The following is a 57,038-nucleotide window of genomic DNA, read 5'->3' as shown; positions in this document are numbered from 1 at the left end:
CGAACCGAATTCTCGCGCGGGCTCATGAAACCATCGCGCTGTCGTTGATCTCCCTGATCCTCTCGACGAGCATGACGACGAGGGCGTCGTCAAATACCTGCTCCGGTCCGGTCGGCGCGATATAGGTGAAGGGCGCCTCGTAGAGCACGGCAGGATCCATCGAGCCCTTATCGGTGAGGTGTTCGATCACCAGCTGTATGAACTCGATCTGCTGATGCGTGGCAGCGCCGTGGGTGAGAAACTCAGCGAAGGCATCATTCACCGCGCCCCGGTCAAGGCCGACGAGGGAGCGGACAAAACGTCCGAAGCCCCGGCTTGTTTCGGTCGCGCGCGCGATGTCATGTCGTGCGCCGATGCCCGCCTCGATCAGCAGACGTTCCAGTTCCGCGAGATCGTAGGCAGTGAGCGCCTTACCCTGGCGCAGGCGATCCAGCACCTGGTTGCCTGAGAGTTCTTTCAGGAAGTGGCGTGCCTTTGCCTTGAAGCGAGCGAAGTCTGCCTCCCCGACCTGAGGCAGATCGATCTCCTCACTTCTGCCAATCTCGTCGGCGAAGTTCGAGTAGACGATTGCCTTACGCCCTTTGTCGATGTGCTGAACCAAGTTGCGTAGGCGCAGCCTTACAAGCTCGAGCAGAGGGACCGTGACCCCGTTCCACCATTCCGGTTCACGGACCGCTTCGATCAGCTCGGCGCGAGCGGCAACACCTGGGATGGCTGTCTGCTCTTCAAGCGCCGATAGGATCTCGATTAGCTGCTTCTTCAGCGCTTCAAAGCGGCGCGAGCCTTTGAGCAGCGCGAGCTCCAGCTGGAACATCAGCAGGTCAAAGCGTTTTGCCTCCTCGGTGCCAAGATTGAGCGCGGTGGGCAGCGCAGCGATTTCGCCGACGAGTTCGTCGCGCGCCTCGTCATCTAGATCCGCCCAGGGACCGGGTTTCTTGTATTTCTCCACGACGCGGCGTTTCTGTCGCACGAGGAAGTTGTCCAGGTTGAGTCCCGCAACGGTGTGCTTCAATACATCCAGCGCGGACTCCCGAACCTCTGCTTCGCTGGGCGGTGTGTCGGCGCCAACCCCGTATGCTGACTGATCAGCTGAAGAGAAGCCACTCAGGTCGGGTGTCGCATCCAGCGCGCGCACGAGGTCGAACCTAGTAGCAAACAGCCGTTCAGAAAGAGACTTTGGCGCTCGCGGTTCCTTGATCTCGGGGTTCTCGCCAAAGAATTCCAGGTTCTGGCAGTAGTCGAAGACGCGGAAGAACTGCTTGTCTTGGTTGGGGCCGAAAAGATTCTCGCGGAGCCGTGTTCCGCGTCCCATCATCTGCCAGAACTTGGTCTTGGAGCGCACCGGCTTGAAGAAGACCAGATTGACGACCTCCGGCACATCTATGCCGGTATCGAGCATGTCGACGGAGATGGCGATGTGGGGCGCCTTGTCCTTGCGCGAGAAGTCGTCGATTAGCGTCTGAGCGTATGGGCCGCTGTCATATGTGATGACGCGAGCAAATTGGCCAGCATAGGCGGGATATGCCACGTCGAAGCGCAGCTTGATGTATTCAGCATGGGCCTGGTTCTTGGCGAAGATAATGGTCTTGCCGAGCCTGTCACCGCCCTCGACCTTGACGCCGTTCTGCATCAAATGCGCTATGACCTGGTCGACGGTATCCTGATTGAAGAGACGCTTGTTGACCTCGGCGGCATCGATGGAATCGGGCATGTCTTCCTCGCCCCATTCCAGCATCTCCCACTGCTCCTTCTCCTCCTCCGAGAGCTCGTCATAGCGCAGTCCAGAGCGCACGATCTTGAGCGGGACCGAAATCGCCTCCGGCGGCACAAGATGGCCGTCAGCCACCGCTTCGCTGAGAGTGTAGGCGTCTGTCGGAACACCATCCTCGAGATCGAATAGCGAGTAGGTGTTTTTGTCGATCTCGTCTTTCGGCGTTGCGGTGAGACCCACTAGCAGGGAGTCGAAATAGTCGAAAATGGCGCGATAGCGCTGGTAGACGGAGCGATGCGCCTCATCGATGACGAGCAGATCGAAATGTCCGGGGCCGAATGCCGCCTTGCCGTCGCGTCTTCCGTCGATGAGGTTCATCATCGTTGGATAAGTCGACAGGAATACGCGTCCGTCGGTGGTGCGTTCCGTGACCAGATTGACCGGCGCGGCATCGGGCAGGTGTGTCTTGAAGGCACCGGTCGCCTGATTCACCAGCGCGACCCGGTCGGCCAGGAACAGCACGCGCTTGACCCACCCAGCGCGCATGAGAAGGTCGACGAGAGCGATCACCGTGCGTGTCTTGCCGGAACCCGTCGCCATGACCAGCAGCGCCTTTCGCTGTCGATCTTCCTCGACCGCGCCGGCGATCGCCCGAATGGCGCGCTGCTGGTATGGTCGTCCGGCGATCTTCAGGTTGATCTTGGCTTGGGAAAGCGCCTTCTTGTTGCTGCGCTGTTGGATCAGCCACTCCAGCTGATCACGTGTGTAGAACCCTCCGACCAGCCGCGGCGGTCGGTTGGCGTCGTCCCAGATCCAGTGTTCGTAGCCGTTGCTGTAGAAGATGACCGGCCGCTGACCGAATTTCGCTTCAAGGCAATCCGCGTAGAGCTTGGCTTGCTGCATGCCCTGGCGTGCGTCTTTCCGCGTTCGTTTTGCCTCGACAAGCCCGAGCGGCTTCCCGTCTGCTCCCCACAGGACATAGTCGACAAAGCCGAAGCCGTCGGCATTCGCCATTCCTTCAACCTGAAACTCCAGGTCGTCCTTGCCAGTGAGGTCCCAACCAGCTTCGCGCAGCAGGAGATCGATGAACCGGTCACGGGTCTCAGCCTCGTTCCAGTCGTGGTCGACCGGTGCCACCTCAGCCGCCCTTCGCGCGGCAGCCACCTCGGCGCGCAACGCCTTCAGTTCGGCGTCGAGATTGCTCCTGTCCGCGAGCAATCGCGTCAACTCGCCATTCTTGGCATCTAGCTCGGCTTGTTGTGCCTTCAGATGGGCAAAGGCTTTCTTGAGCGTGTCGTTGCGGCGAGAAAGCACGGTGGCGTCGAAGGTCAGCCCCTCGGCTGGCTTTTGGGTGCGGCCATAGGTGCGGGCGAACCAGAAGCAGACGTGAAACAGTTCCTTGACGGCGCCGACAGCGTCGCCATCAGAAATGCGGCGTTCCTCATGGACCGCCCGATTGCGTAGTGAGTTGATGTAGCGGGCCTTGGCAAAGACCGGCTCGCCGGTAGCGCGGCGAAAGCTGGGCTCGTGAAGGAGGGCAGCGATGTTGTCCTGGTAAGGTAGTGTCAGGCCGGGATCGTTCCGAAAAGCCCATTTGACTGCGACCTCTACGGTCCTGCCGGCATAGAATGCAGCTGCGCGCGGATCCGATACGACGTGCTTCTCAGCCGCCAATGCTGCCTCGTGGACAGCAGGAAACTCCGCGGCGAGAAAGACGAAATTTGACATTAGCCGAGCTCTTTCAGTCTGGGAAAGTCGTTAGCGAAGGCGGAGCGAACCGGAGCCCAAGTCTCGTCGTCCACGTCATGCTTCCACTTCACGACGTTCATGACGGAGTAGCGAGCGGCTCGAAGATCTCTTTCGAGCCGCTTTTCCATTGCGCCAACGATGTTTCGCAGCGGCAAATGTTCCTCCATCAGCTGCAAGCGAACAGCTTGGTCAGAATGATCGAAGTCTTTAGGCTTCACAACCTCCGGATGAAGCGGTCCGTGAGCGACGAGTTCGAAGGTGTTACAGGTTTCGGGCTCGACCCCTTGGTTAACTAGGTTCCGCCGCAGAGCATTCTGGTTCTTCATAGACCCGAGGTGCTGACCCATGCGGATGTAGGGTGGTGATGCGTTGGGGCTGGAGTTGTCTCCGGTCCGACCGACATAGAGCAACTCTTGGCCCTCCGCGGTCACGGCCTTCCAGACATAGAGCCAGAAACCGCGCCGCAGCATCGGTCCAGGCAAGCTCAGCCGAAATGTGCCAATTTCGCTTGTCATCGTTCACTCCCCCTAAAAATGAGCTCTCCAGGTCGCTGCCTTGAGCAGCACCGCTTGATCCAGCGGTGGCGTAAGCTCGAAAGCCCGTGGCTCGCGCGCGAAATCGAAGAGCCTAACCAGTCGAAATGCGTCCGGTCGCTCCTGCGAGAATGCGCGTTCATTCTCCGACAGCAGGAATGGGGTCTGCTTGTGACCGGTGGTTGTCTTCACCTCGATCAGCCGCTCTCGCCCGGTCGGATCGAACGAGCGGATGTCGTAGCCGGCGCCGTCGCCATCCTCCGCCGAGACCCAGCGCACTTTTCGGGCGAGGTCGTTGCGGCCCTGGGCGCGCAGGCCGGATTGCTCGGCGAAGAAGACGCGCTCCTCGCCTCGGTTGCCGAGCTGGCGGTTGCGGGCGTCGCGCAGGGCTGGATCGAACTTCCGGACTATCCGCTCCAGCGCGCGCGGCACATCCTCGAAGGCTCTCACGGGGGGCTCCTCGAAGAAGATTGCGGCCAACTCGTGCATGCCGGGAGCAGGGGCAGCAGGCGACGGGTTCTCGAACAGCACCGGGTGCCGCGCCAGATGACGCTCGACGCCGTCGACCAGCGCGTGCTGGAAGTTGTGGCGGGGCACGTAACCTGGCAGCCAGTTCATTCCCAATTGGTAGAGCACGGCACTGATGTTGTGGTGCTTAAACTCGATTGAGCCGCGGCTGCGGCCGGTGAGCGCCTGGAGTGCGGCGTTGCGCTGCGACTTGACGAATGGACGCCCTGCGAGGGTGAGCGCCAGCATGTCAAAATAGTCGGCGACGATCAGGTCGATCTCGCGCTCGGTCCAGTCGGTTCCGGCAAGCGCGTCAGGCATGGTCAGAGCTGGCCCGATAAGGCGCGGTGCCATGAAGCACAAACCGCGCGCAGCCTAGTCATGGACACGCTCGCGCGCGTTGATTCGCGGATGCAGTGTCTTTATGAGACCGTGTTCAACGCCCAGCAGCCAGTCAACTGGATAACCATCAATCTGGCGGACTCGCGGTTCTATAGGCAGCACCCAGAACTCGACGAGACCTGCTTCCAAACATTTGCGTAGCTCGGCGTGCTTTAGTTTACCCGACCGTTGGCGCTGACGTCGCAGATAATCTGACAATCGGCTTCGCGCGCCGCTGGCAGCCGATCCTAAATAGAGCCATTCGTCGAACTGAAGAAATGCGTCGACCGCACAGCCTTTTGGCAGAACTGCTTCAAGTTTTTCAACAAAGCTTCCTTCCTGCGCGCAGATAGCGCCGCAATGCACAAATTTGTCGAGCATTTGAACAGACGCGCCCATCAGAGTTCACCGGCGAAGGCGCGATGTTGGAGGGAGACGAAGAGGGCACTGACATCGGCCGCATGACCTCGTGTTTGCTCAATTTGAGAGGCAATACCTCTGACGGCAGCGACATATCGATCCTGTTCAACAATAGTCGGCACGATTACTTCAAAGCCTCGAATGAGTTCGCCGTTCAGGTTTGGTTGGTTGCCACCTCGACCAAGATCTCTCAGCCTACCGTATGCGCCTCGGAGTTGATGGAACAGGAAATCCGCGCGAATCTCTGGCCCCACGTTGATGGCGGCGCAGGCTTGGTTGATCGTAGCTTCGATGCCGAGGATTGCAGCCCGCCCTCTCGTGGCACCCTGGCCATACATCGCGATCAAAATCGTGCCTATTGGATACCGCTTGAGTCGCGCCGAACGAGCTCCTTTCTCCGTAACGGTCTCATCGCTACGCTCGACAATCCCTCCGTTCACCTCCCCGGTCTTAATCCACGGAATGTTGCCGCCATAGTTATCGGGGTCATCTCTTTTCGGAGTTGAGCCGCTGCTTATCGTGCAAAGCTCGCCAATGGGCACCTTGCGGTTCTCTTCACCTGCGAAGTGGTCAACAAAGATCGACTGCGTGAGGCAGTCGAGCAGGTCGATGGCACGCTGGCGCTTGCGGCGCAGCGTTTCCGCCTTGTCCAGGATCGCCGCGATACGCCGTTGCTCGGAGAGGGGCGGCACCTTTATTGGTTGTCGATATGCGTCTTCGCGGTTCAGACCTGGGATGGCAGCCGACTTGTTTAGAGTGTTGAGCGGCAGAAATTTCAGAAGATGGAATAGCCATCGGAGATAGCAATCCGTGGCTGTTTGGTCCACAAAGTAGGTCGTATCTATTGGCCATAGCGGGCCATCGGCATAATGCACTTCTCCGTAGGAACCTTTCCGTCCGACAATGATGGCCGGCCCATCAAGCAGGCTCTCGACATGCGTGCCAACTGGTCCATTTGAACCATAGACGGTGGCGATGCCTGGTTGCCGAAGTTGCGCTGGCAGAGATTTGCCGTATCTAAACTCGCACACCCCGCCGAGAGTGGTTAGTCGATTCACAGCATTGCCTCCAGTTCCTTCAGCCCCTCGGCGATCTCCTTCTCCAGCGCCAGCAGTTCCGCGATGATCTCCTTCGGCGCCCGGTGTTCGACCGTCTCTTGGACTACCTCCTTGTAGCGTGTGATCGAGAGGTCATAGCCGGCCTCCGCGATCTCTGCCTTCGGCACACAGAAGCTCTGCGCCGTGCGCGGGCGCTCACGCTCTTTGCCCTGGCGCTCGCCCCAGCGCGCGGCGATGTCGGGCAGGTTGTTCTTCGCCAACTCCTCGTCGGTGAGCGTCAGGTTGACGAAGTGACCGGCCTCCCTGTGGCCGGGCGTCGGCCCCAGCTTTTCGGCCGCGAGCAGCGCCGTGCGCTTGTCGTCGAGCGAAAAGCCGTCGGCTCGGAGGTCGTAGAACCAGACATGGTCGGTGCCGCCGGAGTTGGTCTTGGTGAATAGCACGATCGCCGTCGAAACGCCGGCATAGGGCCGGAACACGCCGGAGGGCAATTTGACGATGCCGTCGAGCCGGTGATCCTCGACCAGCATCTTGCGGATCGCCTTGTGGGCGGTGGAGGAGCCGAACAGGACGCCGTCGGGCACGATTACCGCGGCGCGGCCGCCGGGTTTCAGGAGCTTTATTAACAGCGCCATGAACAGGAGCTCGGTTTTCTTGGTCTTGACGATCTGCAGCAGGTCTTTCGCTGTGGTGTCGTAGTCGAGCGAGCCGGCGAAGGGAGGGTTTGCCAGCACCAAAGAGTAGCGGTCGGCCTCGTCGCCATGCTCCTGGGCCAGGCTGTCGCGATAGCGTATGTCCGGTCGCTCGACCCCGTGCAGTGTCATGTTCATGGAGCCGATGCGCAGCATGGTCTGGTCGAAATCGAAGCCGTGAAACATCTCATCGTGGAAATGATCACGGCTGCCTGGATCGATGAACAGCTTCGGATGGTTGTCGTGCAGATACTCGCCGGCAGCCACCAGGAAGCCGCACGTGCCGCACGCCGGATCGCAGATCACGTCCTTGGGCGTCGGCGCCGTCATCTCGACCATCAGCGCGATGATGTGGCGCGGTGTGCGGAACTGACCGTTCTGGCCCGCCGACGCGATCTTGCCGAGCATGTATTCGTAGAGGTCACCCTTCGTATCCCGATCCTGCATCGGGATACCGTCGAGCAGGTCGACGACCTTGGTAAGCAGAGCGGGGGTGGGAATGGTGAAGCGCGCGCCCTTCATGTGAGCGGCGTGCGCGCTGCCATCCTCAGCCATGGCGCGCAGAAACGGAAAGATGTGATCGGCGACGATCTCGAACATCTCCGCCGACGGCTTGTTCTTGAGCCGCGACCAGCGCATCTCGCTATAGGCGACGCCACCATCGGCGCCGATTCCGTCTTTGCCTTCAGGAAAGATACGCCGCCGCATCGCCTGCCCGGTGCGTGTGGAGCGGTTTTCCTCGAGCAGATCGGCCTGGTCGAGTCCACGCATGAAGAGGAGATAAGTGATTTGCTCGATCACCTCGATCGGGTTCGCAATGCCGCCGGCCCAGAACGCATTCCAGACCTGGTCGACCTTCGAGCGCAGTTCACCTGTGATCATAAATTCGAACTCTTGATTCCTGAAGCGCGGCCAACCTAGGCTAAGCATGGTGGAAATCAAAAGGGGTAGGGGATGAGATCCGACATTGTGCTCGCAGCAGGGGGCGCAACCGCGCGCCTGAACCCATGAAGAAGCCGACATCCGTCGATGCGCTCACGGAGTTCGGGCGCGTTCAACTCTCAAAGTCGTTCTTCATGCGCGACTTCCTCTACTCCGATATTGCCGCAATCCACGGCCTCTCGAACATTCCTGACGACCCCGATCTCGCCATCAAGGCCGGCGCGAAGCTCTGCGAGGAACTGCTCGAGCCGCTCCAGGACGCGTTCGGCCGCATCGCCATCCGTTCTGCCTATCGCTCGAGGGAGGTCAACGGCCTCGGCAACGAGCGCCGCTACAACTGCGCCTCAAACGAGGCAAATGCCGCGCATCACATCTGGGACATGCGCGACGTCGACGGCTGCATGGGAGCGACCGCCTGCGTCGTCGTGCCGTCGTTCTGGAACAGCTTCCAAGGAAAAGGGGACTGGCAGAAACTGGCGTGGTGGATTCACGACCACTTGCCCTATTCGAGCCTCTACTTCTTCCCGCGCTACTGGGCGTTCAACGTCAACTGGCACGAGCGGCCGCGACGCCAGATCGACAGCTACGCGTGGCCTCGTCACTGCCTCACGAAGCCTGGCATGGCGAACCATGAAGGTTCGCATGAGGAATGGTGGAGCGGAATAGTGTGAGAGGTGTTCAATACGGCTCAAAAGCCCCTGGAAGTTAACGATAAGTTCTCGGTCATTCGTTCGATGATCCTTTGTCCTCCCAATGAGTTGGGGGATAGCGATGCTCCTCGCGCCTGGCCGTTTTTATAGCGCACGATGTGATCGGCATCAGCGAGGTCCCAAGCCCCAACTTGTCGGGTGATAATAATTAGGCGATCAGGCAACTGTGCTAAACCATCTGTGGCGGCGCGGGCGTGAACCGCAGAGGGGAGTTCTGCGAGAACTCGATGCATCCCGAAGCTCTTTGAGTGGTAGGGAAACAACTCAACTACTGCCAGTCGCCGGGCGAGTTCTTGTGTAGCATCTACGAAACCAATGGCTCTCTGTCGGGCTATCGCTTGGATCGTTTTCTCCAGCTTGCCCATCCACCATTTGTAGGCGCCACTCCAGCAGAACCGTGGATCGAGCGCAAAGAAGGGGTAGGCGTCCTCGTCGAGATTCTCTTGCCGTATATTTCTGACTAATCGATCACGATAATCTTGCTGTCGTTCAGCGTAGAAATCCACCGCTGCCAAGCCGGGATTGAGCATCAGGATGAAGATATCAGCCTTGCGAAGGTTTCCTGTGTAGGGTGTTGGCAGCAGACCAAGGTGAACTCCCGGTAATTGGGATGCCACCATCCATCCCTCTGGGGTTTCTGTTTCGTCCTCGTATACTTGTGGGTCGTTGAGTATCTGGTCAGCGTCTTGCGGATGAACCAGGGGATCCCCTTTGACGTCAAATTCTCCCCAATATCGTATTAAGTCTTCAACGCTCATAGTCTATCCTAAAGGCATTCCTTATACCGCGCCGTGCGGGTGACGTCGTCTAGTCTAGATACTATTTCAAAGGGCTCTCTCGCGTTCACCCTTCTACACCTGCGCCGGCTTGAACTGATGCAAGGCATCCCCTGGAAGCTGCATCACGAAGCCTGGAATTGTATTAAAGGTGATGCGCGCCTTTTCATAGTCTAGTGCTGCTCGCTTGAGCATACGCTAGGCTATTCGAGGGCTGCAAGCTGCTTCCGATTGCGGCCGCCCTAGAGAGTGTGTTCTAGTAACAGCCAGTCAAGAACGGTATTTCGATTCCGAAACAGTCGCGGGGGAATTTACTAATGGCAAAAACGCCAAACTTGCGTCTTCCACTCAAACAGTTGCGCTTTGGCAATGTCGATGCTCGATATGAGGTTAACACACGAAATCCGCTCGATGTTGAGCATTTTAGGCAGTCTTTTGTTGAGCCGGCTGGAATCAGCGTGGAGGAATTCATTAAGGGGGATAGGTTCTTTGTTCACGGAGTAAAGGGCGCAGGAAAAACTTCTATTCTACGGTATATTCAGCTAAAAACGTCCGATAGTGGTTGTATAAACAGGTTTATTTCTTTCTCGACGGAAATATCAGACATTGAGAGGGAAAAGATAAGGAGTATGTCGGGAATACACATTTTTGAGCAAAAAGATGTGGATGTCCACAACGAGAGCGCGGTCGATGTGTGGATGATATTCATTCTCAGGCAAATATCAAAAATAATTGAGGAGAATAGAATATCATTCTCAAGTCATAAAGATGTCGCGGTATTCTGCGAACTAATGAAGCGATTTTACGATGGGGAGGACAATAAAGGACTCCTCAGTTGGCTCTCGGCTGCTCTTAAGGGTGGAAAGTATAAATTTAAATCAAAATATATAGATGCAGACATTAGGGGGCCACTATCCGAGAAGGAGAGGGAATTTCCCGTAAATTATGTTGTCGAGCAGTCGATGCGGCTATTAAAAAGCCTGGGTTTTGAATCGGGTGGCGGTGTATATATATTTTTTGACGAATTAAATCTATCATTCGCGTCGAGAGTGACCCACAAGAGAGATGTAATACTTATTAGAGATCTTCTCGTCGCGATCGATAGATTAAATTCTTTTTTCATCGATGAGCATAAACCAATTTACATTGTTGCGGCGGCGCGTTCTGAGGTGCTGCATGCGCTTAACGCTCCCACGCACGAGATCAACAAGATCTTGGCTGATCGTGGGCGCGAGCTCCGCTGGTTCGCTAAAACAAGCGGTGGAGACTGGCCAATAATACGTCTTCTGGAGAAGAAAATACGCGCTTCCGAGACGATATCACGCTTTCCGGAGACCGAAAACATACTCGAAAAGTATTTTCATCGAGACTTGTTTGGTATGACTCCGAAAGATTTTATCGTGGAGACGACCTGGTGTAACCCGAGAGACCTTGTTCTATTGTTCGGGGAGGCTGCGTCGCAGTCTCATAGTAACGAAATATACTTTGGTGCACCCGTGATTGATAGAATTATTGCGAACTACAGCGCGGCGGCCTGGAGGGAGAAAGCAGAAGAGCTTTCCGTTGAATATGCTGCTCAGGAGATACAAGCTATTAAGAAGGGGCTCCTTGGCTTTGAGCGACATTTCCGAATTTCTGCATTTGAAAGAAACTGGGCAAATAAGGCGGATAGAGACCAAACAATGAAGATGATGACAACCAAGTATACATTATCAAAGATATTAGATGATTTATTTCGAGTGGGGATTGTTGGTCAATCATTCCGAGAGCCCGGGCGCGACTCGAAGTCGTTCACTCAGCACTGGTCCTATCGGGGTGATAACACTTTTGATTCATCGTCATGGATCATTGCCCATAGGGCGCTTTGGCCAGAACTGAGACTAGGGAAAATCTGGGGACCCTCGTAATTTCGGAGAGGGCGGTCAGCCATTTAGGTCCCGTTTAGGGGATTTTGTTTTGGCGCGATGGTGAGGTCGAGGTGGGTCTTAATGGCCTGCTGCCGATTTTCGCACACCAGGATAAGGTGGCAAAGCTCGCTCCTCGAACTCGACGGGGCTGAGGTAGCCCAACGTCGAGTGCCTTCGCCGAGGGGTGTAGAAGCGCTCGATGTAAATCGAACACATGCGCCCTAGCATCATCCCGCGGTCTGTAGACCTTGCGGGCTGTCCGCTGGGTCTTGAGCGACGAGAAGAAGCTCTCCGTCGCGGCATTGTCCCAGACGTTGCCCGACCGGCTCATCGAACAGGTGATGCTGTGGTGGGCCATCAGGCACTGGAACTGCTCGCTGGTGTATTGGCTGCCTTGGTCGCTGTGGTGGAGAGGCTGCCCGGCTTGCCTCGGCGCCAGATCTCCATGATGAGAGCATCCGTGACGGGCTGCGCTGTCATCTCGGCCTTCATCGCCCGTCTTCGACGACGCGCCGGGAGAACAGGACGACAGCGGCAGAGCCAACCTTCGGCGGTCCGGATGTAGGTGAAGTCGGCGATCCACTTCTGGTTCGGGGCTGATACCTCGAAGGCGCAGTCGAGGAGGTTGTCCGACACGGCTGCTCGCTCGCCTGTATCCTTCGGCAGTCCACGGCGTCGCGGCCGGGCACGCGAGCCGTTCTCCCGCATGAGCCTCTCGACACGATGAAGGCCGCAGGAGAAGCCCTCAGCCAGCACGTCGTGCCAGACGCGGCGAGCGCCATGCGGTCGCTGCTCTTGAAGCTGCGATCAATCTTCGTCACCAGCACCTGCACGACCGGGAAACGCATGCGGCGGATCGGTCGATAGCTCACGCATCCATTTGCGCAGCACATTCTCATGGAGATCGAGATCACGGGCTGCCTGCGCCACCGCAACACCCCGAGCCTTCACCAGCCTCACTGCCTCAAGCTTGAACTCGCGGCTGAACTTCCTTCGTCGCATTCCCAATCTCCAGTTCCGTCAAACACCCTAACTCGGTGTCCACGAAACCGGCAGCAGGCCACTACGGGTCCAGCGCTAAACGGCGCGCCGTCGCCCGTGAGATCGGCCGGAGGGTGGCGAAGCGGGTCGCCTCTTAGATGAGGTCGATCCAGACACGTCGCCTGTAAGACATCCCTCAGCGCTGAGCTGTGCTTCGCAGCCTGCCGACAGCTACACCGCTCGCTAAACCGACTGCGACGGTCTGCCGCAGTCGAGCCGTCTCTTCGTTGCTATAACGCAGTCATGAAGCCCACGCCTCTGATGAAACCTGCCGAAGCGGCGCGAATTCTCTCGATCTCAACCAAGCAACTTCGCTGGCTGACCGAGCAGGGGAGGCTTTGCTCCATCGACATCGGTCTGAGTGAGAAGCGCCCGACCCGACGCTACAAACAGGAAGACCTGGAGGCATTTATCGAAGAGCGAAGGATGCGCCCATGGCGGTATATCGAAAGCACGGCAAACCAGAATATTACTACGATTTCACCTTTCGAGGTCGTCGATTTTCAGGCCCCACGGGCACGAGCAACAAGCGGCAAGCGGAGCGCACCTTAGCGCAAGCTAAAGAGAAGGCTCGCGAGCAGCACAAGATCAACGCTCAATTCACTGCCCTCGGGCCCATGACGCTAGAAATCGCCGCCTCCCGGTATTGGACCGAGGTTGGCCAGCATCTGGCCAACGCCGACAATTACTACCGGTTCATCGGTTGGCTGCTGAAGCACCTCGACAAGAAGCTCCCGCTCGACCGCATCACCGACTCTATGGTCGCATCGCTCGTAACCACGCGTCGTGCCGATAATGTATCGAATGCCACTGTCAACAGGACGGTGACGGTTCCCCTCAGGGGGATTATGAGACGTGCCAAGAAGACGTGGAAAGTGCCTGTAGCCGACATCGACTGGCAAGAGCACATGCTCCGCGAGCCGCGTGAACGGATCCGTGAAGCCAGTCGCGGCGAAGAGAAGCGAATACTATCCGCCATGCGCGATGACTACGAGCCAGCGGTGCGCTTCGCACTTTTGACTGGATGCAGGCGAAAAGAGATCGTCGAACTGACGTGGCAGCGGGTCGACTTCACTGGCCGGACATTCTTCATCATCGGCAAGGGCAACAAGGGGCGTATCGTGCCGATGGACGACACCGTCTTTACGCTTCTCGAGGAGCTTGTTGCGCATCACAAGACGGCCGTGTTTACATACGTTGCCAGGCGCACGATCAAAGGTGCACGAACGAGGGGAACTCGCTATCCGATCACGATGGAAGGTTTCAAGACAGCCTGGCGCCGCTACAAGAAGCTGTCGGGTGTCGAGGACTTCCGGTTCCACGATACAAGGCATACGGCTGCGACACGGGTGCTGCGCAAGAGCAATATCAAGGTCGTCCAGCAGCTGCTCGGTCATGAGGACATCGCGACCACCGCTAAATATGCCCACGCGATGGTAGATGACGTGCGTGCTGCCATGCAGGCCGCGAACCACACAGAAAAGCACACCCGCGGCGAGGAGCCAGCAACTAAAAAGTTGAATTTTAACAGGAAATTAGCCTGAGCAACCTTGACCCCCAGTCAAGTGCGCTACCGGGCTGCGCTACGCTCCGAACCGCCGGAAGCTCTATAGGGTCGCAGGAGGGCGCGCAAGAGCAAAATCCGGGTGGCTGGAATCTGTGGGCGGCGGCGGGCGCTGACGACAGGTCGCGGCTTCGCTCAGGCGGCCTGTACGCGATACCGCGGTGGCGTTTGCAGCCGCGCCTGATGACCCGCCTCCAGTGCCATGGCGCCCCAGATAAGACCGATCAGCAGGTAGAAATGGCGCCAGTGATCCATGTCGATCACCGTGCCCAGCGCGACATGTCCAAGGAAGACGACATAGGCGCAGAGCAGGAATGGCTGCCATGGCCGGTCGCGAAACAGGATGCGCAGGCCGCCGGCGATCGTCGTGACGATGATGGTGAAGAAGGCGGCAAAGCCGAGCCAGCCATAATCCATCAGCGCCTTCAGCCAGTTGTTGTGGGTATCTTCTCCCAGATCCCGGCCGAAATTGAGCGGACCGATGCCGAGCGGGTTTTCGGTCGCCATCTGCAGGCCGATGCCGAACCGCGCGAAGCGGCCATATTCGCCGCCATCATACTCCTGCACCAGCCGGGCGCGCATCGAGAAGAATTCGCCGACACCGGGCAGTTGCAGGGCCACGAGGATCGCGATCGCCACCAGGACCACGGCAATGGCGCTCATCACCACCACCCGCAAGCGGAACCGGCCGCTCGACGACTGGACGAAAAGCGCGGCGGTCAGCGCCATCGCCGAGAAAGCGAACAGCCCCCAGGCGCCGCGCGAGAACGACAGGAAGATCGCGCTCGCCAGCACCAGCAGGACGAGCGCATGGATGGGCATGGTCGTCGCCGGTCCCGTCAGCATCCGATGCAGCGCATAGATTGCCGGCAGGGTGAGAAACGGCCCGAAGACGTTGGGATCCTGGAACGCGCCTGTGGCGCGGTCGAAGCGGGTAAAGATCTCGGCGCCGGGAAACAGGCCGAAATAGCCGGCGATGCCCAGCGCACCCGTTACCAGCGCCGATACCGTCCACGCGACGAAGATCAGTCGGTAGCGGCTGTGGTCGGCCCGGACGATCGCCGCGAAGAAGACGGCGGTGAAGGCGAGGAACAGCGACACGGCGAGATAGAGCGGCGTCTCGTAGATCTCGTCCATCTGTGCCATCGACAGCAGACCGCCGATATTGAACACCACGAAAAGGCCGAGAAGGATCGCCGCATGGCGCGAAAACCGCAGCCCGAACAGGCCCCAGATCGCGATCAGCCCGACCATGTAGAGTTCGTAGGGAGCCGGCTCGCTATGGACGAACCCGAGCAGGAAGACCCCAAGCGTCACCGCCGCCGAGGCAATAAGCGACAGCGCCTTGGCCTGCGCGACCCCGCGCGGGACCGTTTGGGTGACGACCGCGCTCAATAGGCGTTCTCGGTGTTGAGCAGCCTCACCGGGGTGAGGAACAGGATTTTCAGGTCGAACCACAGCGACCAGTTTTCGATGTAGTAGAGGTCGTATTCTGTGCGCATGCGGATCTTGTCGTCATTGTCGATCTCGCCGCGCCAGCCATTGATCTGCGCCCAGCCGGTGACGCCGGGCTTGACGCGGTGGCGGGCAAAATAACCGTCGACGATCTCGTGATAGAGGCGGTGATGGGTCTGCGCGCTGACGGCGTGTGGACGCGGTCCCACCAGCGACAGGCTGCCGCGTAGCGCGTTGAAGAACTGCGGCAGTTCGTCGATCGACGTCCGTCGTATGAAACGTCCCACGCGCGTGACGCGCGGGTCGTTCTTGGTCACCGCGTTGCGTGCGGTCGGGTCGCACATCTCGGTAAACATCGAGCGGAACTTGTAGACCTCGATCACCTCGTTGTTGAAGCCGTGCCGCTTCTGCTTGAAGAACACCGGCCCCTTGCTGTCGAGCTTGATGGCGATCGCCGTGGCGATCATGATCGGCGAGAAGGCGACCAGTCCGAGCAGGCTGAAGATGATGTCGAAGCCGCGCTTGGCGACCGAATCCCAGCCGTTGATCGGCTTGTCGAAGATGTCGAGCATCGGCACCGAGCCGATGAACGAATAGGCGCGCGGCCGGAAGCGGATCTGGTTGGAATGCGCCGACAGGCGGATGTCCACCGGCAGCACCCAGAGCTTCTTCAGCATCGAAAGCACGCGCGTCTCGGCCGTCAGCGGCAGCGACACGATCAGCATGTCGATGCGCGCGATCCGGGCGAATTCGATCAGTTCGCTGACATTGCCGAGCTTAGGATATCCGGCCACGATCGGCGGTGACCGGCGGTTGTCGCGATCGTCGAAGATGCCGCAGATGCGGATGTCGTTGTATGGCTGCTGTTCGATGGCGCGGATCAGCGTCTCGGCGGCGGTGCCGCCGCCTACGATCACCGCCCGCCGCTCCATTGCGCCGTTCCTCGACCAGCGCCGGACCAGCCGGGCCATGACCATGCGCAGCACCAGCAGCAGACCGAGCCCCGAGAAGAACCAGAGACCCAGCCAGAACCGCGAGAACTCCACCGAGATCTTGAGGAAGAAGCCGGCAAGTGCCATGAGCGCCAGCGTGCCGATCCACACCAGGATGATCGTGCCCAGCGTCGCGATCGGCTGTCGCAGTCGCGGGATCTGGTAGCAGTTCGTCACTTCCAGCAACGCCACCGCGGCGCCGGATGCGAGCACGATCATGATCGGATAGTACCAGGGCGGCCCGCCATTGACGCCGACATAGGCGGCGAACAGCGCGAGGCCGGAAAGCGTGAGCAACCCGAATTCGATCAGCCGCAACACGCCGCTGACCATTACTGGTGACATCGTGTCGCGGCGAAGCTGCGCGGCGATCGTGCGCGCGGTGGCATTCAGGTCCGCGTGGCGCGCGGCGGCATCCGTGGCGTCGTCAAACGAGCGCACCGCATCCGGCGTGAACTGGTGGGCAGGCTTCTTCTTGGGCATGGCTGGTTTCCCCGTTCCCGCCTGCCTAGCAGAAAGCCGCTAAGGAAACCTTGACGCGGGCTGCCTGCGCGCGATCACGATGCGCGTCCGAGAGCCTCGTGATAGGCGCGCTCGACGTCGCGGGCCATGACGCTGGCGCTGAAGCGTGCCCGCAATTCATCTTGTGCCGGCATGTGCGCTGCGAATGCGGCCTCGTCGCGCAGCGCTGCCGTCATCGCTGCGGCAAGGCTTTTCGCCTCCGGCTGCACCAGCGCGGGCGAGGTAGGCGAAAAGATTTCCGGGATGCCGCCGACGGCGCTGCTGATCATCGTCTTGCCGGCGGCGAGCGCCTCCAGCACGATGTACGGCATGGCTTCCGCACGCGACGGCACGACAATGATACGCGCAAGCGCAAATGCCTTGCGGGCCGGCATCGGCGGGAAGAACCGGACGTCGCCGGCAAGGCCGAGCGCCTTGGTCTGTGCCTTGTAGCGTTCGAGCCCGTCGCCGTCGCCCACCATCACCGCCTTTATCGGCCGGCCGAGATCGCGCGTCGATGCGGCGAGCGCGTCGATGAAGAGGTCAGGGCCCTTCAGGTCCCGCATCATGCCGATATAGAGGAAATCGGCTGCGTCTGCCCCCGGCGCCACCGGCACGAATTCGGCTTCGTTGACGCCGTTATAGACCAGGCTGGAGGCCGATCTCGGCTGTCCTACCTTGGCGAGATAGGTGCGGCGCTCGTGCTCGGAGACGAACAGGATCTGGTCGGTGAAGCGGCCAAGCAGCCGCTCCAGCGCGAACAGCACCTTTCCCTTTGTGCTGGCGGCGTCATAGTGCAGGACGCCGCCATGCGGGGAGTAGATGCGGGCTACGCGATACCTGGAAACCCGCAGAAGTGAGCCGAATAGTCGCGCGAGCGCGCCTCCCTTGGCGCCATGCCCGTGCAGCACGTCCGGCCGCAATGCCTTGATCAGCTCGTATGTCTGCCAGCCGGCGGCGATGTCGCCCGGTCCGATCTGGCGGTGGATGGTGATCCGCTGGACACCGAGTGCCAGCGAACCCCTGATCTCGTTGAAATAGTCGTCCTCGAGCTGCCCGCCCGTCGACGAGTCGCAGATGATGCCGACCTGGTGGCCCGCCGCCGCCTGGGCGTGGACCAGGTCACGCACATGGCGGAAGATGCCGCCCACCGGGGAGCGAAAACAATGGACGATGCGCAGGCTGCTGCTCACGAATTTCTATCTTCGTTTTCAGAAAAAGCGTTCGCGCACGTAGAGCGTATCTCCGGGCAGGAGAGGATCGGACGTGGTCACCCGCCCCGTCATCACCTCGCCGTTGATCTGACGCGTCACGTCGACATTCGCCTGGTTGGCGCGCGGTGTGTAGCCGCCTGCCGCCGCGATCGCCTTGTGCACCGTCATGCCCGGCACATAGGAATACTGCCCCGCCGCGCCGACTTCGCCCATCACGAAGATCGGGCGGTAGCGGTCGATCTCGACCGAGACGTCGGGATCGCGCAGATAGCCGTCGCGCAGCTTGTTCGCGATCTGGTCTTCGATCTGGCGCGCCGTGTAGCCGCGAGCCGCGATGGAACCGACCAGCGGGAAGGCGACGTAACCGGACTGATCCACGGAATAGGTGTTCGTCAGCGTCTCCTGCTCGAAGACGGTGACCCGGATGCTGTCGCCGGCATCCAGTATGTATGGTTCGTTGATCACCTCGTGGAACGCGGACGGAACCGGCCGGTAACTCGAACACCCGGCGATGGCCAGTGCGGTGGAGATGACGAGTATGACTCTGAACTTGCTTTTCATGATCGGACCACGACCCCTGCGGGATCCGCCACGGCTACTCCCGGCGGATCGGACGGCCCGTTATCCTCCCGTTAGGGTTAATGAGGGGTAAAGCGCCACAGATTTCGACAGCGCACGCGCTCTTGGCGCTTAACCATTCGTTAGCGAAGAACAACGGGACGTGAACAGCCACTTAACCTGGCGGTTACCATGGATGTTTACCATCAAGGGACCATCTGCTGGGGTGAAGTGAAATGTCTGGTACGCGTTCTGCAGTAAACGATGTCGATGTCGATCTGGGGCAACTTTTTGGTGCCTTGGGCCGCTATTGGGTTCGCATCGTCGTCTTCGCCCTTGTCGTCGCCGCGCTCGCCTTCGCCTGGGCGATCATGGCCGATCCGCTCTATCGCGCCGAAACGAGGCTGCTGATCGAGGCACGCGAATCGGTCTACACCCGTCCGAGCGAGGAGAGGACCGACGCCGACCAGCCGCTTCTCGACGACGAAGCAATCACCAGCCAGGTCGAGGTGATCTCGTCCTCCGACATCCTGAGGGACGTCGCACGTGACCTTGATCTGGCCAGTCGCGACGAGTTCGGCGCCGAAAGTTCCGGGCTTCGTGGTCTTCTGGTGCTGCTGGGTCTCAGCAGCGATCCCTCGCAGGCCTCAGTCGAGGAACGTGTCCTTGGCATCATGCGCGAAAAGCTGACCGTCTTTCGGGTCGAGGGATCGCGGGTGATCGTGGTCCGTTTCTCCTCGCACGATCCCGAACTCGCCGCGGCGGTGCCGAACGCCATCGCCGAGGCATACATCACCGTGCAGGAACAGGCCAAGCTTGCGTCCAATACCGATGCCACCGACTGGCTCGAACCGGAGATCGCCGACCTGCGTCAGCGGGTGCGCGAAGCGGAAGCCCGTGTCGCCGACTACCGCGCACAGGCCGATCTGTTCATGGGCGAGGGCACGTCGAGCCTGTCGAGCCAGCAGCTCTCCCAGCTTTCCACCGAACTGACGCGCGTCAGGGCGGAGCGTTCGACGATCGAGGCGCGCGCGGAGGCCATCCGCGAGGCTCTCGAATCCGGTCGCCCGATCGAGGCGATGCCCGACGTGCTGAACGCACCGCTGGTCCAGCGGCTGCGCGAACGCTACGCCCAGCTTTCTTCCGATCGCGCCGACCTGTCGGCGTCACTTCTCGGCAATCACCCGCGCATCCGCGCCCTGGACGCGCAGATCGCCGAGACCGACCAGCAGTTGCGCGCCGAGATGCAGAAGGTCCTGCGCAGCCTCGAAAGCGAATTCACCGCGGCGCAGGCCAGCGAGCGCCAGCTCATGGCCGACGTCAACGGGCTCAAGGTCGAGACGGCGCGGGCCGAAGGCGACGAGGTCGAACTGCGCGCCCTCGAGCGCGAAGCCGCCGCGCAGCGCGCGCTGCTCGAATCCTACCTGACACGCCTGCGCGAGGCGAGCGCGCGTGCCGACCGCAACTATCTGCCCGCAGACGCGAGGGTGTTCTCGCGTGCGACCACGCCCTTCGAAGCCTATTTCCCGAAGGTCGTGCCGATCACGGCGGCAGCACTCGCAGGCGCCTTGCTGCTGGCCGCCGTCGCGACGCTTGTGGCTGAACTGTTCAGCGGCAGGGCCATGCGCCCGGCGCCCGGCGCCACCTTCGAACCGGTCGAGCAGGTCGTCATGCCCGCTGCACGCCAGGAGCCGGAACCCGTTGCCGAGGCGCCTGCGCCGGAGCCAAGACCCGTGGTCGCTCCAGCCGCTGTCGCACCCGAAGCCCCGCCTTTGCCGGCACGCGAGGAAATTTCGGTCGAAGAGGCCGCCGACCGTCTCGTCTCGCGTGGCGCCGTGCGTGCCGTTTTCGTCTCGCCGGAAGGCGACGATGCCGGCGCAACGTCAGTCATGGTGGCCCGCGATCTCGCCGACCTCGGCCTGCGCGTGCTGTTCCTCGACCTGACGTGGTCGGGCGCCCCGTCCTCCTCGATGCTCGAGAGCGGACGCTATCGCGGCATTACCAACCTGCTCGCGTCAGAGGCGCAGTTTGCAGACGTCATCCATGGCGACCTCTATTCGGACTGCCACGTTATTCCGGTGGGCACGTCCGACCGGTCCCGGGCGCTGCGCGCCGCCGAGCGCCTGCCGATCATCCTGGCATCCCTCAACACCGCCTATGACCTCGTCGTCGTCGAGTGTGGCCCCACCGACGCCGACGGCGTCAACCGGATCGCGGAGCCTGAAACGGCAGTTCTGCTGAGCGTCATCGACCCGGCCGACGCGGTCGTGCGCGACGTCGCCGCCGATCTGCTCGCCAGCGGCTATCGCGATGTCGTCAAGGTATCTCCTGTGGGGCAGGCGCTGCCACTGGCGCCGCGTGGACGGTCGGTAGCCTAGCCGTCCTTGCCCGTCTCGCTGGTGGCGGCCGTGCCGCCGCCGAGCCGGGTGCGGACCCGGCGGGCCAGGTCCCACAGCGCCTTGTTCGACTTGACGAAGCCGACGGCACGCGCCCGCGCCACCTTATAGGCGAACAGCATGCGTCCCTTGGCCGTCAGTGGCAGCAGCGTTTCGAAGAACCAGGTCTCGATATCGCACCAGCTCCGCTTGTATTCCTCGTCGCCGACGCTGAAGTCGTAGATGGTCATGCCCTTGGCGCAGCTTTCCTGCATCACTTCGTAGTCGAGAAAGAATCCCGGGCTTAGCGACCTGTCGTCGTCGCGCATGGCGCAGAACTCCGAGATCAGCCCGTTGCTGATCACGCTGAAGCCCTTGACGTTGTGGATTTCACCAGCAACCTCCAGGCCGTAGAGCGTGAAGGGAGGGGGTGACTGCTCGAGCGCTTCGATGAACAGGCTGCGGAAGAAGGCCTTCACCTCGGCTTGGGCGAACACATCAGGGATGCCGCGCTTGCGAAAGCGCGCGGCCTTCAGTGTGTAGAAGGCGTTCATCAATCGATCCACGTCTTCGGCGGTCTTTGCCTCGAACCATCGATGGCCGCCGGCAGCCTCCAGCTTGCGCAGTTGCGCCCGGTATTTCTTGCGCTTGCGCTTGCCGTTCATGCGGTCGAGCGTCGCCTCCATGCCGCCGCTCAAATCGGTCGCCAGCGAGATGTTCGGGCTCTGCATCGTGGCGAATCCGCCAAGCGGATTGGCTTTGCCGTCGAGATGCGGCTTCTGCCGCTCGAGTTCGATCAGGTCGATGTCGGGCCGGGCGGCGCGAATGGCGCGCTCCAGGGCGCGCACGTCGTCGCCTGTCAGCGGTCCGTCGAGCCCGGCCGCGCAGGCGACGAAATTGCCATTGGCGTGCTGGCCGGCCGGAAAGCTTGCGACGCGAAACGGTCCCTTGCGCGTGATTTCGAGCACCAGCGCCACGGCCGCCCGTCCGTTGCGATGCAGCGTCACGGTGATGGCATCGGCGCCCGCGGCCATCACCCAGGCGCGGATCCACAGCGGGTGCTGCGGCGCGCCGTGCACGGCCTTGACGCAGAACGCCTCGTATTGCGCCATGGCGACATCGTCTGCCGGCCGGATATCGACGATCGGCCCGGCGATCGCCGCGTCGCCGCGTGCGTGGTCCCGTCGGGACGCCGCATTGCGGGTTGTCGCGCCCATGTCAACCATACCGAAATCCTTCGCGCCTAAGACTGTGCTCGTGGCTGCCGCGATACCCTTGGATGGCAGCGCTCGGCGAGCGTATTGCGAAAAGGTGAATCAATGATCGACGCGCGCACATTTGCCCGGAAATTGCTGCTGGGCGGCGCGGCTTGGTCGGGCACGTCCAAACTGGCCGAGCCGTTCCTGTCTGGAGCAGGGGGCATTTTGATGCTGCATCGGATATCGCGCACCGATCATTCGCCGCTCGGCATCAACCGGCACCTCACCGTCGACCCACGGTTCCTCGATCGCCTGCTCGCCGACATGAAGCGGCGCGGCATGGCCGTGGTTTCAATGGACGAACTGGTCGACAACCTCGCGAGCGGCCGCGCGCGCCGCCTGTTCGCCGTCACCGCCGACGATGGCTGGCTCGACAATCTGACCGAGGCCCTGCCGGTGTTCGAGGCCCATGACGTGCCATTCACGGTCTATGTCGCGCCTGGCTTGGTCACCGGCGCGGTCGAGCCGTGGTGGGAAGTCGTCGAGGCGTTCGTCGCCGCCCGCAACGTGGTGCGCTTGCCTGCGCCTGACGGCGAGGTGGAACTGCGATGTCCCGATGCGGCGAGCAAACGCGCCGCCGTGACACGGATATTCTGGCACTTGATGAACGAAATCGCCGAGCAGGATCAGCAGGCCTTCCTGCACGAAATGGGGACATTGCCTGCCCATGCAGCGCGCCGTTTCATGAACTGGGACGAAATCCGGCGCCTGGCCACGCATCCGCTGGCCACGATCGGCGCCCATACCGTTCATCACTACAATCTGAAACGGCTGGCGCGCGAAACTGCGCTTTCTGAGATGCAACAGTCGGCGGCAATCATCGGCCACGAGACGGGCACACGCCCGCGCCACTTCGCCTATCCCTACGGCTTTGCCGCCGCTGCCGGCCAGCGCGAGGTCGAACTCGCAAGCGAAGCCGGCTTCGCATCCGCGGTCACGACCCGTCACGGTGTCCTGCGCCGGGACCATGCGAACCATCTGCATGCCCTGCCGCGCATCTCCGTCAACGGCAATTTCCAGCGCCTAAGCTACATGCGCCCGCTTCTGTCGGGCCTGATGACCCCACTCGCCAATCGCGGCCGCAGATTCGTGACGGTCTAGATCTGCCGACTACGGGGCTTCACCGAACGATTTGCCGACGACATATTATTTTGACCGCAACTGCTCCCGGAGAGCGTCCGCTGTAGCGATAAGCTTCGCGGCTTCAGCCTTCTGATGTTCGGGCGTTAAGCCAATTTCCCGAAAAGCTTCCTTCGCCGCCATGCTCTCTTCATATCCGCCGCTGGCATAGTATTCATACACCGCCTCGATCATGGACATGCCGCGGGTCGCGCTCTCGATCGCCTTCATCCTGTCTGACTGCGTCGATGAACCGGGTGTGGCCCGCAGCCAAGTGAGATGCGCGTCCATCATCTGGAGACCTTCCGCTAACTCCGCGGCCCGCCCTTGCGCCTTAGCTGCCCAGTCGATCGATGCTGCGCCGATTGCGGCGGCGGCTTGTGACGAGGGCGTACTGGACCCCACACCTGCGGGCGAAAGGCCCGCGCCAGCGATCAGCCTTGGCGTCATGGCTTGTGTCGATGATGACGCTGGCCGCTGGAACTGCTGCAGCAGGGTCAAGGCCGGTGTGTCGATGCGGCTCATGCCATCATGCCTTCTCCGAGAGACATGCAAGGGCGTCATGCGGTGCATGTCGGATGATCCTGAAGGGCATCATGCCTGTCCGTCGATCCTATAAATCGACATCAGGAGATCATCCAAAAATTTACACCAAGTAAATCGTGCCACATAGGCGGGGTGTTGTAGTAAAAGAAGTCGCTAATATTCAGGAGGAGGAAAGTAGCCGTTGCCTGTTGTTTCCTACTGGCTGCGGGCTCTTGTTCAACCCGCCTTGCTGCGTGGCGGCTTCAGCATCCATTTGACGATGAGCATCGCCGGCAATACCCACAGCAGGCCGGTCAGGAAGAAATAGGCCAGGTGCACCAGCGGGCCCGACTCGGCCAGTTGCGCGACGGCGACGATGGTTGCGACGACCGCGTAGACGATGACGAGCAGGACCAGCAAGATCGTGCCGATGAATGATTTCAGTCGTACGGGCATAGTCGTTTCCTTTGCCGCACGACATAATCCCATCGCGCCTGCCGTGCAAACCGTTTGCCGCCCTTGCACGTGCCGGCGCGACGGCGTGTCGCGCGAAGCCGGCTTGCCTTCAACGTCGCCATGCTACACCTAGCGAACGCAATCTCATCGCAAGGACGAGCATGATGGCCGATCTGGCGCTCTCCACCCGGCATCCGGTTCAGGACACGCAGCGCGAGGCGCGCAACCGCTTTTTGGTGCGCATGTGGCTTTATGCAGTGCTCGTGGTCCTGCTTGCGCTGTTCGTGGTCGGCGGCGCGACGAGGCTGACCGGCTCCGGCCTCTCGATCACCGAGTGGAAGCCGATCCATGGCGTCATTCCCCCGATCGGCGAGGCGCAGTGGCAGGAGGAACTGGAGAAGTACCGCCAGATACCCCAATACCAGCAGATCAATCGTGGCATGAGCCTCGAGGAATTCAAGGTGATCTACTGGTGGGAGTGGGCGCACCGGCTGCTGGCGCGGGGCGTCGGGTTTTTGGTCGCTCTTCCGCTCGCCTTCTTCTGGCTGACCGGCCGGTTGGAAAACCACCTCAAGCCGAAGCTTCTCGGGCTTCTGGCGCTGGGCGGCCTGCAAGGCTTCATCGGCTGGTGGATGGTGGCGTCCGGCCTGTCGGAACGCGTCTCGGTCAGCCAGTATCGGCTGGCCACGCATTTGACGCTCGCCTGCCTGATCTTTGCCGCGACGATGCTGATCGCGCGCGGGCTGGCGCCGCATTCGGCGGGGCCGGCGGGCGCCAAGGTCCGCCGCATGGCCGGATGGATGCTCGTGCTGGTTCTCGTGCAGATCTATCTCGGCGCGCTCGTCGCCGGGCTTCACGCCGGCATGAGCTTCAACACATGGCCGCTGATGGATGGCCGCCTGTGGCCCGACCAGCTCCTGTTTCTCGACCCCGCCTGGCTGAACTTCTTCGAAAACCCCAAGACGGTCCAGTTCACCCATCGCATCGGCGCCTACATCGTCTTTGCGGCAGCGGCCTGGCATGCGGTGTCGACCTGGCGCGCGCTGCCCGGCTCCACCCATGCGCGGCGCGCGGTCCTGCTCTTCCTGCTCGTTTGCGCCCAGGCCGTGGTCGGCATCGTTACCCTGCTGTCCGTGGTGCAGCTCCATGCGGCGCTGACCCACCATGTCCTGGCCATTCTGCTGCTTGGCTTCGCGGCGGCACACTGGCGCGGCACCAGGGGAGCGTATCTGCCGCAGACACAGGTCGCCGTCAGAAGCTGATGCGTCTGACTGCGAGGATCGCCTCGGCAACCGCAAGCTGCCGGGCTTCATCCGCCGCGTTGGCATCCTCATGGTGCCAGGCGGCCGAAAGGCAGCCATAGGCGACTGCATGGTCGAGGATGCGGCGCGGGTCCTGCCGCAGAGTGCGGGCAAAGGCCTCCGCCATCTCGGCGATCCTCTCGTCGTCGAGGCACAAATCGTCGCGCGCAAGCGGATTGTAGAACATGTTCGCCGCATCGTAGCAGACATCGCCGATCACGCCCTTCGGGTCGATCGCCAGCCAGCCACGCGGACCCTGCATGATGTTGTCGTGATGCAGGTCGCCATGCAGCGGCCGCACCGTGCGCGCATCCGACAGCAGCGCCTCGGCGATCCCGGCCGCGTCGACATACAGGCTGCTCACGCCTGCGTCGCGGTCGGCGGCAGCCTTCAGGAACAGGCTCGAAAAGCGCGTGTGCAGCGGCTGCAATTCGGGCGGCGCCGGGTGCTCCGACGTCGAAAACAGCCGCTCCATGACCCCTGCCGCGATCTGCGTCGCCGCCGCGTCGCCATTCTGGTCCAGCACATGCGACAGGAGTGTCTCGCCGGCATACTCGATCAGCATCTGTCTGCCGGCGACGTCCAGCAGGCGCACGAGACCCTCGCCGCGCCGCCACGCCAGCAGATGCGCGCCGCGCAACTCGTCCTCGACATCGTCGAAGGGCTTCAGATCTTTGACGATCGCCGTCTCGCCGTCAGCAAGCCGCACTTTCCATATGCGGCTGCTGAACGTTTCAGCGATGAGGAGCGGTGCGCTCAGGTTCCAGCGCGGCGGGAAGACGGGTGGCTCCATCCCCGTCAGCGGGTGAGCATGAGGTCCATGTTCTGAACCGCTGCGCCCGATGCACCCTTGCCGAGATTGTCGAGCACGGCGACGAGATTGGCATGGCCACGCGCCTCGTTGCCGAAGACGAACAGCTTCATCCGGTTGGTGTCGTTCAGCTCCGTCGGGTCGATCCGTGGCAGCGCCGCACCTTGCGCAAGCGTAACCACCTCGACGACGTCCTGTCCGTCGTAATGCGCGGCAAGCACCGCATGCAGGTCGCCGAGGGACGGCGCACCGCTGAGGTCGGCGAGATGCAGCGGTACCTGCACGATCATGCCCTGCGCAAAGCGCCCGACGCTGGGCGAAAAGATCGGCGCGCGGTCCAAGAGCCCGTGAAGCTGCAGTTCCGGCACGTGCTTGTGCGCCAGCGTCAGGCCGTAGAGGAAGTGCGGTGCGTCGATATGGTCCGGGGCGGCCGCGTTCTCCATCTGCGCGATCAGTTGCTTTCCGCCGCCCGTATAGCCCGAGACGGCATTGACGGTGACGGGATAGTCGCGCGGCAGAATGCCCGCCTGCGTCAGCGGACGGATGAGGCCGATCGCGCCGGTGGGGTAGCAACCGGGATTGGCGACGAAACGCGCCTGCGCGATCCTGTCAGCCTGTCCGGCATCGAGCTCGGCAAAGCCGTAGGCCCAGTCGGGATTGACGCGATTGGCCGTCGACGTATCGATGACGCGGGTGGAATTGCCGCCGCCCAGCATGGCAACGGATTCGCGTGCCGCGTCGTCCGGCAGGCACAGGATCGCGATGTCGGCTTCCTTCAGCATCTCCTCGCGCAGCGCCGGGTTGCGCCGCTCCGCCTCGGGGATCGAGAGCATGTCGAGGTCTTCGCGCGCTGCCAGCCGCTGCCGTATCTGCAGGCCGGTGGTTCCGTGTTCGCCGTCGATGAAGATTTTCGGTTTCATGGTCATTCGTCCAAAACGATGTGAAATCAATTGGTTCAGATGCGTTCGCGAATCAAGGCCTCAGGCCGTTGATTCAATGTGCCAACGCGTTGGATCGATCTCTCATCGTCGGGCGCGCTTTTCCGCCAGCAGCCCCAGATAGTGCATGGCCACGGTCGCGCCGGCAATCGCGGTGACGTCGGCGTGGTCGTAGGCCGGTGCGACCTCGACCACGTCGGCACCGACGATGTCGATGCCGCCGAGCTGGCGCAGCACCGACAGCATCTTGGCCGAAGACGGGCCGCCCGCCACCGGCGTTCCGGTGCCCGGCGCGAAGGCCGGGTCGAGGCAGTCGATATCGAAGGTCACGTAAGTCTTCTTGCCGCCCGTGCGCTCGTGGATCGCATAGGCGATCTCGGCCGCGCGCATGTCCTCCAGCTCGTAGCCGTGGATGATCTTGATGCCGAAATCGTCCGGCGCGTTGGTGCGAATGCCGATCTGGATCGAGCGTGCCGGATCGATAATTCCGGCGCGCGCCGCACGGGCCACGAACGAGCCGTGGTCGATGCGCCGGTCGTCGTCGAACCAGGTGTCCTGATGGGCGTCGAACTGCACCAGCGCCAGCGGGCCGTGCAACGCGGCATGGGCCTTGAGCAGTGGCCAGGTGACGTAGTGGTCGCCGCCGAGCGACAGCAGGAAGCCGGCCTGCTTGAGGATCTTGGCTGCCTCGCGCTCGATCGTCGCCGGCGTCTTCTGGTGATTGCCGTAGTCCAGCAGGCAGTCGCCATAGTCGACGACCGCCATCTGCTCGAACAGGTCGATGCCGAACGGATATTGCGGGTCGACGTCGAAGATCGCCGAGGCGCGCCGGATCGCCTGCGGGCCGAATCGCGCGCCGGGCCGGTTGGAGACGGCGGCGTCGAAGGGGATGCCCCAGATCACCGCGTCGGCGCCCTTGACGTCCTTGGAAAACTTTCGCCGCATGAAGGACAGCGCGCCGGCATAGGTCGGCTCGGACTCGCTGCCGACCGCCTTTCTGGCGGTGAAGGCGCGATCGATGGCGTTGGATGGCATCTGTCCCTCACTGCTGGTCTTCTCACGCAACGGCGCTGCGCATTTTCACGGTCGCGGCGGTAACGCTGCGCGTCGTCGCACGAACGCGCCCGGCGCACAAGATGCCGGACGAAGCGGCCGATCGCCCGCGCCGTATTCCGTCGAGATGTCTGGTGCCCGGAGGAGGGGAGAGAGTGATGGTGCGGTCGAGAAGACTCGAACTTCCACGGGTTGCCCCACAGCGACCTCAACGCTGCGCGTCTACCAATTCCGCCACGACCGCACGTCACAGAAGAGCCGGGCGAAGCCGGCGAGGGGCATGTAGCAAATCGGTATCCGGCGCACAAGTGCGGTTGGCGTGCTTTTGCGCATTATTGCGACGAGCCCGGCAAGCCGGGCCGACTGGACCTTTCAGCCGCGAGCATCCATATGACGCGGGACATCTGGAAACGCATGCCATGACCGATAGAAACCAGCTCGAAACCTCGTTCCGGCCCATCATCGAAGGGCCCGCCGTCGAGTGGCGGATCGAACCCGGCCTGACCGACTACGATACGGCGCTGGCGACCATGGAAGCGCGTGCGGCAGCGATTCGCGATCAGGGTGCCGCCGAACTCGTCTGGCTGGTCGAACACCCGCCGCTCTACACCTCCGGCTCCAGCGCGGATCCGAAGGACCTGATCGATGCCGGGCCCTTTCCCGTCTATGCGGCCGGACGTGGCGGCGAATACACCTATCACGGTCCCGGCCAGCGGGTCGTCTATCTGATGCTCGACCTGAAGCGCCGTCGCGAGGACGTACGCGCCTTCGTCGCCGCGCTCGAAGCGCTGATCATCAACTCGCTGGCGCGCTTCAACGTCCGCGGCGAGCGCCGCGAGGACCGGGTCGGCGTCTGGGTGGCGCGACCCGATCGTCCCCCACTGCCGGACGGCAGTCCAGCCGAGGACAAGATCGCCGCCATCGGCATCCGCCTCAGGCGCTGGGTCAGCCTGCATGGCATCGCCGTCAACGTCGATCCCGACCTGTCGCATTTCGGCGGCATCGTGCCATGCGGCATCACCGGTTACGGCGTCACCAGCCTCGTCGATCTCGGCCTGCCCGTCACCATGCCCGACTACGACCTCGCCTTGAAGGCGGCGTTCGAGGAGGTGTTCGGGGAAACGATCGTATCGGAACCTCAGATCGCGCCGATCAGCAGGGCGGCTGCCACGAGGAACGCGCTCATCGACACGAGCGAGGCGACATCCTGAAAGAACTCCGACATATCAATCTCCCGTTTTTGATATGTTCTTATAATGTTCTATTTCTGTTCATGAGTCAACAACGGGGATGGACATTGTCTCTCCCGTGGCTTCGTCGCTGGAATCAGCAAGCGTGGGCTTGCCAGATACGTTCGGACACGCTGCAGCCTACGGAGGCGGTCAGGCATGGATCCTCGGGCTCGACCCGAGGATGACGAAGGGAGGGATGTTCCTGTCAGTCCCCTGCGGCGGTGATTGCCATCACCATTCCCACCTCGTCATCCTCGGGCTTGACCCGGGCATCCATGCCGGAACCTCGCCACCACGCGACGGTGGCCGGCTCGCGGCTTTCCCCGCAACGAAAAAGGCGGGCCCGAAGACCCGCCTTTCCTGAAATTCGCAATGTCGGTCGAACCGTTCCGAAGCTTAGCGCTTGGAGAACTGGAACGAGCGGCGGGCCTTCGCCTTGCCGTACTTCTTGCGCTCGACCACGCGGCTGTCGCGGGTCAGGAAGCCGCCCTTCTTGAGCACGCCGCGCAGCGTCGGCTCGTAGTAGGTCAGCGCCTTGGAGATGCCGTGGCGCACCGCGCCGGCCTGGCCGGAGAGACCGCCGCCGATCACCGTGGCGATGACGTCGTACTGGCCGTTGCGGTTGGCGGCGACGATCGGCTGCTGCAGGATCATCTGCAGCACCGGGCGTGCGAAGTACTTGTCGTACTCCTTGTCGTTGACGACGATCTTGCCGGTGCCGGGCTTGACCCACACGCGGGCGATCGCGTCCTTGCGCTTGCCAGTGGCATAGGCGCGGCCCTGCTTGTCAAGCTTCTGGACATGGACGGGAGCTGCCGGCTCCGTCGTGTCGGTCGCCTGGCCGAGCTGTTCTGCGAGAGAGGAAAGGTCAGCCATTATGCGGCCCTCTTGTTCTTGGAATTGAGCGCTCCGACGTCGAGCGTCTCGGGCTGCTGCGCCTCGTGCGGATGCTCGGCGCCGGCATAGACGCGAAGGTTCTTCATCTGGCGACGGCCCAGCGGTCCGCGCGGGATCATGCGCTCGATCGCCTTCTCGACGACCCGCTCGGGGAAGCGGCCTTCGAGAATCTGGCGCGCGGTGCGCTCCTTGATGCCGCCCGGGTGGCCGGTGTGCCAGTAATACATCTTGTCGGTGTACTTCTTGCCCGTCAGCACCACCTTGTCGGCGTTGATGATGACGACGTTGTCACCATCGTCGACATGCGGGGTGAAGGTTGCTTTGTGCTTGCCACGCAGACGGTTGGCGACGAGAGAGGCGAGGCGGCCGAGGACGACGCCTTCGGCGTCGATCAGCACCCACTTCTTCACCACGTCCGCAGGCTTCTGCGAAAAGGTTGCCATGGTTGTTGCTTTCTATTCGGACCTTCGCCCCCGCGTCGCGGTGTTGAAGGCGTTTCTTGTTGCTTGTGTTTGGCCGCGCCGCGAGGGCCTGCCAAACAAAAAACAACGGCCTCGTTATGGGCCGCTGCTTTCAGGCTGGCTTATAAGTCGCGTGCAAGAGGTGGTCAAGTAGGCGATTGTGAGGCGCGGAGAAAAAAGGCAAACGAAAACAGAAAGATAGAAGGTGTGGTAAGATTTTACCGCATGATACTTCAATCGGGTCGGCGCTCCCGCACGGTGTCGGATTGCCGCGCGCGTGTTGAAATGCCGGACCTCATCCCTATCCTCGCACTGGTCGCCCTGTCGATCATCTGCGAAGGAAATGCTTTTGCCCCTCGTCCTGACCCGCCTGCTCGCGCTGCTCGTCATCATCAGTTGCGCGCCGTTTCCTGCAGCGATGGCGCAATCCCTGGTACCCCAACAGCAGTCGCAGGACCAGTCTGAGGCCCCGGCGGCGGGCTCGGACTACGAGGCCTTGGCGGACATACTCGAGAACGATCAGACACGAAGCGTGCTGATCGAAGAGCTGCGGCGTCTTTCAGGAGCGGTCGACGCGCCGGTGCCACCGGTCGCCGAGGAAGTGTCGGTTGCACGCCGCATCGCGGGCATCACCAATGCGCTCGCTGAAGGCTTCGTGGCGGAAATCGGCGAAGCCTACGATCGCATCGCCGGATTGGAGATGCGGGCGGTGTCGTCCGATGGTGTGCGCGAGCTGGGGCAGGCGGCACTTGACCTTGCGGTCGTGGTGGTCGGGGTCATCGCCACGCTGCTGATCCTCAGGCTGGCCGCGACGATGGTCTACCGCCGGGCGTCCGACTGGGTCACCGGGGCATCGGGTCCGCGCGTCTGGCTCAAGCGCATCATCGCGGCGCTCGGTTGCAGCATCCTCGACCTGGCGATCGTGGTCGTCGGCTGGGTGGTGGGCTACCTCGTCGCTCTGTTCGTCATGGGCGAGGGCGGTCGCATGGATACCCGTCAGGCGCTGTTTCTGAACGCCTTCCTCGTCATCGAGATCATCAAGGTGGCGATACGCCTGTTCTTCGCCACGCGATATGACGGCCTGCGCCTTTTGCCCATCCGTGGCGAGGATGCCGCCTATTGGTACACCTGGCTCTCCCGGGCCGCCAGCTTCCTCGGCTATGGCCTCATGGTGGTCGTGCCGATCGTCAGCTTCAATTTGGGCGCCGCCGTGGGCGGCGTGCTGGCGGCGCTGATCCATGCGATCGGCCTTCTTATGGCCGTCATCGTGATCAGGCAGAACCGCCGGCCGGTCAAGCAGCGCTTGCAGGCGATGGCCGAGCGCAGCAACATCGGCTTCGCGCGGCTGCTGCTCGGCACCCTGGCGCGCGTCTGGCACCTGATCGCGATCGCCTATTTCGCCGTCCTGGCGATCCTGCTGCTGGTACAGCCGGAGACCGCCATCTCCTTCATGATCGCCGCAACGCTGCAGACCGTTGTCGCCCTGGCCGCAGGCATGCTCCTGTCTGCCGTGATCGACAAGGCGATACGGTTCGGCGTCCGGCTGAAGCCGCAGATGCGGACCCAGTTCCCGATGCTGGAAGAGCGGCTGAACGCCTTCGTCCCCACCACTCTCAAGGTGGCGCGCATTGTCATCGCGGTAATCGTGGCCGCGCTGGTGCTCGACGCATGGAACGTCTTCGACCTGTTCGACTGGGTCGGCTCCGATCGGGGCCTGGCATTCGTGGGCACACTGGTGACGGTGATCCTGATCCTGGGAGCGACATTCGTCATCTGGCTGCTCGTCTCGTCCTGGATCGAGTACCGGCTGAACCTTGGAGGAGACGATGCCACGGTCGCCTCAAGCGCGCGTGAACGCACGCTCCTGACGATCTTCCGCAACGCCTTTACGATTGCGCTTGTCGTCATGGCGCTCATGATCACCCTGTCTGAGCTCGGCCTCGACATAGGACCGCTGCTGGCCGGGGCCGGCGTGCTTGGCCTTGCCATCGGTTTCGGCGCGCAGAAGCTGGTCCAGGACGTCATCACCGGCGTCTTCATCCAGCTCGAGAATGCCATCTACACCGGCGACGTGGTGACGGCCGCCGGCATCACCGGCGTCGTCGAACGGCTGACGGTGCGCTCGGTCGGCCTGCGCGACCTGTCCGGCACCTACCATCTCATCCCGTTCTCCTCGGTCGACACGGTATCCAACTTCATGCGCGGCTTCGGATACCACGTCGGCGAATACGGCATCGCCTATCGCGAGGATGTCGACGAGGTCATCGAGGTGCTCAAGCTGGCCTTCGAGGAGCTTCGAGGCGTTCCCGAAAACGCAGCCAACATCATCGGCGACCTCGAAGTTCATGGCATCACCGCGTTCGCCGATTCCAGCGTCAATGTCCGCGTCCGGATAAAGACACTGCCGGGCCAGCAATGGGGCATCGGCCGTACCTATAATGGCATCGTGAAGAAACGCTTCGACGCCGCGGGTATCGAGATTCCGTTCCCTCACGTGACGCTCTACTTCGGCGAAGACAAGAAAGGCATGGCACCCGCCGCACCGGTCAGGTTGCTGGATACCGGTACGGCAATCATCGGCGAGGACGGGGTGGATGCCCCGGAGACCACTGGTGCGAAGGCGTCCGTGCCTTCCCCCGGTCGCGCCCCGCGCACCCGCAGAAAGAAGCGCGATGCGCCGCCTGAGCAGGATATCCCTTCGGAAGAAGAAATCTGACCTATGGCCGCTTCGGCGGTATCGAATAGGTGCCCGTGGCATGCGCCACGACATGCTTGTCGTCGCCAGCGGTCATCGAGATGTCGAACACCATCAGGCTGCGCCCGAGCTTGAGGATCCGGCAGTGGCCGTCGATCGGCCCGGCTTCCGCCTTGCGCATGAAGTTGATGTTGAGGTTGGTGGTCACCGACAACGCGTCTGGGCCGGCATGGCTGAGCACGCAGACATAGCCGCCGATGTCGGCCAGCGTGAAAAGCGACGGCCCAGACACCGTGTTTCCCGGACGCAGATGCCGCTCTCCGGCATTGAGACGAACGGTGCAGCCGCCGGGAAAAACGTCGGTGGCGAGGTAGTCTGCGAAATCGTCGTTGAGCTGCGGATAGACCTGCTTGAGGAACCCGTTGACCTCGTCGGCTGACATCACCGGCGTCAGTTCTTTCATGCTTCGGCTCCTCCCCAGGCTTCCGTTTGCGTAAACGTAAGGGCGACTTTGGCGATTTCGCAGCTTTTCTTCAAGCCGGCCCATGCTAGTTTTGCCTCAAACAGCCATTCGCGCGCGGCGCAACCGGGAGGACCCATGGCCGAGACCCTTGCCTTGAAGGCTGACCAGCCCGACGATTCGCCTGTCATGACGGCTTTCGCTGACGGCGTGTTGCGTCTCACCTTGGCCAATCCACCCGCCAACGCGCTTTCGCTCGCGACCATGGCGTCCCTGCAGTCCGCGCTTGATCGCGCCCGTGACGACGCCGATGTCCGCGTGGTGGTGCTGGCGGCTGCCGGCAAGGTCTTCTGCGCCGGCCATGACCTCAAGGAACTGTCCGCCCGTCGTGGCGATCCCGATCGGGGCAGGGCCTTCTTCGCGCAGACGATGACGGCCTGCTCACGGCTCATGCAGTCCATTGTGGGACTGCCGAAGCCGGTGATTGCCGAGGTGGACGGGATCGCGACTGCGGCCGGCTGCCAACTGGTCGCGAGCTGCGATCTCGCAATCGTCAGCGACCAGTCGAGCTTCGCCACCCCCGGCGTCAACATCGGACTGTTCTGCTCCACGCCGATGGTTGCCATGTCGCGCAACGTCTCGCGCAAGCACGCCATGGAGATGCTGCTGACGGGCGAGGCGATCGACGCGCCGACGGCCCGCGAGTTCGGGCTGGTCAACCGCGTCGTGCCGCGCGAGTACCTGAATCAGATTGTTTCGAAATACGCCCAGACCATTGTTTCCAAATCACCATTGACGCTGAAGATCGGCAAGGAAGCGTTCTATCGGCAGGCCGAGATGGAACTGTCGGATGCCTACGAATATGCCAGCAAGGTAATGGTCGAGAACATGCTGGCGCGAGACGCCGAGGAAGGCATCGGCGCGTTCATCGAAAAGCGCCAGCCGGAATGGACCGGCGACTGAGCGTCTCGTGTTCCTAACCCCCCATCACGGCCTTGGAGATGTCCTTCGCCAGTGTGGGCATCGAATGGGTATGCGTGTGCGTGGCGATCGGCGTTCGGTCGCTCAGCATTCTTGAGGTCAGGACAACGAAAACCTTGTCGGCTTTCATCGCCGCTTGAAGATCCGAGGATTGTGGGACGAAGGACTTGGCCTTCTCGTATGCCGTCTGTCCCGCACCGAACGTTTCCAGGAACATCGTCCCCACTCCGCCTCCCGACGGGGCGAAGCCGACCGATTGCATCACCAGATGCGAGACAAGCGAATTGAAATGATACGCGCTCTTGTCGTCCTTGAAGACGTAGACACCGTATGAACCGCGGCAGATGTCGGCGCGCGTCGCCGTCACCTTCACTTCGTCCATTCCGCCGCCATATTCGGATTCGACGAACTTCTCCATCGTCATGCCCGGATAGATGCCGGAATGGACCTTAACATTCGTCAGGCTGGCCATCTTGGCCACGATCGCTCCGAGCGCGTGCTTGCCGGAGCCGTAGAAGACGATGTCCATGCCGATCAGGTTGCGTGTCCCGCTGATCAGAGGACCGCTGCGCGAGCGCCCCTTGAGCCATCCCGGCCCGATGCTGGACCCCTGAACCACAGCCGCCTGGTCGCGTATGAACCATCCATAGCGGACTTTTGTATTGCCCATGATACCCCTCCGCATAAGCCCGGTGCAGCCTAAGACATAGCCGTATCGATGGCAAGCAATCGAACTATATACCGCGCTGCGGGATGATGCATGGTAGTGGTGTCTAATATAGATCGCGCGATAGTGGTTCTGGTTGTTGTTCTGTCGGTCCCGTCATCACCTTGTGGACATGGCTTGACTGGCGGGCACGTCGACGTCAGCGTTGCCATCGCTCGCGCCATGCCGGATGAGCACGGCAGTCAAAGGAGCACGTCACCATGGAGCCCCGCATCTCCGTCATCACATTGGGCGTCGACGATCTCGAGCGAGCCGCCGCTTTCTACGAGGCGCTGGGGCTTGAGCGGCACAGCAAGTTCACCGACGGTGTCGCATTCTTCCAGATGGGCGGCCTGATTCTTGCCCTGTGGCCGCGCGAGGAACTGGCGCGTGACGTCGGCAAGGAATACCGGCCCAGGACGGCGCAGGCGGCCGAAATGGTGAGGACCGGCGAGCACGGATTCACTGGCGAAGTGGCGGCCGATTTCTCCGGTGTGGCGCTTGCCTACAACACACGCGCGCCTGAAGAAGTATCGGAAATCCTCGCCGCAGCCGAGAAGGCCGGCGGCCGGCTGCTGAAAGGCGCGCAGCAGGCCTTCTGGGGTGGCGTTCAGGGATATTTCGAGGACACGGAAGGCAATCTTTGGGAAGTTGCTTGGAATCCCGACTTCCCCATCGACGCGCAGGGGCGTATATCGCTGCCAACATGAACCACGATGACTACGACAACGGCTATATCTCCGGCATCCTCCACGCGGTGAAGACCGTCGCCATCGTCGGCGCATCGGCCAACGACGTGCGGCCTTCCTTCTTCGTGACCAAATATCTGATCGACAAGGGCTATACCGTCTTCCCGATCAATCCGGGTCATGCCGGCAAGGAAATCCTCGGCCGCATGACCTATGCGCGGCTGGCGGATGTACCGGAACCGATCGACATGGTGGACGTCTTCCGCGCTTCGGCCGCCGTGCCCGCCATCGTCGACGACGTTCTGGCGCTCGATCCGTTGCCGAAGGTCATCTGGATGCAGCTTACCGTGCGCCACGACGAAGCGGCGGCGCGCGCCGAAGCCGAGGGCATTCAGGTCGTCATGAACCGCTGCCCCAAGATCGAATATGCCCGCCTTGCCGGCGAGATCGGCTGGAACGGCGTCAACAGCCGCGTGATCTCGTCGAAGAAGCCGGTCATGCGCGGCGGTTTCCAGAGCTTCGGCATCCGGCAGCGCTAGCCGGCAGGCACGATTTTCTCTTTTTTGCATGGACGGCCCGACCGTCGGGTCGTTTCTTGCCGCCAAAGGCAAAATTGCGCTTTGCCTTTGGCGCCGCGCTTTGCGATCAATGCGGCCAAGACAGGACCCTTCAGGAGGAAAAGACGATGTCCCAGCGCACGCCCGGCTTCAACACGCTCGCCATTCACGCAGGCGCCCAGCCCGACCCGGCCACCGGCGCGCGCGCCACGCCGATCTACCAGACGACGGCCTATGTCTTCGACGATGCCGACCACGCCGCCTCGCTGTTCGGGCTCAAGGCATTCGGCAACATCTATACCCGCATCATGAACCCGACCCAGGCGGTGCTCGAGGAGAGGGTGGCCGCACTCGAAGGCGGCACGGCCGCCGTCGCTGCCGCCTCCGGCCATGCGGCGCAGCTTCTCGTCTTCCACACGCTGATGCAGCCGGGCGACAATTTCATCGCCGCGCGCAAGCTCTATGGCGGCTCGATCAACCAGTTCGGCCATGCCTTCAAGAACTTCGGCTGGGAGGTCCGCTGGGGCGACACCGAGGACATCCCGAGCTTCGAGGCGCGCATTGACGAGCGCACGCGCGCGATCTTCATCGAGAGCCTTGCAAACCCCGGCGGCACCTTCGTCGACATCGAGAAGATCGCCGAGATCGCCCAGCGGCACGGCCTGCCGCTGATCGTCGACAACACGATGGCGAGCCCCTATCTGCTGCGGCCGACCGAATACGGCGCCGACATCGTCGTCCACTCGATGACCAAGTTCATCGGCGGCCACGGCAATTCGATGGGCGGCATCATCGTCGATGGCGGTACTTTCGACTGGTCGAAGTCGGGCAACTACCCGATGCTTTCGGAGCCACGGCCCGAATATGCCGGCATGGTGCTGCACGAGACCTTCGGCAATTTCGCCTTTGCGATCGCCTGCCGCGTGCTTGGCTTGCGCGATTTCGGTCCTTCGATCTCCCCCTTCAACGCCTTCCTCATCGCGACCGGTCTGGAAACGCTGCCGCTGCGTATGCAGCGCCACTGCGACAACGCTCTCAAGGTCGCCGAGTGGCTCAAGGGCCACGACAAGGTCGCCTGGGTGTCCTATCCCGGCCTTGCCGACGATCCCAACCACGCGCTGCAGCAGAAATACGCGCCGGCCGGCGCTGGCGCCGTCTTCACCTTCGGCCTCAAGGGCGGCTTCGACGCCGGCGTCAAGGTGGTGGAGGGCGTCGATCTGTTCTCGCACCTGGCGAATATCGGCGACACCAAGTCGCTGATCATTCATCCCGCCTCGACCACCCACCGGCAGCTTTCCGACGAGCAGAAGACGGCAGCCGGCGCCGGCCCCGACGTCATCCGCCTGTCGGTCGGCATTGAGGATGTCGCCGACATCATCGCCGATCTGGAGCAGGCGCTGGCGAAAGCCTGAGATGGCGTTCGTCACGATCTCGGTTGAGGGGATCGAGCCGGAGGAGGGGGCACCGGCCCCCGACCGGCTGATCTCCGGCGATCCGCATTTCCGCACCTGGAACGTCGATGAGGCCGAAGGCGGCCTCTATGCCGGCGTCTGGGAGGCGACGCCCGGCAAATGGCGCATCGTCTATGACGAGTGGGAGTTCTGCCACATTCTGGAAGGCCTGTCAGTCCTGACCGAGGATGGCGGCGAGGCTCGGACGGTGCGCGCCGGCGACAGCTTCGTCCTGCGACCCGGCTTCAAGGGAACCTGGGAAGTCATTGAAACGACTCGCAAGGAATACGTGATCCGTTTGTGACGCGGGCTGCCGGGTTCACCACTCCACCATCAGCCTCTCCAGCCCGTGGAAATGGTAGATGTCGCGATATCGCGGCTCTTCGGCGAGCCGCAGGCCGGGCAGGCGCGCAAACAGCACTTTCAGCGCCGCCTGCAACTCGAGCCTCGCCAGCGGCGCGCCGATGCAGAAATGAATGCCCGCGCCGAACGTGACGGTCTTCTGGTCCTCGCGCCCGGGCAGGAAAGTCAGGGGAGCGTCGAAGGCTGCGGGATCGGTGTTGGCGGCGCCAAGCAGCAGTGCGACCTGCTCGCCGGGTTGCAGGACCACGCCCGGCGCGATCTCGACGGCTTCGTAGGCGTGGCGCGTGAACATGTGCAGTGGCGCGTCGAAACGCAGGCACTCCTCCACCGTCGAGGCGGTCATCTCGTCGGAGGCGAAGAACCGGCTCGGATCGCCTCCTTGCTCCAGTATGGTTCGCACGGCATTGCCGGTCTGGTGCACCGTCGCCTCGTGTCCGGCATTGAGAAGCAGGATCGCCGAGGAGACGAGTTCGTCCTCTGACAATTTCTCTCCGTCCTCGCGCGCCGCGATCAGCACGCTCAGCAGGTCATCACCGGGAGCCCTGCGGCGTTCGTCGGCGTGAAAGCTGATGAATTCCGAAAACGCCCTGGCCGACGCGTTGGCCTGCTCCTCGACCGCCCGGGTCGGCGCATGCATGTACATGCGCACCATGTCGTTCGACCATGCGACGAGCTGGGGTCCGGTCTCCGCCGGCACGCCCATCATCTCGGCGATGATCGTCGCCGGGATCGGAGTGGCGAAAGCAGGGATCAGGTCGGCACGACGATCCGCCTCGAAGCCGTCGATCAGCGCGTGCGCGAGCGCTTCCGCGCGTGGCCGCAGCTTTTCCACCTGCCGTGAGACGAAGGCGCGGTTGACCAGCGCCCGAAGCCGCGTATGCACCGGAGGTTCAAGTTCGAGCATCGAACCGGCTTCCGCGCGGTCGAAGTCCATGAGATGGCTTCGATCGCCCTTTGCACGCACGGACGCCATGTATCCGCCGGGCCGTTCGCGGCCGAACCGCCGGTCGCGCAGCGTCCTGTTGACGTCTTCGAAGCCGGCCATGCACCACATCCCGAATTGCTCCCAGAAGAATACGGGACACGTCGCGTGCAGCACTTCATAGGCCGCGTACGAATTCTGGACGAAGGCCGGCTCGTGGGGGTCGAGCGTCAGCCTGCGCGTGGCTCTGTCGAGCGTCAGGTAGGGCAGCGTTTCCATGCCTGCTCCAATAGCTCGACTTGCGTCTGGCGTTCCAGTCCGTATGTTTGCGCTTACCGGTATGCGGACCGGAACCGTTTCGAGGGGGACGGCTAATATGAAGACGATTGTTGTGGGCGCAGGGATTGCGGGTCTTTCGACCGCGTGGGCCCTCACGAGGCTGGGCTACGAGGTGACCCTGCTGGAACAGAGCACCATCCCCAATCCGCTCGCTGCGTCGGGCGACCACCACCGAATCATTCGCCGCGCCTACGGAGCCGACACCGGCTACGGCGCAGCAATCACGGAGGCTTATCGGGCCTGGGACGATCTGTGGGTCGATCTCGGCCAGAGCCATTACGATGCGCGCGGCTTCCTCTGCCTCTCGCGCCGGGAAGGCGACGACGCCGAAGGCTATCTCGAGGGGCTCGAGAATGGCGGTTGGCCCTACGAACTCCTGTCTCCCGGGGAGGCTGCCGCTCGCTGGCCGTTCCTCGAAGAGGGCACCTTCCGCTATGCATTCTTTTCGCCGGAGGGCGGCGCGCTGCACTGCCGGCGCATCGCCACCGGCATGGCTGAATGGCTGCGCGCCAACGACGCCGACGTGCGCGAGGATGCACGGGTGGCCTCCGTCGATTGCGAGGCCGGCGCGGTGGTCCTGTCGGACGGTGAGACGCTTCAGGCCGACAGCATCGTCGTCACCGCCGGCGCGTGGGTAACGAAGCTGTTTCCCGATCTGTCGTCCGACCTGAAGACCCATCGCACCGCCGTCGTCTATCTCGAGCCGCCAGCCGATCTAAAGGGCGCCTGGGAGACCGCGCCCGTCATCCTCAATGTCGGTGGCGACACCGACGGCTATATCGTGCCGCATTCCGGCGATGGCGGGCTGAAATTCGGATCGGGCCTGCACAAGACGTTCAATGTCGATGCCGATTCCGACCGCGTTGCGAGGCCGGGGGAGGGCGAGGCGATCCGCGATCTGTTTTCTCCGCCGATCGCCCGTGTCGGCGAATATGCCGTCAGCCAGGTCAGCACCTGTGCCTATACCTTCACAGATGACGAGCGGTTCTTCGGCACCCGGCGCGGCCGCTGCCTGGTCGTCTCGGCCTGTTCCGGTCATGGCTACAAGTTTGGCGCAGCGGTGGGCCGTCGTGTGGCCCAGGCGGTCCGTGACGGCGACGTCGAGGGGCTGCAACGTTGGCTGCGCGCGGAGGTCGCCTGATCTCGTCGATGCCCGCCGCCGAATCACCGATGTTTACCCTGCTCGCCCATCGCTCTTGCGCAAGCGGAAGTCGGCATCCTATCTAACGACAGATACCGAATTGCGATTCTGGCCGCCCGGCACGTGAATCCCCATCCTGAAAGGCGCTCCGATGAAAGACCCCATCGAAACTTACATGAATCTCGTGCCGATGGTCGTCGAACAGACCAATCGCGGCGAACGTGCCTACGACATCTTCTCGCGGCTCCTCAAGGAACGCATCATCTTCATCACGGGTCCGATCGAGGATGGCATGGCCTCCCTCGTCTGCGCCCAGCTTCTCTTCCTCGAGGCCGAAAACCCGAAGAAGGAAATCAGCATGTACATCAACTCGCCCGGCGGCGTGGTTACCTCCGGCCTGGCGATGTATGACACCATGCAGTTCATCAAGCCGCCCGTGTCGACCCTGTGTGTCGGCCAGGCGATGTCTGCCGGCTCGCTGCTTTTGTGCGCCGGCGCCAAGGACATGCGCTTCACGACGCCCAACGCGTCCATCATGCTCCATCAGCCGTCAGGCGGCTATCAGGGCCAGGCGACGGATATCCTCATTCACGCCCAGTGGACGGAAGCATTGAAGCGCCGCCTCAACGAGATCTACGTCAAGCACACCGGACAGGACTACGAAACCATCCATTCCGCCCTGGAGCGCGACCGCTTCATGTCGCCGGAACAGGCGCTGGAGTTCGGCCTGATCGACAAGGTGATCTCGTCGCGTGACGCTGTCGAGGGCACCGAGTCTGCGTGAGGCGCAGGAACCAACCGTCAACTGACGCAATTTTGAGGCGGACTGCGCCATTTCCGTCACATTTTGCTGTTCCCTCGGCAGATGGGAAGCCCTACGTTAAGCCTCTGTTGAGTTTCGGCGGCTTAGCTTTGCATGGGGATTCGCGAACCGCCGTTGCCGTTTTCGGTTAGTGTTCAGTACGAAACGGCTTCAATTGAGCCATTGGCATTGGCAGGGGCGCGTCCCCGCCATAGTTTTATGTCTTCGAGCCACGAACTGTGTCGTGGCCGGGACAGGGCCGAAAGGGTTTTGAGAGCATGAGCAAGGTCAGCAACGGTGGCGGTGATTCGAAGAACACGCTGTATTGCTCCTTCTGCGGCAAGAGCCAGCATGAGGTGCGCAAGCTGATCGCAGGTCCGACCGTCTTCATCTGCGATGAATGCGTCGAGCTGTGCATGGATATCATCCGCGAGGAGAACAAGTCCTCGATGGTGAAGTCCCGCGAGGGTGTTCCCACCCCGCAGGAAATCCTCGCCGTGCTCGACGACTACGTCATCGGGCAGCCCTACGCCAAGCGCGTGCTGTCGGTGGCGGTCCACAACCATTACAAGCGTCTTGCTCATTCCGGCAAGAACAACGACGTCGAGCTGGCGAAGTCGAACATCCTGCTGATCGGCCCTACCGGCTGCGGCAAGACGTTGCTCGCCCAGACGCTCGCGCGCATCATCGACGTGCCGTTCACCATGGCGGACGCCACGACGCTGACGGAAGCCGGCTATGTTGGCGAGGATGTCGAGAACATCATCCTGAAGCTGCTCCAGGCCGCCGACTACAATGTCGACCGCGCCCAGCGCGGCATCGTCTACATCGACGAGATCGACAAGATTTCGCGCAAGTCCGACAATCCGTCGATCACCCGTGACGTGTCGGGCGAGGGCGTGCAGCAGGCACTTCTGAAGATCATGGAAGGCACTGTCGCTTCCGTGCCGCCGCAGGGTGGCCGCAAGCATCCGCAGCAGGAATTCCTGCAGGTGGACACCGCCAACATCCTGTTCATCTGCGGTGGCGCGTTTGCCGGCCTCGACAAGATCATCTCCGACCGCGGCCGCAAGACCTCGATCGGCTTCGGCGCGACCGTCTCGTCTCCCGAGGATCGCCGTACCGGCGATCTGTTCCGTCAGGTCGAGCCCGAGGATCTTTTGAAGTTCGGCCTCATCCCCGAATTCGTCGGCCGTCTGCCGGTTCTTGCGACGCTCGAGGATCTCGACGAGCCCGCGCTGATCCAGATCCTGACCGAGCCAAAGAACGCGCTGGTCAAGCAGTACCAGCGCCTGTTCGAGATGGAGAATGTCGAGCTGACATTCCATGAAAGCGCGCTTCTGGCGATCGCCAAGAGGGCGATCGAGCGCAAGACCGGCGCGCGTGGCCTGCGTTCGATCATGGAATCGATCCTGCTCGACACGATGTTCGAACTGCCGGCGCTGGAAGGCGTGCAGGAAGTCGTCATCTCCGACGAGGTCGTGTCCGGCAATGCCCGGCCGCTCTACATCTATGCCGAGCGCGAGAAGGAAAAGGGCAGCGCGGCGAGCGCGTGAGCGCTTCGTTCTGCCGGCAAGGAATAGCGACGGCGCCTTTGGGCGCCGTTCGCATATCTGCCTGTCAGTGAGTCGGCACTTCCCAGACGAGGCCATGCCAGCTCGTCCCATCAGGCAATCGTTGCATGAAATCGCGCGAAGCCTCGCGCCTGAAGCCCAGTCTCGCCATGACCGCCTGCGAACGCAGGTTGTCCGCGCCGGTATACGAGACGATATCGGTAATGCGAACGACCGATCGTGCATGGTCGAGCGCTGCCCGGGCCGCTTCGGTGGCGTGACCCTTGCCCCAGGCTTCGCGCCGGAACCGCCAGCCGATCTCGAAATGCGGACCGAGGGGATGGTATTCGTCCGGGCGCGGCATCACGCCTGCGTAGCCGATGAAGAGGCCTGCCGGCGTCTCGACGGCCCATCGCGACGTGCCGTGCTCGTCCAGCGCCGCGCGGTAGCGGTCGAATTTCGCGCTGCCCTCGGGTGCCGCAAGAGGTCCGCCCTGGTCTGCCATGACCTCGCCATCGGCATGCATCAGGATGAAGGCTGAGCGGTGGCGCTCTTGCCAGGGGTGGAGGATCAGGCGATCGGTCACAATCATGGCAGCTGCCGGTTCTGAAGTGGGTTGCAATTGCCGGATAGGCGCGGCAGGTAACGGGCGGATGACGGCACCGTTTGTCATGGCCCAGAATGCGGTGCGGCCGCGCTCTTGATCTTTGTGCGTCGCAACGCCAACTAAGCAATCATCGGGCCGCTTGGATACCGTGCTAAAACCCTGAAAGAGTAATGTTCAAGGTAGGCGGATCAAACGGTGGTCGCTAATATGAGATTCGTGGCTGGCCTTGCTGCGGCCACGAAAAGAAAGGTTGGATAATGACCAATTCACCCCGGTCTTCCGGCTCAGGCGTGTTCGCAGTCCTCCCGCTGCGCGATATCGTCGTGTTCCCCCACATGATCGTGCCGCTTTTCGTCGGCCGCGAAAAGTCGATCAAGGCTCTGGAAGACGTGATGGGCGCCGACAAGCAGATCCTGCTTGCGACCCAGAAGAACGCTGCGGATGACGATCCGGCCGCCGACGCCATCTACGAGGTCGGCACGCTGGCCAACGTCCTGCAGCTCCTCAAGCTTCCCGACGGCACCGTCAAGGTGCTCGTGGAAGGCACCTCGCGTGCAAAGATCAGCACGTTCACACCGCGTGAAGACTTTCACGAGGCTCATGCCGACACGCTCGCGGAGCCCGAGGAAGAGGAAGTCGAGATCGAGGCGCTGTCGCGCTCGGTCGTCGCCGACTTCGAGAACTACGTGAAGCTCAACAAGAAGATTTCGCCCGAGGTCGTTGGGGCCGCGAGTCAGATCGAAGACTATTCCAAGCTCGCCGACACCGTCGCCTCGCACCTTGCCATCAAGATCGGCGAGAAGCAGGAGATGCTGGCCACGCTCTCCGTCAAGGAGCGGCTCGAAAAGGCCATGGGCTTCATGGAAGCCGAGATTTCGGTGCTTCAGGTCGAAAAGCGCATCCGCTCGCGCGTCAAGCGCCAGATGGAGAAGACCCAGCGCGAGTACTACCTCAACGAGCAGATGAAGGCGATCCAGAAGGAGCTCGGCGAGGGCGAGGATGGTCGCGACGAGGCATCCGAGATCGAGGAGCGCATCAAGAAGACGAAGCTGACGAAGGAGGCCCGCGAGAAGGCGGATGCCGAGCTCAAGAAGCTGCGTTCGATGTCGCCGATGTCGGCCGAGGCCACCGTCGTGCGCAACTACCTCGACTGGCTGCTTTCCATCCCGTGGCAGAAGCCGTCCAAGGTCAAGAAGGACCTCGACTTCTCCCAGAACGTGCTCGATACCGATCACTTCGGCCTCGACAAGGTCAAGGAGCGCATCGTCGAATATCTGGCCGTCCAGAGCCGTCAGAAGAAGCTCAAGGGCCCGATCCTCTGCCTCGTCGGACCTCCCGGCGTCGGCAAGACCTCGCTCGCCAAGTCGATCGCCAAGGCAACCGGCCGCGAATACATCCGCATGGCGCTTGGCGGCGTGCGTGACGAGGCCGAAATCCGTGGCCACCGCCGTACCTATATCGGTTCGATGCCCGGCAAGGTCATCCAGTCGATGAAGAAGGCGAAGAAGTCGAACCCGCTGTTCCTGCTCGACGAGATCGACAAGCTCGGCCAGGATTATCGCGGCGATCCGTCATCTGCGCTGCTCGAGGTGCTCGATCCGGAACAGAACTCGACGTTCATGGACCACTATCTCGAGGTGGAATACGATTTGTCGAGCGTGATGTTCGTCACCACGGCGAACACGCTCAACATTCCGCCGGCGTTGATGGACCGCATGGAGATCATCCGTATCGCGGGCTACACAGAGGACGAGAAGGTCGAGATCGCCAAGCGGCATCTGCTGCCCAAGGCAATCCGCGACCATGCCCTCCAGCCGAAGGAGTTCTCGGTCACCGACGAGGCGCTGCGGGCTGTGATCCAGCTTTACACGCGTGAGGCCGGCGTCCGGAACCTCGAGCGCGAGCTGATGAAGCTTGGCCGCAAGGCGGTGACGGAGATCCTGCGTACCGACAAGAAGTCGGTCAGGGTGACGGATGAGAACGTCTCCGACTATCTCGGGGTGCCGCGCTTCCGTTACGGGCAGATCGACGGCGAGGATCAGGTTGGCGTCGTGACCGGGCTTGCCTGGACCGAGGTCGGCGGCGAGTTGCTGACGATCGAAGGCGTCATGATGCCCGGCAAGGGCAAGATGACGGTCACCGGCAACCTGCGCGACGTGATGAAGGAGTCGATCTCGGCTGCGGCGTCCTACGTCCGCTCCCGCGCCATCGACTTCGGCATCGAGCCGCCGCTGTTCGACAAGCGGGACATCCACGTCCACGTGCCGGAAGGCGCGACGCCGAAGGACGGTCCGTCGGCCGGTACCGCCATGGCCACGGCGATCGTCTCCGTGCTGACCGGCATTCCGGTGCGCAAGGACATCGCCATGACCGGCGAGATCACGCTGCGCGGCCGCGTCCTGCCGATCGGCGGCCTGAAGGAGAAGCTGCTCGCGGCACTGCGCGGCGGCATCAAGAAGGTGCTGATACCGGAAGAGAACGCCAAGGATCTGGTCGACATTCCGGAGAACGTGAAGAGCGAACTGGAAATCGTTCCTGTGTCGCGCGTCGGCGAAGTCTTGCAGCATGCGCTGGTGCGCATGCCCGAGGCCATCGAGTGGGTGGAGCCGGTGGAGCCGGCTGCCGCCAAGGCAGAGGAAGCCGGTTCGGCGACCCTCGCGCACTAACTGGCCGATCAGTAAGCCGTATCAGGGAAGGCCGGGTGGAAACACCCGGCCTTTTTTGCCGCAAACCCGCAGAAAACCGGGAAAAACCGAGCTTCGAAGTGGTTTCTCGCTTGGTTGCCGCCGGTTGATTTTCTAGACTGCGCTTCCTGCCGGTTGAGTCGATTGACCGGTCATTCACAGGGAAGGAATTCTTAATGAACAAGAATGAACTCGTTTCCGCCGTGGCGGAGTCCGCCAAACTCTCCAAGGGTGACGCCCAGTCCGCAGTCGATGCGGTGTTCTCGGCGATCACCGACGAACTGAAGAAGGGCGGCGACGTGCGCCTCGTCGGCTTCGGAAACTTCTCGGTTTCCAAGCGCGAGGCTTCCACCGGCCGCAATCCGCAGACTGGTGCGGAAGTGCAGATTCCGGCCCGCAACGTGCCGAAATTCTCGGCCGGCAAGGGCCTCAAGGACGCGGTCAATTAGGCAGCTTTTCCCCCCGAAAATGCCTATTTCGTCGAAAAGCCGGGTCCTGGACCCGGCTTTTTTCTTGTTTCCAGCGCTGTAGAAGCGTCGAGCGATGCGGCAGGCGAGCCGCGTCGGTCTGGTCCTATTCGACGGTGACGGACTTCGCCAGGTTGCGCGGCTGGTCGACATCCGTGCCCATGAACACGGCCGTATAGTAGGCCAGCATCTGCATCGGCAATGCATGGACGATCGGCGAGATGATCTCCGGCACGTCGGGAACGACGATCGTGTCGAGTGTGTCGACGCTCGATTGCGCCGCGCCTCTGGCATCGGTGATCAGGATGATCTTGCCGCCGCGTGCGGCGACTTCCTGCATGTTGGACACCGTCTTCTCGAAGATGCGGTCATGCGGGGCGATGACGATCACCGGCATCTGCTCGTCTATCAGGGCGATCGGCCCGTGCTTGAGCTCGCCGGCGGCATAGCCTTCGGCATGGATGTAGGAGATTTCCTTGAGCTTGAGCGCCCCTTCCAGCGCGAGCGGGTAGTTGGTGTCGCGTCCGAGATAGAGCACATGCTTCACCTGCGACAGTTCGCGGGCCAGCTTCTCGATCTGCGGCGCCAGCTTGAGCGCCTGGTTGATGTATTTCGGTGCCTCGGACAGTTCGCGCACCAGCACCCGCTCGCGCGCCGCGTCGATATGGCCGCGCTCGGCCGCCGCGCGCACCGCCAGCGAGGCGAGCACCGCAAGCTGGCAGGTGAAGGCCTTGGTCGAGGCGACGCCGATCTCCGGGCCCGCAAGCGTCGGGAAGATGCCGTCCGATTCACGCGCGATGGTCGACTCGCGCACGTTGACGATGGCGCCGATCGGCGCGCCTGCCTGGCGGCAATAGCGCAGCGATGCCAGCGTGTCGGCCGTTTCGCCGGACTGCGAGATGAACAGCGCCGCGCTGTCCCTGGTCAGCGGCATCTCGCGGTAGCGGAACTCCGAGGCGACGTCGATGTCGACCGGAAGCCGTGCATAGCGCTCGAACCAGTATTTGCCCACCAGGCCGGCCAGATAGGCGGTGCCGCAGGCCGCGACCGCCAGCCGGTCGATCTTGGCGAAGTCGAAAGGGGTGTCGCCGCGCCGCGCCACGCCATTGGCGAAGTCGAGGTAATGCGCCAGCGTCTGCGAGACCACCTCCGGCTGCTCATGGATCTCCTTCTCCATGAAGTGGCGGTAGTTGCCCTTGTCGACGAGATAGCTGGTGCCCACCGACTGCTGTCGCCGGCGCTCCACTCTGTTGCCGTCTATATCGAAGATTTCGAGGCTGCCGCGCCGCACTACCGCCCAGTCGCCGTCCTCCAGATAGGTGATGGCGTTGGTGAAAGGTGACAGCGCGATCGCATCGGAGCCGAGATACATCTCGCCTTCGCCGTGCCCTACCGCCAGCGGTGGTCCGTTGCGCGCCCCGATGATCATGTCCTCGTCGCCGCGGTACATGATGGCGAGCGCAAACGCGCCCTCGAGTTGCCGCAGGGCGGCATGCGCGGCCTCCACCGGGCCGAGGCCCTTGGCGAGCTCCCGCGATACCAGATGCGCCACGACCTCCGTATCGGTCTGCGAGGCGAATTCGTAACCGTCGGCGATCAGGCCGGTGCGCAGTTCGGCGAAATTCTCGATGATGCCGTTATGGACGATCGCCACGTCCTTGGAGAAATGCGGGTGCGCGTTGGTCTCGTTGGGCACGCCATGCGTGGCCCAGCGTGTATGGCCGATGCCGATCGTGCCATCCAGCGGCTCGTCCTGCAGGCGGCGTTCGAGGTTGATGAGTTTGCCTTCGGCGCGCCTGCGCCCGAGCTTGCCCGCCGCGATGGTGGCGACGCCGGCCGAGTCGTACCCGCGATATTCGAGCCGCTTCAGCGCATCGACGATCAGCGGCGCGACGGGTGCCTGCCCGACGATCCCGACAATTCCGCACATCCCAAGCCACCTTTCCCGTTTCCGCCCAAGAAGGCAGGCGGATTGTTAGTGATGGGCCGTCCGCCGCGAAAGTCACTTATGGTTTCAGTTGATGTCCGCGGGCGGCAGCCTCTTGGCTCTTGCCTATCATCGAGCCCTGATGATTCCGTTACCGGCTATTTGCGGGCCTTTGCGGCCTTCTCCGCCGCCAGCTTGTCGCGCAGCGTCTTGCCGAGCCCTTCCTTGTTTTCCTGCCTGGCGCGGCCGAAGGCGAGCGCGTCGGCCGGCACGTCGCGCGTGATGACGCTGCCGGAGGCGACATAGCCGCCATCGTGGATGGTCACCGGGGCGACGAGCGACGAATTGGAGCCGATGAAGGCGCCGGCGCCGATCTCTGTGTGGTGCTTGAGGAAGCCGTCATAGTTGCAGGTGATCGTTCCCGCGCCGATATTGGCCTTCGCCCCGATATGCGCGTCGCCGATATAGGAGAGATGGTTCACCTTGGCGCCGCTATCGACCACCGCGTTCTTGACCTCGCAGAAATTGCCGACCTTGGCGCTCTCGCCGATCTGGCTGCCGGGACGCAGCCGTGCATAGGGACCGATCTCCGCATTTTCCGCGACGCTCGCGCCCTCCAGATGCGAGAAGGCACGGATGCGGGCCCCCGAGGCGACACGCACGCCCGGGCCGAAGACAACGTTGGGCTCGATCGTCACGTCCTGCGCGATCTGCGTGTCGTGGCAGAGCTGGACCGTATCCGGCGCGGTCATGCTCACGCCTGCGAGCATCAGCGCGCGCCGCCGCCGCCGCTGCCAGATCGCCTCGGCCTCCGCCAGTTCCACGCGTGTGTTGATGCCCAGAACGCTTTCATAAGGTGCCGTCGTGGCGACCACATTCAGCCCCTGCGACGTGGCGATTTCGACGATGTCAGTAAGGTAGAACTCGCCCTTCGCATTGGCGTTGCCGACGGCATCCAGCAGCGCCAGCGTGCGGTCCCCGGCGATCGCCATGATCCCGCCATTGCAGAAATCGATCCGGCGTTCTACCGCGCTCGCCTCGCGCTCCTCGCGGATCGCCACCAGCGCGCCGTCCTTCTCGATCAGCCTGCCATAGCCGGTCGGGTCGGGGGCGCGAAAACCCATCACCGCAACGGCGGCGCCGCCGGCGATACCGGCACGCAGCGCATCGAGCGCCTCGGTTTCCACCAGCGGCGTATCGCCGAACATCACCAGGATGTCGTCGTATCCACGTGCGATCTTTTCGCGTGCCGCCAGCACGGCATGCGCCGTGCCGAGGCGCTGCTCCTGGATGAACACCTCCGCCTCGGGCGCGAAGGGAAGCACCGCGTGGCGCACCGCTTCGCCGCCATGCCCGACGACGAGCGCCACGTCGACGTCGCCGCCATTGCGGGCCGCGTTTACCGCATGCGCCACCAGCGGGAGGCCGGCCAGGGGGTGCAGCACTTTGGGCAGCGCACTCTTCATGCGCGTGCCTTCACCGGCGGCGAGGATGATCGAAAGGCAACGTCTCTGGCTCATGGGAATCCGACGGTTCGGCGGCTGGAACTCGCCGTGTGTAGCACTGCGCGCCATCGCGTCCAATCCCGGCAGTCATCGCCGGAAACGCGAAAGGTCGGGGCTTGCCCGACCTTCCTGCTGCCTCGACATTGCGCCAGTACATCCGTGGTCGCGTGTCGAAAGCGAAGTGCTGAATTTGTACGACTCAGCCTACGAGCGGAAGGTTAACGAAAGGTTAACGGCCAGTGCCGGTCGCGACATCGCGCCGAATGGCGGCGACGTTGCCCGACGATCACCGTCAATGGCCAAACCCGACGCGAAATGAGGCAACCATGTGAAGGAACCTCGGCATCAATGAGGAGTTGTCTTGCGCAACACAGGAGGATCACATGCACGGAATCATTTATCTCGTGGGGTTGGTGGTCGTAATTTTGGCCATCCTGTCTTTCTTCGGGCTGCGTTGAGACCTAGAAAACAGGAGAGTTTCGATGGCTTTGGTTGAAGAGACGGTCGTTCAAACGACACCAATGGACGACACCCGGTCCTACGTGGACTGGCCGGCAATTTTCGCCGGTGCCGCAGTCGCTGCGGCAATATCTCTGGTCTTGCTTACATTCGGTTCCGCGCTCGGCTTGTCGCTGACGTCGGCCCATGAAGGCGAGTCCCTGTCACTATACTGGATCGCGATCATCGGTGGCCTGTGGCTCCTGTGGGTGCAGGTATCCGCGTCGATTGCCGGCGGATATCTCGCTGGTCGCATGCGCCGCCGGCACGGAGACGCGACCGAGCACGAATCCGACATCAGGGACGGGTCGCATGGCCTGGTTGTCTGGGCCGTCGCCACGCTGGTGGCAGCGTTCCTGACATACTCCTCGGCGCTTGGCGCCGCATCAGCCATCGGACAAACCGTAGGGTCGGCGACATCGGCGGTTGCCGAAGCGACCGACATTCTCGATGCCAACGAAATCCTGATCGACCGCACCTTGCGTTCCGCCGGACAGGGCGAAGCTCTTGATGACGGCACACGGGCCGAGGTCGGACGGATTCTCGTGAGTTCGGTCACCTCCGACGAGGGCATGACGGAAGCGGACCGCCAGTACCTGACCGCTTTGGTCGCGGATCGGGCAGGCATTTCGCCCGAAGAGGCTGAAACGCGGATCGACGAGATCGTCGCTCAGGCGGGAGAACTCGAGCAGCAGGCGCGTGAGGCTGCCGACCAGGCGCGCAAGAGTGCGATGATTGCCGCATTCCTTGCCGCCGCCGCCTTGGTTGTCAGCGCCGGCGCCGCGTATTTCGGCGCCACGCTCGGCGGCAACCACCGCGACAAGCAGACCGTGATCGAAGGCTGGTATCGCCCTTGGTAAGCTAAGGCTTCACCCAGCTCAAAGAAGCCGCCTCGGCAAGACGCCGGGGCGGCTTTTTCGTTTGTGAGGGAGCGGGGATGTCCGCGATCGCTACACGCGCGATCTACGCCAACCAGCGTTGCGGGCGTCCGCCTCACTACAGAACCACCTTTCCCCACGCAGCGGGGAAACGCGCGTGTCGAGGTAGTAGCGTTGACTGGGCAGGTGATAGATGCGCTCGCCACCGGCAGACACGTTGCCCTTGATGGCGCAGCCTGACCCCGGAAGCATCGCCCTCAGACCGTCGGGCAACGCGCTTCCTGAAGTGGCCCCGAGGCCCACGGCGCCAGCGAACGCGAGTCCTCCCAGCAATATGGGCAAGGACGGCTTGCCCAATCGTGGCAACGCGAACGACCATCGCTGACGGCGCGGCCGGATCATGTCGTCCAATACCGCTTTCAGATAAGCGGGGTCGTCGTGCTTGCCTTGACGGCGGGGATGAATGTGCCGGGCCATCATGGCACGATGCCTGGCACGGGCTGACATTCGGTGAAGCTATCGACTCAAATTCGATCGATAAAGGACCCCTCGAGCATCGCTCCGATATGCGGGTTGCGAGGTGCTGTCGGCCATCGGCTTGGTTGGCGCACGACTACGATCGTCGCCCGCATTCACCCAACTCCGCCGTGTCTTGTTCGACGTAAATTATACGGTTCTGGGGAAGGGGACCTAAGTCCTTGAAGTTTCTGGTACGCCCAAGGGGAATCGAACCCCTGTTTGCGCCGTGAAAGGGCGCCGTCCTAACCGCTAGACGATGGGCGCTGACCAGAACGTGGTGGCTTATACTGAGCATCGCGCCGTCGGGCAACCCGTGAATTGCGATGCAGGGGAAAATTTTGCGAGTGTCGGCGCCTATTTGCGGCGACGGCAGCGCCAGTTCCAGTCGCGCTCGGGGCCGACGTCGATATGGACCGAATTTGTGTGGCAATAGGTGCCCACGCCGCCGCGTCCCGGCATCGAGCGGACATATTCCGCCAACTGCCACTTGGTGACGCCTTCGATCTGCACGTCGGCGGCCGCGCAGTACATGTGCAGCGATTTGCGGGCGCCGCGCGCGCGGCGGTTGCGGTCGGGGCTGCGATAGCCGGAGGTCACCACCGCCTTGCGGCCGTAATGTTGCTCGACGGCGCGCAGCACGCGCACCAGCGACGGCTTGAGGCAGGCGACGTCGACATTCTCGGTCTGGCGCAGCAGGCCGTTGGGCGCAAGCCGCGCCAGTCCCGCGGCCGAGGCCACCTGGTAGGGCTCGCCGCCTTCGTAAAGGTCGATGTCGCTGTTGTCGTCGAGGCCGGAGCGGCGGGTGATCTCGAACAGCGCGTCCGGGCGCACGCCGGGCAGCGCGTTCTCGCCACCGGCGGCGGCGGACGCCACCAGCGGCCGTGCCGGCTGACTGGTCGAGGCAAGCTGCACGATCGGCTTGGCCGGCTCTGCCGTGGTCTTCGTCTGCGTCGCGATCAGCGCCTGGATCGGCTGGGCCGGCGCGGCCTCGGCGGGCCGCGCGCCGAAGAAGGCGGAAAGGAAACCACGCTTCTTGGCTGGCGCGGCGGCCACCTGCGGCGCTGGATTTTCAAGGAACTGCGTCGGCTGCGGCTGCCCGGCGGTTTGCTGTGTGTCTTCCGCGGCCGGCTCTGGAGACGCGTGTGTGGTGCTTGCCGTTTCCATCGGCGCCGGCGTCGTGGTCTCCGCGGCTGCAACAACGGTGGTCGCGGGTGCGGCCTGCGTTTGCATGGGTTGGGCCGGCTGCGCCGCGGTCAGGGCCGCCTGCGCTGCTTCGGCCTCCGAACCTGGGCGGACCGAAGGTGCAGACGCCACCGTCTCGGGCAAGGACGGGTCGTCTTCGTCCATCACGAATTCGCCGATCGCGCCGGGCTGCGCGCTTGCCGTCTCAGGGCTCGGCGTCGCGAAATCGCTGGTTTCTTCGGGAAGCATAGTCGGGGCGAGGGCGGCAAGGCCGAATGTCGTGGGGTCGGTCGTCGTGCACGAGGCGAGGGTCACTGATGCGAGCATCACGAATGCGGCACGCCATGTTTCGCGTGCGAGGCGCGTTCCCTCACGTTTCAATGCCGAACCCCTTCCAAGAACCGCACCAGATGTCATCAGGCCATGCCGGATATCGGTTCTGAGACCGGCTCGGCCTGCGCTTTCCCCTTACGCCCGGTAAGAGACCTATCGAATCACAATCGTTAACGCAACCGTCCGACTAAAATCGAATTGCGGCAAGACCGTGGTAGTGCCTTGAAATCGCCTGCATTTAGACCCGCACCCTGACGTATTCGCCGGGTGCCTCGGCCAGCGGCTTGAGTGATTTTCCCCCCGGTTTGCGCGGCTCGACGCGCCGGTCGTCCTGCTTTTCGGTCCATGCCTGCCAATGCGGCCACCATGAACCGGGGTTCTCTTTCGCCGCCGAGATCCATTCCTCGAAGTCGCCTTCGGGCTTGCCGCCGGTCCAGTGCTGGTACTTGCCCGCGGCCGGCGGGTTGACCACGCCTGCAATGTGCCCCGAGCCCGCCATCACGTACTCCACCTCGCCGCCGAAGAAGCGGCAGCCGTGGAACACCGAGCGCGCCGGAGCAATATGGTCCTCGCGCGCTGCGAGGTTGTAGACCGGTATCGTCACGTCGGAGAGCGATACGGTGCGTCCCGCCAGTTGCAGTCCGCCGCGCGTCAGCCTGTTGTCGAGGTAGCAGTTGCGCAGATAGTACGAGTGGTTGGCCGCGCTCATCCGCGTGGAATCGGAATTCCAGTAGAGCAGGTCGAACGGCATCGGCTCGCGCCCGCGCATGTAATTGTTGACCATGTAGGGCCAGATCAGGTCGCCGGCGCGCAGCATGTTGAATGCCGTCGCCATCTTGGTCCCGTCGAGATAGCCCTTGCCCTCCATCGATTTTTCCAGAGACGCGATCTGGTCCTCGTCGACGAAGACCTTGAGGTCGCCCGCATGGGTGAAATCGACCTGTGTGGTGAAGAACGTTACCGACCTGATGCGCTCTTCGCCCTCCTGCGCGAACAGCGCCAGGGCGGCGGCAAGCAGTGTGCCCCCGACGCAATAGCCGATGGCGTTGACCTCGCGCTCGCCGGTCGCTTCCTCGATGGTATCGAGCGCGAACTGCAGGCCCTCGCGGATATAGGCTTCCCAGTCCTTGCGTCCGTGCCGTTCGTCCGGGTTCACCCAGGAGATCACGAATACGGTGTGACCCTGCTCGACCGCCCAGCGGATGAAGGATTTCTCCGCATTCAGGTCGAGGATGTAGAACTTGTTGATCCAGGGCGGGCAGATCAGCAGCGGCCGCTTGAGCACGCTCTGCGTCGCCGGTTCGTACTGGATGATCTCCGCCACGTCGCTGCGCGCCACGACCTTGCCCGGCGTGGTGGCGATGTTCTTGCCGACTTCGAATCGTGTCCTGTCGGACTGGCGCAGCTTCAGGTCGCCGTGCCCGGCCTCGATGTCTTCCGCCAGCATCTTCATGCCGCGCACCAGGTTCTCGCCGTTCGACGCCATCGTCTCGCGGAAGATCTCGGGATTGGTCAGCAGGAAATTGGAAGGCGAGATCGCCTGGGTAATCTGCTTGACGTAGAATTGCGCCTTGTGCCGCGTGTGCTCGTCCAGCCCCTCGGCATGGTCGACGAGGTCGTTGGCCCAGCGCGACGTCACGAGATAGGCCTGCTTCAGGAAATCGAAGAAGGCGTTCTCACCCCACTCCGGGTCCTGGAAGCGCTTGTCGCCCTTGTCGGGTTTCTCCACGTCTTCGACGCTCTGGTCGCCCAGCCGCTGCACGGCGTTCGACCATACGTTCATGTAGCCGGAAAACAGCCGCGTCTGCGCCTCGACGGCGCGCGCCGGGTCCGACAGCCAGTATTCGGTCAGCTTCGAGAAGGTCTTGACCATGTCGGTCATCGGCTCGGCCATCGTGTCGCGCAGTTCGCCACGCTCTCGCGGTCCGGTCCACGCGGCAGCGGCCTTGCCGGCTTCCTCGATGGCGCGCGCGATGTTCACGGCGAAGCGCTCCGGGTCCTTGACCAGATACTGCTCGACCTTTGACTGGCCCTCTTTGCGTTCCTTGTCGGAATCCTCGCGTGTCGCCATGCCTGGCACTGTCCTCCTGCATGCGGGGCCTTTTCTTGACACAATACCATGGGACCTAGATACCGGTCCAATCGGTATCAAGCCCGCATGACGATCAGTGGGCTGCAATGGGATGCAAACATGGCACGGCTGCGACCGCTCGCTTTTTCGGCCCTTTGCGGCGTGGTAGTGGCTTTTGCCTTGCCGCTTGCCGCCTGCACCACGGCAAGCCTCCAGGACGCCATGCCCGCGACGGCGGAAGCCCGGTCTTCACCGGCCGAAGGCGTTGCGCCGCCATCCTCTGCCTATACCGGGCCGGACGGCTATCCCGACCTCAACGTGCCGATGCAGGCCGCCGCCCCGCAGATCACCGACGAGGACTTCGCGGCGACCAGCGCCGCCTTGCGCGCCCGCCGCGACGGGCTGGCCGCGCGTGCCTCTGGCCCGGGCATGAGCGCGGCTGATCTGCGCCGCATCGCGGGCAGCCATGGCGAGCGGACGCTCGACGCCATCGAAGGGCAGTAACCCTCGACCGGTCAGGCAATTGGGTGTATAGCCCGCCACCGAAAAGACCCCGCATTCGCGGGGATCGCC

The 57,038-nt window shown here is 62.5% G+C and carries 47 protein-coding genes, 2 tRNA genes and 1 pseudogene; 20 read left to right on the top strand and 30 right to left on the bottom strand.

The features are described from left to right. Positions 1 to 22: 22 nt before the first annotated feature. Genes AAFN84_RS14995 through AAFN84_RS14970 form a run of 6 tightly spaced genes read right to left on the bottom strand, consistent with a single transcriptional unit; the run spans position 23 to position 7,930 of the window. Positions 23 to 3,439, bottom strand: coding sequence for a DEAD/DEAH box helicase family protein (locus tag AAFN84_RS14995; RefSeq protein WP_347515409.1), 3,417 nt, complete (start codon positions 3,437 to 3,439; stop codon positions 23 to 25). Beyond that, on the bottom strand, positions 3,439 to 3,975 hold the full coding sequence (locus tag AAFN84_RS14990; RefSeq protein WP_347515408.1) for a hypothetical protein: 537 nt from the start codon (positions 3,973 to 3,975) through the stop codon (positions 3,439 to 3,441). Before AAFN84_RS14990 ends, AAFN84_RS14995 begins: the two co-directional genes overlap by 1 nt. 12 nt (positions 3,976 to 3,987) lie before the next feature. Beyond that, positions 3,988 to 4,854 carry a DUF3883 domain-containing protein gene (locus tag AAFN84_RS14985; RefSeq protein WP_347515407.1) on the bottom strand — a complete coding sequence of 289 codons (867 nt, stop codon included), beginning with the start codon at positions 4,852 to 4,854 and terminating at the stop codon, positions 3,988 to 3,990. Positions 4,855 to 4,875: 21 nt separating this feature from the next. Beyond that, complete coding sequence (locus AAFN84_RS14980) at positions 4,876 to 5,280, bottom strand: hypothetical protein (protein ID WP_347515406.1); 405 nt, start codon at positions 5,278 to 5,280, stop codon at positions 4,876 to 4,878. Further along, positions 5,280 to 6,359: a restriction endonuclease subunit S gene (locus AAFN84_RS14975; RefSeq protein WP_347515405.1), complete on the bottom strand. Its 1,080-nt coding sequence runs from the start codon at positions 6,357 to 6,359 to the stop codon at positions 5,280 to 5,282. The genes AAFN84_RS14980 and AAFN84_RS14975 overlap by 1 nt, the downstream gene beginning before the upstream one ends. Beyond that, positions 6,356 to 7,930: a class I SAM-dependent DNA methyltransferase gene (locus AAFN84_RS14970; protein WP_347515404.1), complete on the bottom strand. Its 1,575-nt coding sequence runs from the start codon at positions 7,928 to 7,930 to the stop codon at positions 6,356 to 6,358. Before AAFN84_RS14970 ends, AAFN84_RS14975 begins: the two co-directional genes overlap by 4 nt. A gap of 125 nt (positions 7,931 to 8,055) precedes the next feature. On the opposite strand from AAFN84_RS14970, the gene AAFN84_RS14965 reads away from it, so the two are divergent. Further along, complete coding sequence (locus AAFN84_RS14965) at positions 8,056 to 8,661, top strand: hypothetical protein (protein ID WP_347515403.1); 606 nt, start codon at positions 8,056 to 8,058, stop codon at positions 8,659 to 8,661. Between the two features lie 17 nt (positions 8,662 to 8,678). Here the strand turns inward: AAFN84_RS14965 and AAFN84_RS14960 are convergent, their stop codons facing one another. Beyond that, the gene (locus tag AAFN84_RS14960) at positions 8,679 to 9,458 is read right to left on the bottom strand and encodes a hypothetical protein (RefSeq protein WP_347515402.1); all 780 of its coding nucleotides are present in this window, start codon (positions 9,456 to 9,458) and stop codon (positions 8,679 to 8,681) included. A 335-nt stretch (positions 9,459 to 9,793) separates the two neighbouring features. Here AAFN84_RS14960 and AAFN84_RS14955 point away from each other — a divergent pair, with 335 nt between their 5' ends. Further along, the gene (locus AAFN84_RS14955) at positions 9,794 to 11,383 is read left to right on the top strand and encodes a hypothetical protein (protein ID WP_347515401.1); all 1,590 of its coding nucleotides are present in this window, start codon (positions 9,794 to 9,796) and stop codon (positions 11,381 to 11,383) included. A gap of 78 nt (positions 11,384 to 11,461) precedes the next feature. On the opposite strand, the pseudogene AAFN84_RS14950 reads toward AAFN84_RS14955, so the two are convergent. Next, positions 11,462 to 12,385, bottom strand: a pseudogene (locus AAFN84_RS14950) (IS3 family transposase). 473 nt (positions 12,386 to 12,858) lie between these two features. Between AAFN84_RS14950 and AAFN84_RS14945 the strand changes: the two are divergent. Next, positions 12,859 to 13,968 (top strand): site-specific integrase, encoded by a 1,110-nt coding sequence (locus AAFN84_RS14945; RefSeq protein ID WP_347515400.1) that lies wholly within the window; start codon positions 12,859 to 12,861, stop codon positions 13,966 to 13,968. Positions 13,969 to 14,123: 155 nt separating this feature from the next. Here the strand turns inward: AAFN84_RS14945 and AAFN84_RS14940 are convergent, their stop codons facing one another. From AAFN84_RS14940 to AAFN84_RS14925, 4 genes are all read right to left on the bottom strand, one after another. After that, the gene (locus AAFN84_RS14940; protein ID WP_347515399.1) at positions 14,124 to 15,383 is read right to left on the bottom strand and encodes an O-antigen ligase family protein; all 1,260 of its coding nucleotides are present in this window, start codon (positions 15,381 to 15,383) and stop codon (positions 14,124 to 14,126) included. Beyond that, positions 15,380 to 16,918 (bottom strand): undecaprenyl-phosphate glucose phosphotransferase, encoded by a 1,539-nt coding sequence (locus tag AAFN84_RS14935; protein ID WP_347515398.1) that lies wholly within the window; start codon positions 16,916 to 16,918, stop codon positions 15,380 to 15,382. Before AAFN84_RS14935 ends, AAFN84_RS14940 begins: the two co-directional genes overlap by 4 nt. A gap of 74 nt (positions 16,919 to 16,992) precedes the next feature. Continuing rightward, positions 16,993 to 18,129 carry a glycosyltransferase family 4 protein gene (locus AAFN84_RS14930; RefSeq protein ID WP_347515397.1) on the bottom strand — a complete coding sequence of 379 codons (1,137 nt, stop codon included), beginning with the start codon at positions 18,127 to 18,129 and terminating at the stop codon, positions 16,993 to 16,995. A gap of 18 nt (positions 18,130 to 18,147) precedes the next feature. Next, the gene (locus AAFN84_RS14925) at positions 18,148 to 18,711 is read right to left on the bottom strand and encodes a polysaccharide biosynthesis/export family protein (protein WP_347515396.1); all 564 of its coding nucleotides are present in this window, start codon (positions 18,709 to 18,711) and stop codon (positions 18,148 to 18,150) included. A gap of 233 nt (positions 18,712 to 18,944) precedes the next feature. Between AAFN84_RS14925 and AAFN84_RS14920 the strand changes: the two genes are divergently transcribed. Beyond that, entirely contained in the window at positions 18,945 to 21,086 is a 2,142-nt protein-coding gene (locus AAFN84_RS14920) for an exopolysaccharide transport family protein (RefSeq protein ID WP_347515395.1), read from the top strand. On the opposite strand, the gene AAFN84_RS14915 is transcribed toward AAFN84_RS14920, so the two are convergent. Continuing rightward, complete coding sequence (locus AAFN84_RS14915) at positions 21,083 to 22,309, bottom strand: GNAT family N-acetyltransferase (RefSeq protein WP_347515394.1); 1,227 nt, start codon at positions 22,307 to 22,309, stop codon at positions 21,083 to 21,085. The genes AAFN84_RS14920 and AAFN84_RS14915 overlap by 4 nt on opposite strands. Before the next feature lie 93 nt (positions 22,310 to 22,402). On the opposite strand from AAFN84_RS14915, the gene AAFN84_RS14910 reads away from it, so the two are divergent. Next, positions 22,403 to 23,443 carry a polysaccharide deacetylase family protein gene (locus AAFN84_RS14910; RefSeq protein ID WP_347515393.1) on the top strand — a complete coding sequence of 347 codons (1,041 nt, stop codon included), beginning with the start codon at positions 22,403 to 22,405 and terminating at the stop codon, positions 23,441 to 23,443. 45 nt (positions 23,444 to 23,488) lie between these two features. On the opposite strand, the gene AAFN84_RS14905 is transcribed toward AAFN84_RS14910, so the two are convergent. Together AAFN84_RS14905 and AAFN84_RS14900 are read right to left on the bottom strand one after the other, a co-directional pair. Continuing rightward, positions 23,489 to 23,986, bottom strand: coding sequence for a hypothetical protein (locus AAFN84_RS14905; RefSeq protein ID WP_347515392.1), 498 nt, complete (start codon positions 23,984 to 23,986; stop codon positions 23,489 to 23,491). A 237-nt stretch (positions 23,987 to 24,223) separates the two neighbouring features. Next, positions 24,224 to 24,442, bottom strand: coding sequence for a DUF2842 domain-containing protein (locus AAFN84_RS14900; protein ID WP_347515391.1), 219 nt, complete (start codon positions 24,440 to 24,442; stop codon positions 24,224 to 24,226). A gap of 161 nt (positions 24,443 to 24,603) precedes the next feature. Here AAFN84_RS14900 and AAFN84_RS14895 point away from each other — a divergent pair, with 161 nt between their 5' ends. Then, entirely contained in the window at positions 24,604 to 25,704 is a 1,101-nt protein-coding gene (locus tag AAFN84_RS14895) for a COX15/CtaA family protein (protein ID WP_347515390.1), read from the top strand. Here the strand turns inward: AAFN84_RS14895 and AAFN84_RS14890 are convergent. The 4 genes from AAFN84_RS14890 to AAFN84_RS14875 form a co-directional block, all read right to left on the bottom strand. Next, the gene (locus tag AAFN84_RS14890; protein WP_347515389.1) at positions 25,694 to 26,536 is read right to left on the bottom strand and encodes an aminoglycoside phosphotransferase family protein; all 843 of its coding nucleotides are present in this window, start codon (positions 26,534 to 26,536) and stop codon (positions 25,694 to 25,696) included. The two genes, AAFN84_RS14895 and AAFN84_RS14890, sit on opposite strands and share 11 nt — an antisense overlap. A 5-nt stretch (positions 26,537 to 26,541) precedes the next feature. Beyond that, the gene (gene argC / locus AAFN84_RS14885; protein ID WP_347515388.1) at positions 26,542 to 27,474 is read right to left on the bottom strand and encodes an N-acetyl-gamma-glutamyl-phosphate reductase; all 933 of its coding nucleotides are present in this window, start codon (positions 27,472 to 27,474) and stop codon (positions 26,542 to 26,544) included. A gap of 102 nt (positions 27,475 to 27,576) precedes the next feature. Then, a complete protein-coding gene (speB, locus tag AAFN84_RS14880; RefSeq protein ID WP_347515387.1) occupies positions 27,577 to 28,527 on the bottom strand; it encodes an agmatinase in 951 nt (316 codons plus the stop codon). Between the two features lie 177 nt (positions 28,528 to 28,704). Then, positions 28,705 to 28,789 (bottom strand) — tRNA-Leu (locus AAFN84_RS14875). A 175-nt stretch (positions 28,790 to 28,964) separates the two neighbouring features. On the opposite strand from AAFN84_RS14875, the gene lipB reads away from it, so the two are divergent. Then, the gene (gene lipB, locus AAFN84_RS14870; RefSeq protein WP_347515386.1) at positions 28,965 to 29,756 is read left to right on the top strand and encodes a lipoyl(octanoyl) transferase LipB; all 792 of its coding nucleotides are present in this window, start codon (positions 28,965 to 28,967) and stop codon (positions 29,754 to 29,756) included. Positions 29,757 to 30,173: 417 nt separating this feature from the next. Here lipB and rpsI read toward each other — a convergent pair whose 3' ends face one another. Next, positions 30,174 to 30,653, bottom strand: a complete 480-nt coding sequence (rpsI, locus tag AAFN84_RS14865; protein WP_347515385.1) for a 30S ribosomal protein S9 — start codon at positions 30,651 to 30,653, stop codon at positions 30,174 to 30,176. Next, positions 30,653 to 31,117, bottom strand: coding sequence for a 50S ribosomal protein L13 (gene rplM / locus AAFN84_RS14860; RefSeq protein WP_347515384.1), 465 nt, complete (start codon positions 31,115 to 31,117; stop codon positions 30,653 to 30,655). The genes rpsI and rplM overlap by 1 nt, the downstream gene beginning before the upstream one ends. A gap of 367 nt (positions 31,118 to 31,484) precedes the next feature. On the opposite strand from rplM, the gene AAFN84_RS14855 reads away from it, so the two are divergent. Further along, positions 31,485 to 33,851, top strand: coding sequence for a mechanosensitive ion channel domain-containing protein (locus tag AAFN84_RS14855; RefSeq protein ID WP_347515383.1), 2,367 nt, complete (start codon positions 31,485 to 31,487; stop codon positions 33,849 to 33,851). A gap of 1 nt (position 33,852) precedes the next feature. Here AAFN84_RS14855 and AAFN84_RS14850 read toward each other — a convergent pair whose 3' ends face one another. Next, complete coding sequence (locus tag AAFN84_RS14850; protein ID WP_347515382.1) at positions 33,853 to 34,293, bottom strand: PaaI family thioesterase; 441 nt, start codon at positions 34,291 to 34,293, stop codon at positions 33,853 to 33,855. A gap of 135 nt (positions 34,294 to 34,428) precedes the next feature. On the opposite strand from AAFN84_RS14850, the gene AAFN84_RS14845 reads away from it, so the two are divergent. Further along, entirely contained in the window at positions 34,429 to 35,253 is an 825-nt protein-coding gene (locus AAFN84_RS14845; protein WP_347515381.1) for an enoyl-CoA hydratase, read from the top strand. A 13-nt stretch (positions 35,254 to 35,266) separates the two neighbouring features. Here AAFN84_RS14845 and AAFN84_RS14840 read toward each other — a convergent pair whose 3' ends face one another. Continuing rightward, a complete protein-coding gene (locus AAFN84_RS14840) occupies positions 35,267 to 35,941 on the bottom strand; it encodes a hypothetical protein (RefSeq protein WP_347515380.1) in 675 nt (224 codons plus the stop codon). 257 nt (positions 35,942 to 36,198) lie between these two features. Here AAFN84_RS14840 and AAFN84_RS14835 point away from each other — a divergent pair, with 257 nt between their 5' ends. The 4 genes from AAFN84_RS14835 to AAFN84_RS14820 all read left to right on the top strand — a co-directional run bounded on the left by AAFN84_RS14835 (position 36,199) and on the right by AAFN84_RS14820 (position 38,978). Then, complete coding sequence (locus AAFN84_RS14835; RefSeq protein WP_347515379.1) at positions 36,199 to 36,687, top strand: VOC family protein; 489 nt, start codon at positions 36,199 to 36,201, stop codon at positions 36,685 to 36,687. Further along, positions 36,684 to 37,205 (top strand): CoA-binding protein, encoded by a 522-nt coding sequence (locus AAFN84_RS14830; protein ID WP_347515378.1) that lies wholly within the window; start codon positions 36,684 to 36,686, stop codon positions 37,203 to 37,205. Before AAFN84_RS14835 ends, AAFN84_RS14830 begins: the two co-directional genes overlap by 4 nt. Positions 37,206 to 37,351: 146 nt before the next feature. Next, positions 37,352 to 38,635: an O-acetylhomoserine aminocarboxypropyltransferase gene (locus AAFN84_RS14825; RefSeq protein ID WP_347515377.1), complete on the top strand. Its 1,284-nt coding sequence runs from the start codon at positions 37,352 to 37,354 to the stop codon at positions 38,633 to 38,635. A gap of 1 nt (position 38,636) precedes the next feature. Continuing rightward, positions 38,637 to 38,978: a cupin domain-containing protein gene (locus tag AAFN84_RS14820; protein WP_347515376.1), complete on the top strand. Its 342-nt coding sequence runs from the start codon at positions 38,637 to 38,639 to the stop codon at positions 38,976 to 38,978. A gap of 15 nt (positions 38,979 to 38,993) precedes the next feature. Here AAFN84_RS14820 and AAFN84_RS14815 read toward each other — a convergent pair whose 3' ends face one another. Next, the gene (locus AAFN84_RS14815) at positions 38,994 to 40,238 is read right to left on the bottom strand and encodes a cytochrome P450 (protein WP_347515375.1); all 1,245 of its coding nucleotides are present in this window, start codon (positions 40,236 to 40,238) and stop codon (positions 38,994 to 38,996) included. Between the two features lie 97 nt (positions 40,239 to 40,335). On the opposite strand from AAFN84_RS14815, the gene AAFN84_RS14810 reads away from it, so the two are divergent. From AAFN84_RS14810 to clpX, 3 genes are all read left to right on the top strand, one after another. Continuing rightward, entirely contained in the window at positions 40,336 to 41,439 is a 1,104-nt protein-coding gene (locus tag AAFN84_RS14810) for an FAD-dependent oxidoreductase (protein WP_347515374.1), read from the top strand. 151 nt (positions 41,440 to 41,590) lie between these two features. Further along, positions 41,591 to 42,223, top strand: coding sequence for an ATP-dependent Clp protease proteolytic subunit (locus AAFN84_RS14805; protein WP_347515373.1), 633 nt, complete (start codon positions 41,591 to 41,593; stop codon positions 42,221 to 42,223). A 296-nt stretch (positions 42,224 to 42,519) separates the two neighbouring features. Continuing rightward, the gene (gene clpX / locus AAFN84_RS14800) at positions 42,520 to 43,797 is read left to right on the top strand and encodes an ATP-dependent Clp protease ATP-binding subunit ClpX (RefSeq protein WP_347515372.1); all 1,278 of its coding nucleotides are present in this window, start codon (positions 42,520 to 42,522) and stop codon (positions 43,795 to 43,797) included. 64 nt (positions 43,798 to 43,861) lie between these two features. On the opposite strand, the gene AAFN84_RS14795 is transcribed toward clpX, so the two are convergent. Further along, positions 43,862 to 44,386, bottom strand: coding sequence for a GNAT family N-acetyltransferase (locus AAFN84_RS14795; RefSeq protein ID WP_347515371.1), 525 nt, complete (start codon positions 44,384 to 44,386; stop codon positions 43,862 to 43,864). 272 nt (positions 44,387 to 44,658) lie between these two features. Here AAFN84_RS14795 and lon point away from each other — a divergent pair, with 272 nt between their 5' ends. Further along, the gene (gene lon / locus AAFN84_RS14790) at positions 44,659 to 47,067 is read left to right on the top strand and encodes an endopeptidase La (RefSeq protein WP_347515370.1); all 2,409 of its coding nucleotides are present in this window, start codon (positions 44,659 to 44,661) and stop codon (positions 47,065 to 47,067) included. 194 nt (positions 47,068 to 47,261) lie between these two features. Next, the gene (gene hupB / locus AAFN84_RS14785) at positions 47,262 to 47,534 is read left to right on the top strand and encodes a DNA-binding protein HupB (RefSeq protein WP_347515369.1); all 273 of its coding nucleotides are present in this window, start codon (positions 47,262 to 47,264) and stop codon (positions 47,532 to 47,534) included. Positions 47,535 to 47,658: 124 nt separating this feature from the next. On the opposite strand, the gene glmS is transcribed toward hupB, so the two are convergent. Continuing rightward, positions 47,659 to 49,482, bottom strand: a complete 1,824-nt coding sequence (glmS, locus tag AAFN84_RS14780) for a glutamine--fructose-6-phosphate transaminase (isomerizing) (RefSeq protein ID WP_347515368.1) — start codon at positions 49,480 to 49,482, stop codon at positions 47,659 to 47,661. 155 nt (positions 49,483 to 49,637) lie between these two features. Then, positions 49,638 to 50,999 (bottom strand): bifunctional UDP-N-acetylglucosamine diphosphorylase/glucosamine-1-phosphate N-acetyltransferase GlmU, encoded by a 1,362-nt coding sequence (gene glmU / locus AAFN84_RS14775; RefSeq protein ID WP_347515367.1) that lies wholly within the window; start codon positions 50,997 to 50,999, stop codon positions 49,638 to 49,640. Positions 51,000 to 51,466: 467 nt separating this feature from the next. Between glmU and AAFN84_RS14770 the strand changes: the two genes are divergently transcribed. Next, positions 51,467 to 52,342 (top strand): hypothetical protein, encoded by an 876-nt coding sequence (locus AAFN84_RS14770; RefSeq protein ID WP_347515366.1) that lies wholly within the window; start codon positions 51,467 to 51,469, stop codon positions 52,340 to 52,342. A 726-nt stretch (positions 52,343 to 53,068) separates the two neighbouring features. On the opposite strand, the gene AAFN84_RS14765 is transcribed toward AAFN84_RS14770, so the two are convergent. The 3 genes from AAFN84_RS14765 to phaC form a co-directional block, all read right to left on the bottom strand. After that, positions 53,069 to 53,143 (bottom strand) — tRNA-Glu (locus tag AAFN84_RS14765). A 90-nt stretch (positions 53,144 to 53,233) separates the two neighbouring features. Further along, positions 53,234 to 54,442 (bottom strand): YcbK family protein, encoded by a 1,209-nt coding sequence (locus tag AAFN84_RS14760; RefSeq protein WP_347515365.1) that lies wholly within the window; start codon positions 54,440 to 54,442, stop codon positions 53,234 to 53,236. 190 nt (positions 54,443 to 54,632) lie between these two features. Continuing rightward, positions 54,633 to 56,465: a class I poly(R)-hydroxyalkanoic acid synthase gene (phaC, locus tag AAFN84_RS14755; protein ID WP_347515364.1), complete on the bottom strand. Its 1,833-nt coding sequence runs from the start codon at positions 56,463 to 56,465 to the stop codon at positions 54,633 to 54,635. A gap of 120 nt (positions 56,466 to 56,585) precedes the next feature. Between phaC and AAFN84_RS14750 the strand changes: the two genes are divergently transcribed. After that, positions 56,586 to 56,969 (top strand): hypothetical protein, encoded by a 384-nt coding sequence (locus AAFN84_RS14750; protein ID WP_347515363.1) that lies wholly within the window; start codon positions 56,586 to 56,588, stop codon positions 56,967 to 56,969. The last annotated feature ends 69 nt before the right edge of the window (positions 56,970 to 57,038 follow it).

Source organism: Mesorhizobium sp. CAU 1741, assembly GCF_039839275.1.
Classification (GTDB): domain Bacteria; phylum Pseudomonadota; class Alphaproteobacteria; order Rhizobiales; family Rhizobiaceae; genus Aerobium.
The sequence above is the reverse complement of the archived record's forward strand: the minus strand, read 5'-3'. Positions and strand labels throughout refer to the sequence as shown.

Bases quoted from the DNA above. Each gene is read 5' to 3' on its own strand.
- AAFN84_RS14750 (WP_347515363.1), top strand. From the start codon at position 56,586: ATGGCACGGCTGCGACCGCTCGCTTTTTCGGCCCTTTGCGGCGTGGTA.
- AAFN84_RS14770 (WP_347515366.1), top strand. From the start codon at position 51,467: ATGGCTTTGGTTGAAGAGACGGTCGTTCAAACGACACCAATGGACGAC.
- AAFN84_RS14890 (WP_347515389.1), bottom strand. From the start codon at position 26,536: ATGGAGCCACCCGTCTTCCCGCCGCGCTGGAACCTGAGCGCACCGCTC.
- speB (WP_347515387.1), bottom strand. From the start codon at position 28,527: ATGCCATCCAACGCCATCGATCGCGCCTTCACCGCCAGAAAGGCGGTC.
- AAFN84_RS14900 (WP_347515391.1), bottom strand. From the start codon at position 24,442: ATGCCCGTACGACTGAAATCATTCATCGGCACGATCTTGCTGGTCCTG.
- AAFN84_RS14960 (WP_347515402.1), bottom strand. From the start codon at position 9,458: ATGAGCGTTGAAGACTTAATACGATATTGGGGAGAATTTGACGTCAAA.
- lon (WP_347515370.1), top strand. From the start codon at position 44,659: ATGACCAATTCACCCCGGTCTTCCGGCTCAGGCGTGTTCGCAGTCCTC.
- AAFN84_RS14845 (WP_347515381.1), top strand. From the start codon at position 34,429: ATGGCCGAGACCCTTGCCTTGAAGGCTGACCAGCCCGACGATTCGCCT.
- AAFN84_RS14925 (WP_347515396.1), bottom strand. From the start codon at position 18,711: ATGAAAAGCAAGTTCAGAGTCATACTCGTCATCTCCACCGCACTGGCC.
- AAFN84_RS14840 (WP_347515380.1), bottom strand. From the start codon at position 35,941: ATGGGCAATACAAAAGTCCGCTATGGATGGTTCATACGCGACCAGGCG.
- AAFN84_RS14980 (WP_347515406.1), bottom strand. From the start codon at position 5,280: ATGGGCGCGTCTGTTCAAATGCTCGACAAATTTGTGCATTGCGGCGCT.
- hupB (WP_347515369.1), top strand. From the start codon at position 47,262: ATGAACAAGAATGAACTCGTTTCCGCCGTGGCGGAGTCCGCCAAACTC.
- AAFN84_RS14955 (WP_347515401.1), top strand. From the start codon at position 9,794: ATGGCAAAAACGCCAAACTTGCGTCTTCCACTCAAACAGTTGCGCTTT.
- AAFN84_RS14830 (WP_347515378.1), top strand. From the start codon at position 36,684: ATGAACCACGATGACTACGACAACGGCTATATCTCCGGCATCCTCCAC.
- AAFN84_RS14910 (WP_347515393.1), top strand. From the start codon at position 22,403: ATGATCGACGCGCGCACATTTGCCCGGAAATTGCTGCTGGGCGGCGCG.
- AAFN84_RS14995 (WP_347515409.1), bottom strand. From the start codon at position 3,439: ATGTCAAATTTCGTCTTTCTCGCCGCGGAGTTTCCTGCTGTCCACGAG.
- AAFN84_RS14895 (WP_347515390.1), top strand. From the start codon at position 24,604: ATGATGGCCGATCTGGCGCTCTCCACCCGGCATCCGGTTCAGGACACG.
- glmS (WP_347515368.1), bottom strand. From the start codon at position 49,482: ATGTGCGGAATTGTCGGGATCGTCGGGCAGGCACCCGTCGCGCCGCTG.
- AAFN84_RS14945 (WP_347515400.1), top strand. From the start codon at position 12,859: ATGGCGGTATATCGAAAGCACGGCAAACCAGAATATTACTACGATTTC.
- AAFN84_RS14805 (WP_347515373.1), top strand. From the start codon at position 41,591: ATGAAAGACCCCATCGAAACTTACATGAATCTCGTGCCGATGGTCGTC.
- phaC (WP_347515364.1), bottom strand. From the start codon at position 56,465: ATGGCGACACGCGAGGATTCCGACAAGGAACGCAAAGAGGGCCAGTCA.
- AAFN84_RS14815 (WP_347515375.1), bottom strand. From the start codon at position 40,238: ATGGAAACGCTGCCCTACCTGACGCTCGACAGAGCCACGCGCAGGCTG.
- clpX (WP_347515372.1), top strand. From the start codon at position 42,520: ATGAGCAAGGTCAGCAACGGTGGCGGTGATTCGAAGAACACGCTGTAT.
- AAFN84_RS14985 (WP_347515407.1), bottom strand. From the start codon at position 4,854: ATGGCACCGCGCCTTATCGGGCCAGCTCTGACCATGCCTGACGCGCTT.
- AAFN84_RS14795 (WP_347515371.1), bottom strand. From the start codon at position 44,386: ATGATTGTGACCGATCGCCTGATCCTCCACCCCTGGCAAGAGCGCCAC.
- AAFN84_RS14915 (WP_347515394.1), bottom strand. From the start codon at position 22,309: ATGGTTGACATGGGCGCGACAACCCGCAATGCGGCGTCCCGACGGGAC.
- AAFN84_RS14935 (WP_347515398.1), bottom strand. From the start codon at position 16,918: ATGCCCAAGAAGAAGCCTGCCCACCAGTTCACGCCGGATGCGGTGCGC.
- AAFN84_RS14810 (WP_347515374.1), top strand. From the start codon at position 40,336: ATGAAGACGATTGTTGTGGGCGCAGGGATTGCGGGTCTTTCGACCGCG.
- AAFN84_RS14820 (WP_347515376.1), top strand. From the start codon at position 38,637: ATGGCGTTCGTCACGATCTCGGTTGAGGGGATCGAGCCGGAGGAGGGG.
- AAFN84_RS14920 (WP_347515395.1), top strand. From the start codon at position 18,945: ATGTCTGGTACGCGTTCTGCAGTAAACGATGTCGATGTCGATCTGGGG.
- glmU (WP_347515367.1), bottom strand. From the start codon at position 50,999: ATGAGCCAGAGACGTTGCCTTTCGATCATCCTCGCCGCCGGTGAAGGC.
- AAFN84_RS14835 (WP_347515379.1), top strand. From the start codon at position 36,199: ATGGAGCCCCGCATCTCCGTCATCACATTGGGCGTCGACGATCTCGAG.
- AAFN84_RS14905 (WP_347515392.1), bottom strand. From the start codon at position 23,986: ATGAGCCGCATCGACACACCGGCCTTGACCCTGCTGCAGCAGTTCCAG.
- rpsI (WP_347515385.1), bottom strand. From the start codon at position 30,653: ATGGCTGACCTTTCCTCTCTCGCAGAACAGCTCGGCCAGGCGACCGAC.
- lipB (WP_347515386.1), top strand. From the start codon at position 28,965: ATGACCGATAGAAACCAGCTCGAAACCTCGTTCCGGCCCATCATCGAA.
- AAFN84_RS14850 (WP_347515382.1), bottom strand. From the start codon at position 34,293: ATGAAAGAACTGACGCCGGTGATGTCAGCCGACGAGGTCAACGGGTTC.
- AAFN84_RS14825 (WP_347515377.1), top strand. From the start codon at position 37,352: ATGTCCCAGCGCACGCCCGGCTTCAACACGCTCGCCATTCACGCAGGC.
- AAFN84_RS14990 (WP_347515408.1), bottom strand. From the start codon at position 3,975: ATGACAAGCGAAATTGGCACATTTCGGCTGAGCTTGCCTGGACCGATG.
- rplM (WP_347515384.1), bottom strand. From the start codon at position 31,117: ATGGCAACCTTTTCGCAGAAGCCTGCGGACGTGGTGAAGAAGTGGGTG.
- AAFN84_RS14965 (WP_347515403.1), top strand. From the start codon at position 8,056: ATGAAGAAGCCGACATCCGTCGATGCGCTCACGGAGTTCGGGCGCGTT.
- AAFN84_RS14970 (WP_347515404.1), bottom strand. From the start codon at position 7,930: ATGATCACAGGTGAACTGCGCTCGAAGGTCGACCAGGTCTGGAATGCG.
- argC (WP_347515388.1), bottom strand. From the start codon at position 27,474: ATGAAACCGAAAATCTTCATCGACGGCGAACACGGAACCACCGGCCTG.